This is a genomic window from Frateuria sp. GZRR33 (assembly GCF_051900425.1).
Classification (GTDB): domain Bacteria; phylum Pseudomonadota; class Gammaproteobacteria; order Xanthomonadales; family Rhodanobacteraceae; genus Frateuria_A.
This window is the reverse complement of the sequence record NZ_JBHZGK010000007.1, coordinates 168,888-225,839: the sequence shown is the minus strand read 5'-3', so window position 1 is coordinate 225,839 and position 56,952 is coordinate 168,888. Positions and strand designations below refer to the sequence as shown.

Below are 56,952 nucleotides of genomic sequence, written 5' to 3'. Positions count from 1 at the left end.
TGCCGGCGCTCGGAACGCTGGTGGTGGTGCAGGAGGTGGGTCTCAATCTCACCGCCTGGCTATGGCTGGGGCTGAACCTCGCCCTCGCCGTGCCGGTGCTGGCGGCGTGGTGGCAGGCCATCCGCCTGGGCCCGCAGCAGGCGTAGCGCGCCGACCAGCAGCGCGAACGCGCCGGCCTCGAAGCAGTACAGCACCAGTGCGGCCACGCCCAGCGCGGCGGCCAGCCACGCGGCCAGCGGATGGCGCCAGAACAGCGCGATGAAGGCCGCGGTAAGCGCCGCGTAACCGTAGGTGTAGCTGAGGAAGCCCAGCACCGCCCATTCGCGCCAGGCGCACCAGGCCGGGCCACCGCCGACGGTGCACAGGTTGGCCACCGCCGGTGGCTCGATCACGCCATAGCGCAGCGCGGAGGCGGCGAGCGCGACCAGCGCGAGGGTGAACCAGGGCAGGGCCAGGCGCAGCGTGCGGCTCATCGGCGCAACCGGTGGGCGCGTGGCGCCAGTGGGGCGGCCAGGCGGATTTCCGCCGCCAGCGGCAGGTGGTCGGAAAACGCCTGCGGCAGGGCCCAGACGCGTTCGAGCGTGAGCGACTCGGACAACAGGATGTGATCCAGCGCCCGCCGCGGCTTCCAGCTGGGGAAGGTCGGCGTGGGCTGTTCGGGCGGCTGCAGGCTGCAGCGCGCGAACAGGTGGCGCATCTCGGCGCTGTGCGCCTCGGTATTGAGGTCGCCCATCAGCACCACGTTGGGGTAGCCGTGGAGGACCTCGGCGATGAAGGCGAGCTGGCGCGCGCGCGCCTGCGCCGACAGCGAAAGGTGGGCGATCATCACGGTGAGCGCCTCGGCCTCGGCGCCGTAGCGCACCAGCAGCGCGCCGCGGCCGGGAATGCGGCTGGGCAGCGGGTAGTCGTAGACGCTATGCGGCTCCATCCGGCTGATCAGGCCGTTGGCCGAATGCGCCAGGCGCGCCATCGGCCGGTTCGGCTGGTGGCTCCAGAACGGCAGGCCGGACGCCTCGGCCAGGTAGCGGGTCTGGTTGAGAAAACCCGAACGCAGGCTGCCGGCATCGGCCTCCTGCAGGCCGATTACATCGAATTGCGGCAGCACCTCGGCCAGGCGGTCGAGGTTCTCCAGCTTGCTGCGGCCGGGCAGCACCGCGTTGATGCTGCGGGTGACGTATTCGCTGTAACGCTGCACGCTGGCGCCGGCCAGGATGTTGCAGCTGAGCAGGCGCAGGCGGCGTTCGGCGGGAGCCTTGTCGGGGAGGGCTTGGGCGGCGCTGGTCATCGAGGCGGATGGGGAAGGGGCTTGGTGGGCGGTCATTGCTTGCAACGTTCACCCTGGGCGTGGCGCAGCGAAGCCGAAGGGCCGTTCGATTCCGCCGCTGGCCCGCGGCCAGGGACAACGGTCACGGCAGCAGCATCGCCCCCCCTGTGTGAACGCGAGGCGCGCCCGGTTACTTGCCGGCCAGTTCCCGATCGACCAGCCAGCGGGTGAGCTTGACCAGTTCGTCCAGCGTCTTCACCTGGGCGCTGCGGTACTTGCCGTCCACCACGATGGTCGGGGTGCCGTCGATCTGCCACTTCTGCAGCAGGTCGAAATCCTTCTTCATCTGCGCGGTCGCTGCGTCGGAGTTGGCGATCTGGAGGAACTTCGCGCGGTCCACGCCCTGGCGTGCGTAGAAGTCGGCCAGCTCGTCGAGCGTGTTGATCGGGTAGTGGTCCTCGAACTTGGCCTTGAACAGGGCCAGGTGGGTGCGGTCGACCACGCCCAGTTGCCTGGCCGCGTAGTAGGCGCGGGCGAACGGCATCCAGGCGTCGTTGAAGGGCGCCGGCAGCAGCTTGAACTCCACGCCCTTGGGCAGCGACTTGCGCAGCTCCTCGGCGGTCGGCGCGAAATGCGCGCAGTGCACGCAGCCGTAGGAGAACACCTCCACCACTTCGACCTTGCCCGCGGGGCTCAGGCGCTCGTGCGGTGCGGGCAGCGTCACGTACTGGTCGCCCTCGGTGAAGGGCGCGGGCGTCTCGGGCGACGCGGTGCAGGCGCTGGCCAGCAGCAGGCCGCCGAGCAGGGTCAGCAGACGCAGGCGGGCGAAGTGCTTGATCATGGAAGTCTCCGAGGAATGGAAGGCGTGCGGCGTGGCGCGTGCCGCGCGAATCCCGCGCATTGAACCACCTCTGCGCCGACCCGGCGAAGAACCCGTGCGCGGAAACGCGACCTTGGACCGCGGATCGCAGCAGCGAGTTTCACGGCCGCAGGCGCCAGGCCGCTGCGGGCGAAAGACATCGCCCGGACGTGCGCTGCGGCGATCCTGCCAAGGCGGAAATTACTTCCCGGCCGCTTCCTTCGACACCAGCCAGTTCGCCAGTTCGATGGCCTGCGGGTAGCCGCCGGCGTCGCCGACGTCGAAACGGTACTTGCCGTCGACGATCAGCGTGGGGGTACCGGTGACGCCGTAGGCCTTGATCAGGTCGTCGGCGCGCTTCATCTGCGTGTTGATGCTGAAGGAGTTGGCGACCGCCACGAATTCCTTCGGATCGGCGCCGCACTTGGCGTAGACCTTGGCGGCGTCGGCGATGGTCGGCAGCGCGTCATGCGGCTTCAGGCCGTTGCCCGCCTGGTTCATGGCCGACAACTCGCCGCTCTTCCACACCGCGTCGTACATCGCGTCGTTGCACTTGTCGGCCACGCCCAGCGCCTTGGCGGTGAAGTAGGCGCGCTGCAGCATCGGCCAGTTCTCCTGCGGGATGAACGAGGCCGGCAGGTAGGCCATCACGGCGTCGGAAGGCAGGCTCGCGGCAAGCTGGGTGACCACCGGGTGGAACTGGTTGCAGGCCGGGCAGCCGTAGGAGAACACCTCGGTCACCTCGATCTTGTCGGTGGAGGTGGCCTTGGGCTGGGCCGGTTCGATGCGGAAGTAGTTCTTGCCCTCGATCCACTTGCCGTTGTCGACAAACGGCGCGGCCGGCGGAGCGGTGGGCGTGGGCGCGCCCGAGGCAGCGGCGGTGGTGGCGGCGTTCGCCGGTGCACTGGCGGCGGGGGCCGGGGCGCTGCTCGCGGCCGGCACGGTGTTGGCCGTGGGCGCGGTGGCCGTGGTGCTGCTCGGGGTCGGGGAGGCGGGCGCGCTGCCGGTGTCGCTGTCATGGCTGCAGGCGGCAAGGGCGAGCAGGGCGGCACACAGGATCGGCAGGCGCTTGAGCATGGGAACCTCGGAGCTTGGGCGGGAGGCCGGTGGCACCCCCGGGGCTGTAAACGGACACGCCGGCGGAGGCCGGCGTGTGGGATCGATCAGGGCGTGGCCGGCTTGTTGGGGCCTGCCGCGTCGTTCACGTGCAGGCCTTCGACGTAGCTGGACAGGGCCGCGATGTCCTTGTCGTCAAGCTTCTTGGCGATCGCCGGCATGATCTTGGCCTGCGCGTCGTCGCCCCAGGTGGTGCCGTCGCGCCAGGACTTGAGGGTCTTCTCGACGTACTGCGCGTGCTGGCTGGTCAGCTGCGGATAGGCCGCGCCCGGGTTGCCGCGGCCGTCGATGCTGTGGCACGCCATGCAGGCGGGGATGCCGCGCTCGACGTCGCCCTGGCGGAACAGCGTCTCGCCCTGCTGCACCAGCGCCGCGTCGGCCACGCCCGGCAGCGACTGCTTGGTGGCGAAGTAGGCGCCCAGGTCGTGCATGTCTTGCTCGGACAGCGGCGCGGCCATGCCCATCATGATCGGGTTCTGGCGCTGGCCCGCCTTGAAGTGGGTCAGCTGGCGGACGATGTACGACTCGTGCTGGCCGGCGAGCTTCGGGTACTGCGCGTCGGTGGAGTTGCCGTCCATGCCATGGCAGGCGCCGCAGGCGGCAGCCTTGCCCTGACCGGCAGCCGCATCACCGGGCTTGGCCACGGCGGCGACTTCGGCCGGGGCGGCCGGCTGGGCGGCGGAGGCGGCGGCCGACGGCGCGGCGCTCGCCTGCTTGCCGCTGTCGGCGGGTGCCGAGGGCGGTGCGTCGACGCCGGGCGCACCGGCCGAGCTCTTCTGCGCGGCGGTGGTGGCATTGGCCGGCGCAGCTTCCGCGGGCTTGGCGTCCTGCGCCATGACCACGCTGGCAGAGAGCGCAAACACCAGGGCGATCATGCCGCCGAGGGCAGCGGGCCGGAAACCGGCGGACCGAAAACTCATACACTTGTCTCCCGAAAGACGGCTCAATCCGCCGTGGACCGCTGCCAACATGGCCTGCGGCAGGCAGAAACCGCCGAATTATCCCCGCGCCACCGCATTCCGGTCAAACCGTTCCCATGTCCAATCCGCTCAACGGCGCGCAGTTCGTGCTGGCCGCCCACCGTATCAGCCAGTTGCCCGCCGACCAGGGCGCCGAAGTGGCCTTTGCCGGGCGCTCCAACGCCGGCAAGTCCAGCGCGCTCAATACGCTGACCGGGCACAAGGGCCTGGCGCGCACCTCCAAGACGCCCGGGCGCACGCAGCAGATGGTCGCCTTCTCGCTGCCGCCGCTCGCGCAGGGCGAAGGCGCGCCGCCGTTGGAGGCGCGCCTGATCGACCTGCCCGGCTACGGCTACGCCAAGGTGCCGGAGGAGCTGCGCGCGCACTGGAAGCAGGAGATCGATGCCTACCTGCACCGCCGGCGCAGCCTGCGCGGCGTGGTGCTGATCGCCGACATCCGCCATCCGCTGAAGGAGTTCGACCGGATGATGCTTCAGTTCTGCTTCGAGACGAACCTGCCCTGCCATCTGCTGCTGACCAAGGCGGACAAGCTCTCGCGCAACCAGGCCATGCAGGCGCTGGCGGCCGTGCGCAAGGGCTTCGGCGACGGCGTGCAGGCCAGCGCGCAGGTGTTCTCGTCGGCCGATGGCACCGGCGTGGAACCGGCGCGCGAGGCGGTGCTTACCCTGCTCCGCAGCCCGCGCGCGTGACCCGTAGGGTGGGCTTCAGCCCACCGGCATGCTCGCGGAAGGGCGGTGGGCTGAAGCCCACCCTACGAAAGCAGTCAGCCGCCCAGCGATTCCATGAACACCGCGCACAGCGCCGCCATGCCCTCGCGGTCGTCCTCGTCGAAACGACCCACGAGCGGGCTGTCGACATCCCACACGCCCAGCAGCGAGCCGTCCGGCTTGACCAGCGGCACCACGATTTCCGACTGCGAAGCCGCATCGCAGGCGATGTGGCCTTCGAACGCGTTGACGTCGTGCACCAGCTGGATTTCGCGCGTGCGTGCGGCGGCGCCGCACACGCCGCGGTCCAGCGCGATGCGCACGCAGGCCGGCTTGCCCTGGAACGGGCCGACCACCAGCTCTGTGCCGTCGAACAGGTAGAAACCGGCCCAGTTGAGGTCGGGCAGGCTGTTGAACACCAGCGCGCTGAAGTTGGCCGCGTTGGCGATCAGGTCGCGCTCGTCGGCGAGCAGGCCGCGCGCCTGGCTGGCCAGGTCCGCGTAGTGTTCGGGCTTGCTGGCGTAGGTGGTTTCGGCGAGGTGGAACATCGGCGCGTTTCCGGCGGCAAAGCCCGTATTATGCGCCCGACATCCGGTGGGGAAACCGTGCGATGAGCCTGACCGAGCAGCGCGAGGGCATCGAGGCAGGGCGGCTGGACATGTTCGTCGACGGCGCATTCGCCTTCACGCTCACCCTGCTGGTGATCGGTGGCGACGTGGTGCCCGACAGCGCAGGCGCCCTGCTGGAGATGCTCGGCGGCATCCCCGCCTTCGCCGTGTGTTTCTGGATGATCGCCTTTTTCTGGCACGGCCACGTGCGCTGGCGTCGGCGCTGCCCGCACGCAGACGGCGCCGGGTTGTGGCTGTCGCTGCTGCTGGTGTTCTTCGCGCTGATCTTCGTCTACCCGCTGCACATGATGTTCGCCAGCCTGTTCAACATGTTCAGCGGCGGCCGGCTGCCCAGCCGCTTCCGGCTGGCGGGGGCCAGCGAGATCCGCACGCTGCTGGTGGTCTACGGCATCGCTTTCACCTGCATGGCCGGCACGCTCACGCTGCTGTTCGGCCACGCTGCCAGACGCGCGCGGCGCGAGGGTTTCTCGCCGCTGGAGGCGCAGCGCGAGCAGCTGGTGTGGATCGTTCCCGCCGTGCTGGGCCTGGCTTCGGCGCTGGCGGCGCTGCTGCTGCCGCTGTCCGCGCCGCCGGCGCTGTGGTCGCTGCCCGGTTTCCTGTACGTGCTGATGTTCCTGATCGGGCCGCTCACCACGCGCTTCCGTCGGCGCCACGGCCTTGCCTGAAACCCGTCTTGCTTGCCCGTGAGCGTCGCGGCGCGGAACATGTCCGGTCCGCATGACGTTCCGGGACCGCAATGCAGAACACATCGAACGAAGGCAGCGCCATGTTTGTCGCCGGCACCGACACCGGCATCGGCAAGACCCACGCCGCCTGCACCCTGATCCATGCGCTGCGCGCGCGCGGGCTTGCAACGTGCGGCATGAAGCCGGTCGCCAGCGGCTGCCTGGAGACGCCCGACGGACGGCGCAACGAGGACGCACTGGCACTGCAGGCGGCAGGTAGCTGTCGGCTCGACTACGACTCGATCAACCCCATCGCGCTGCGGGAGCCGCTCTCGCCGCACCTGGCGGCGCGCCTCGAGCACACGACGGTGGCGATGGCGCCGCTACGGGCGGCCTTCGACCAGCTGCGCGCCGCGCACGAGATGGTGGTGGTCGAGGGCGTGGGCGGCTGGATGGTGCCGCTCGCGCCCGGCCTGCTCGCTTCGGCCATTCCGCGACAGTGGGGCCTGCCGGTGGTGCTGGTGGTCGGCCTTCGGCTCGGTTGCCTCAACCATGCGCTGCTTAGCGCACGTGCGATCCTCGCCGACGGCTGCCGCCTGGCCGGCTGGATCGGCAACCGCATCGACCCGGCCATGGCGGCGGTGGAGGACAACCTGGAGACCCTGCGCGAGATGCTTCCCGCACCCTGCCTGGGTGTGCTGCCCTACGGCCTGGATCCCGCCCAGGCCGCAGGGCGGCTGGAACTGGCGCCGTTGTTCCAACAGCGAACCGCGGCCCTGTAGGAGCGCACCTGTGCGCGACCGCCATGTCTGGCTGTGCGCGCAGGTACGCTCCTGTGAGAGACCTTGCCGCGTGGCGACCGCTTCACGCCTCGCATGCTTCGATGCTTCCACGCCCACCGCAGGAGTGCGCATGAGCAACCGCAATCACTATTACCTCTCGGTCGGCGACATCCGCCACGCACGCGGCGCCGATCCGGCGCTGGCCTGGCAGGGTTCCAGTCCGGACGATCTGGCCGCCGCGCTGCAGGAATCGCTGCGCGGCACCGGCCTGTTCGAGCGCTGGCGCGCCATGCAGCCGGACCCGGAGGAGGTCGACATGAGCCTGGCCGCCACCGACCCACAGGCGACTGCCAGCGCCAGGGTCGCCGATCTGCACGTGGACCTGGACGTGGTCACCGACCTGCCGATGCGCGTGGTGCGACCGCGCCTCAACTGGCTGATCGGTTCGAGCTGGCAGCTGCGCGACATGCGCGCCGCCTGACCAGCCGGCGAAGGGCGTCGGACTTCCGGCCCTTGGAAGTCCCGCCCCACTGTGGGTAGAGTCGAACGCTTGACTCGCCCGTTCCGCGCCGCGGACGCCACTTCTGGGGAAAACCGATGCCTCGTCTTCGCCTGCTCGTGATCGCCACCTCGATCGCCATGGCCGCCTGCTCGCAATCGTCCAACGACAATCCGTCCACGCCTGCGCCCACCGCGAGCGCGCCGGCAGCCAGCGCCACCACGTCGCAGGCCAACCCGTTCTTCGCCGCCAGCACCCTGCCGTTCCAGGCGCCGCCGTTCGACAAGATCCAGGAAAGCGACTACCAGCCGGCAATCGAAGAGGGCATGCGCCAGCATCTGGCCGAGGTCGAGAAGATCGCCAACAACCCCGAACCGCCGACGTTCGAGAACACGTTCATCCCGCTGGAGAAGTCCGGCGCGCTGCTGCGCCGGGCCATGCTGGCCTTCGACACCGTCACCGGCGCCAATACCTCCGATGCCCTGCAGAAGGTGCAGGAAACCGAGGCGCCCAAGCTCGCTGCACACCAGGACGCGATCTACCTCAACGACAAGCTGTTCCAGCGCGTGGAGGCGATCTACAACCAGCGCGACAAGCTCAACCTCGATCCGGAGTCGCTGCGCCTGGTGGAAGTGACCTACAAGGACTTCGTGCACAACGGCGCCAAGCTCTCCGATGCCGACCAAGCCAAGCTGAAGGATCTCAACAAGGAAGAATCCACCCTCAGCACGCAGTTCACCAACAAGCTGCTGGCCGCGACCAAGGCCGGCGCGCTCACCGTCGATGATGCGGCCAAGCTCAAGGGCCTGTCCGAGGGTGACCTGGCGGCCGCCGCGCAGGCGGCCAAGAGCCGGGACCTCGATGGCAAGTGGACGATCCCGCTGCAGAACACCACCCAGCAGCCGGCGCTGCAGGATCTGGATGACCGCGCTACCCGCGAAGCCCTGTTCAAGGCGTCCTGGAACCGCGCCGAGCACGGCGGCGACAACGACACCCGCGCCACCATCGAGCGGCTGGCGCAGATCCGCGCCGAGCAGGCCAGGCTGCTGGGCTACCCGACCTTCGCCGCCTGGAAGCTCGAAGACCAGATGGCCAAGACGCCCGAGCGGGCGCTGGACTTCATGCACAACCTGGTGCCGGCCGCGACCGGCCGCGCCGAACGCGAAGCGGCCGACATCCAGAAGGTGATCGATGCGCAGCACGGCGGCTTCAAGCTCGCCGCGTGGGACTGGCAGCACTACGCCGAGCAGGTGCGCAAGGCGAAGTACGACCTGGACGAGAACCAGATCAAGCCGTACTTCGAGCTCGACAACGTGTTGCAGAACGGCGTGTTCTACGCCGCCAACCAGCTTTACGGGCTGACCTTCAAGGAGCGCCACGACATCCCGGTGTGGCAGCCGGACGTGCGCGTGTTCGAGGTGTTCGACAAGGACGGCACCTCGATGGCGCTGTTCTACTGCGATTACTTCAAGCGCGACAACAAGGGCGGCGGCGCCTGGATGAGCAACCTGGTCGAGCAGTCGACGCTGCTGGGCACCAAGCCGGTGGTCTTCAACGTCGCCAACTTCACCAAGCCGGCGCCCGGCCAGCCGGCGCTGCTGTCGTTCGATGACGTGATCACCATGTTCCACGAGTTCGGCCATGCGCTGCACGGCATGTTCGCCGACACCAGGTATCCGTCGCTGTCGGGCGCCAACACCGCGCGCGACTTCGTCGAGTTCCCCTCGCAGTTCAACGAGCACTGGGCGACCAACCCGAAGGTGTTCGCGCACTACGCAATCAACTACAAGACCCATGAACCGATGCCGCAGGCGCTGGTCGACAAGATCAAGAAGGCGCGCCATTTCAATAGCGGCTACGACATGACCGAGCTGGTCGCGGCGGCGCTGCTCGACATGGGCTGGCACACGCTGCCGGCGGACGCGCCGAAGAAGGACGCGGACAAGTTCGAGATGGACGTGCTCACCAAGGACAAGATCAACCTGCCCTACGTACCGCCGCGCTACCGCTCCAGCTACTTCCAGCACATCTGGGGCAACGGCTACGCCGCTGGCTACTACGCCTACCTGTGGACGCAGATGCTGGCCGACGACGGCTTCGAGTGGTTCAAGGAGAACGGCGGCATGACCCGCGCCAACGGCGACCGCTTCCGCAAGATGGTGCTCTCGCGCGGCAACACCGAAGACCTGGCGCAGATGTACAAGGCGTGGCGCGGCAAGGAGCCGAGCGTGGAACCGATGCTGATCGACCGCGGGCTGAAGGACGCGCCCGAGGGCAACGAGAAGTAGGAAAAAGGCCGGCGCAAGCCGGCCTTTTTTTTGGGGCTCCCTCTCCCCTGTGGGGAGAGGGCTGGGGTGAGGGGACGCTCTTGCGTTGGAGCAACACCAGGGCGTGGCTCCGGTGGCATCTACGCGAGCCCCGGCCCCTCATCCCGACCCTCTCCCCGGAGGGGAGAGGGACTAGAGCGCAACGTCAGTAGGCGAATTCGCGGAACACCGGGTCCACACTGCCGCCCCACGGCCCGTGGAAGAGTTCCAGCTTGCGCTCGGCCGGCGTCTGATTCGCCTCGACGATCTCGATCATCGGCTCCAGGAAGATGCTCTCGTCGGCGCCGTTGCGGTTGAGCCGCGCGCGGCGCTTGAGCCCGTGCGTGGCGATCTTCAGCGTCTCGGCCGCGAGGTCGCGCACGCTGCCACCGCGGAAGGGCAGCTTCAGCGCCTGCCTGGGCACGCCTTCGCGCAGGGCGTGGCGCTCTTCCATGGTGAAGTCCTTGACCAGGTCCCAGGCCGCATCCAGCGCCTGGTCGTCGTACAGCAGGCCGACCCACAGCGCCGGCAACGCGCACAGGCGGTTCCACGGGCCGCCGTCGGCGCCGCGCATCTCCAGGTACTGCTTCAGGCGCACCTCGGGGAAGGCGGTGGTGAGGTGGTCGGCCCAGTCCTTCATCGTCGCGCGCGTGCCGGGCACGGCGTCGAGTTTGCCGTCCAGGAAGCGGCGGAAATCCTGCCCGGCCAGGTCGATGTAGCGGCCGTCCTGGTAACTGAAGTACATCGGCACGCCGAGGATGTAGTCGACGTAGCGCTCGTAGCCGAAGCCGTCCTCGAACACGAAGTCGAGCATGCCGGTGCGATGGGAATCGGTGTCGGTCCACACGTGCGAACGATAGGAGAGGAAGCCGTTGGGCTTGCCCTCGGTGAACGGCGAGTCGGCGAACAGCGCGGTGGCGACCGGCTGCAGGGCGAGGCTCGCGCGGAACTTCTTGATCATGTCCGCTTCGCTGGAGAAATCCAGGTTGACCTGCACGGTGCACGTGCGGGTCATCATGTCCAGGCCGAGGTTGCCGACCTTGGGCATGTACTCGCGCATGATCTTGTAGCGGCCCTTGGGCATCCATGGCATCTCGTCGCGGCGCCACTTGGGCTGGAAGCCCATGCCGAGAAAGCCCAGTCCCAGCCCGTCGGCGACCGAGCGGACCTCCTCCAGGTGCGCGTTCACCTCGCAACAGGTCTGGTGGATGGTCTCCACCGGCGCGCCGGAGAGCTCGAGCTGGCCGGCCGGCTCCAGCGTGATGTTCGCCTTGCCGCGCGTGAGTGCCACCGGCGTCTCCCCCTCCCGGGCGATGTCCCAGCCGTAGCGCGAGGCGAGTCCTTCCAGCAGCGCGCGGATGCCGCGCTCGCCCTCGAACGTCGGCGGACGCAGGTCGTCCGTGCGGAACCCGAACTTCTCGTGCTCGGTGCCGATCCTCCAGGCCTCGCGCGGCTTCTCGCCGGCGGCAAGGTAGTCGGTGAGTTGCTGGCGGCTTTCGATCGGGGTGCTCTTTACGGCACTGGGAATGGACACGGGCAAGCCTTGCTTGGGGGAGCGGCCACTATGGGGGCGTACAGGGCCACGAAAAGGGGGCCATGCCAAAATAGTGTACGCCGGGGTTCTGGTGGCCGCCGTGAAAGGTCCTGTTTGCTTGCCGGACAGGTGGATAAACGGGAGCGAACTGGACTGTTATGTTTTCGTGAGGACATTCCCTTGATGTGCCTGCCCGCAGGATGTCGCGGACAGGGGGACATCAGAGGAGGAACGAACACGATGTCCATCGAGTCAGCGCGTCAACGACTGACGCAAGCGACGCTTCCGGTCGCGGTATTGGCCGCCCTGCTTGCCCCCTGTATCGCGACGGCTTCGCCGCAGGTGGCGATCGAACGCGCAGGCCCCCCCGTTCCCACGCCGCACACCCAGCCGTGCGAGGTGCAACTGTTCAGCAATGCGCCGTTCGATACCCCGGCCACCGGTTTCGTCTTCACCCCGCCCGCCAACTGCCCGGGTCCGTGGGCCAAGGTGGTGCTGAGTGTGGACCTGAGTGGTTCGCGCGACGCCCGGACCCGCGGAATCGCCCTGGCGCTGGACGACGTGACCCTGTTCGTCGGTCCCACGCCCGACACCGCGCAGCCCGCGCAGTGGCACGTGGAGCGCGACCTGACCGATTACAGCGTCCTCTTCAAGCAGCCGGGCAACGGCGCGCTCACCGCTTTGCGCGCGTTCCGCGACATCGGCGGGAGCAGCACCCATGTGACCGGCAGTGCGACCCTGCGCTTCTATCCGCCGAGGGCCGGCAACCCGGCGCCGCGGGTACCCGACGCCGTGTTCCCGACCTACGCCAACCAGCTCGGCGGGCCGCCCGGGGTGAAGGATCTCGCCTCGCTGCCGCACAACATCGAGCGCGCCTACCTGGACGTGACCGCCAACGACGAGTCGTTCTGGTACAACTGCATCACGCCCGCCATGGCGCAGGCGCACCCGACCCTGATCAGCTCCGTCGCGCTCGGCCTGAGCCAGCGCGGGATCTATCCCGCCGAGCAAGGTTGCCTGCCGCACAGCTATTCGGACGTACTGGTGACCGTTGATGGCACACCGGCGGGCGTCGCGCCGGTGTTCCCGTGGCTGCCGACCCATTTCAGCATCAATTCCGGGCCGCGGCGGTCGCCGTTCTGGAACGTGGTCGATACGCCCACCGACAGCGCCCAGTCGCTGGACTTCGTGCCCTACCGTGTGGACGTCACCCCGTTCGCTGCCATCCTGAACGAAGCGGGTACCCATCAGGTCGCGCTGAACATGACGGCGCATTCGGACATCAACGACCAGTGGTTCCTTGCCCCGAGCACGGCCAACCTGCTGGTGTATCTCGACCCCGGCAAGAGCCGCCTGCCTGGTGCGGTGACGTTCAACTCGCTGCCGGCCGGATTGCCCGCGCCAGCGGTCAGCGACGGATTGGTGCAGGACGGCAACCTGCTGGATGGGCGGGTCGGTACGCGGCTGGATCGGAACTTCGAGATCCGCGGTTACGTGGACACCTCGCGCGGCCGTATCGAATCGTCGGTGACCCAGCAGTCCAGCTTCCAGAACGTACGGCAGTTCCACGTCAAGGATGATCCGGCCGACCACAACGACCAGCCCTACTACCGCGAGGACCTGTGGCTGCAGAGCACCACGCAGAGCACCAGCCGCCGCACGCGCAACGGCACGCTGCTCAGCGAGGACCAGGTTCAGGCCAGCTACCCCCTGGAGCTGCACTACATCGGCGCCGGCCGGCTGACCGACTGGTACAGCGAAGAGGGCACGCTCGACGTCGACCTGTTCGGCGGTTCGGTCAACGTGCACCAGCAGCGCCAGCTGGACGTGACCCACTCGCGGCATGGCCTGCAGCCGTACACCACCCAGCTGCGCGAGGAGTTCGAAGGCAACCATCGCGTCGACCCCGATACCGATGCGGACAGCAACTGGCACGCGGCGCATACGTTCATGTTCAGCGACAACCGCGGCAGCTGTTACCAGAAGGCGGTACTGACCCGGAACGGTTCGCTGGATGAGACCGCGACCGGCATGGGTTGTCCCAACGGAACCAACCACGTGCGCTGGTACGCGCATCCGGATGGTTCGGCCGACGGGCTGAGCTGGCAGCGACCGTAACCCGAAAAAAAACAGGCCGGCTGAGGCCGGCCTGTTTCGTCGGGAGGTCTGGCGACCTTACCGCTTCATCGAATTGAAGAACTCGTCGTTCGTCTTGGTGTTCTTCATCTTGTCGAGCATGAATTCCATCGCCGCCAGCTCGTCCATCGGGTGCAGCAGCTTGCGCAGGATCCAGATCTTGGCGAGCAGGTCCGGGTCGATCAGCAGATCCTCGCGGCGGGTACCGGAGCGGTTGATGTCGATGGCCGGGTAGACGCGCTTCTCGGCGATACGGCGGGACAGGTGCACTTCCATGTTGCCGGTGCCCTTGAACTCCTCGTAGATCACCTCGTCCATCTTCGAGCCGGTGTCGATCAGCGCGGTGGCGATGATGGTCAGCGAACCGCCTTCCTCGACGTTGCGCGCGGCGCCGAAGAAGCGCTTCGGGCGCTGCAGCGCGTTGGCGTCGACGCCGCCGGTGAGCACCTTGCCGGAGCTCGGCACCACGGTGTTGTAGGCGCGGGCCAGGCGGGTGATCGAGTCGAGCAGGATGATCACGTCCTTCTTGTGCTCGACCAGGCGCTTGGCGCGCTCGATCACCATCTCGGCGACCTGCACGTGTCGGGCCGCGGGTTCATCGAACGTCGAGCTGATCACCTCGGCGCGCACGGTGCGGGCGATTTCGGTCACTTCCTCCGGGCGCTCGTCGACCAGCAGGATGATCAGGTGTGATTCGGGATGGTTGTACTGGATCGCCTGGGCGATGTTCTGCAGCATCATCGTCTTGCCCGACTTCGGCTGCGAGACGATCAGGCCGCGCTGGCCCTTGCCGATCGGCGCGATGAGATCGAGGATGCGCCCGGTGATGTCCTCGCTGGATCCATTGCCGCGCTCCAGGTGGAACGCCTTGCGCGGGAACAGCGGCGTCAGATTCTCGAACAGCATCTTGTTCTTCGACGCCTCCGGCGGATCGCCGTTGATGTCGTCGACCTTGAGCATCGCGAAATAACGCTCGCCTTCCTTCGGATGGCGCACGCGCCCGGTGATGTAGTCGCCGGTGCGCAGGTTGAAGCGGCGGATCTGGCTCGGGCTGACGTAGATGTCGTCCGGGCCGGCGAGGTAGGACTCGTCCGCCGAGCGCAGGAAGCCGAAGCCGTCCTGCAGGATTTCCAGCACGCCCTCGGCCCAGATGCCGCCGCCGGAGCGGGCGTGGGCCTTCAGGATGGAGAAGATCACGTCCTGCTTGCGAGCGCGGGCGACGCCTTCCTGGATGCCGAGCGACTCGGCGAAGGCCAGTAGCTCCGGCGCCCTCATCCGCTTGAGCTCGGTGAGGTTGATCAGCCGGTCATTACTGCCGATGTCGGCGTTTTCGTCGTCCTCGGGCAGGCCGCGCGGGTTGTTGCGGTTGGGCTGGCCCTGGTTGCCGCCCTGGCTGCTGCCTTGCCCACCCTGCGGGCGCTGGCCGCGCTCGTGGCGGCGGCGGCGGCCACGGCCGTCACGCTCGTTGCGGTCGTTGCGGCGCTCGTTGCTGCCGTTGCCGTTGGCCTGCGGCTGGCCGTTCCCGTTCTGGCCGCCTTCGCGGGCCTCCTGCGGCGCACGCGGCGCGTTGTCCCCGGCGTCCATCGGCAGGCTGGCCTGCGCGGGGGCCGGGGCAGGTGCCGGAGGGGACGCTGGTGCCGGCGCAGGCGCAGGCGCCGGAGCCGGAGCCGCGGCCGCCTGGGCCGGCGCTGGTGCGGCGGCCTTCTCGGCAGCGGACTTGCGCGGGGCGCGGGTGCGCGGCGCGTCCGCGCTCTTGGGTTCGGCGCGCTTGGCGTCGGACGGGTCTTGGGTTTCGATATCGGACACGGGCAAACCTCGTGGGGGCGCCGTTGGAAGAACAGGAGGGAGGTACGAGCGTCGCGCGGTGCGCGCGGGAGGGGCGAAGCGGACCGCCCCTTTCGGTCGTGAAAGGCAATCTAGCATCCGCCGCGCGGCGCCGTAAAGCGCGCGCGGCGGGAAGTGCGCGTCAGAGCGCCTTGTCGATCATCTGGGAGAGCTGGCCCTTGCTCACGGCGCCGATCTGGGTCGCCTCGACCTTGCCGTGCTTGAATACCATCAGGGTCGGGATGCCGCGCACGCCGTACGTGCGGGGGGTCTTCTGGTTCTCGTCGATGTTGAGCTTGACCACGCGCAGCTTGCCTTCGTACTGCTTCGCCAGCTCGTCCAGCATCGGCGCGATCGCCTTGCACGGGCCGCACCACTCGGCCCAGAAATCGAGCAGCACGGGGGTGTCGGACTCCAGTACGTCCTTCTGGAAGGCATCGTCGTTGACGTGGGTAATCAGGTCGCTCACCAGGATCTCCGTGGTTGCGTGGGAAGAAGGTTTCAGGACCGCGCGGCCGGCATCGGCTACACTGGAGCGCCCATGTTGCGCGGGTTCCAACGGGAAGACTGCGGGGTTGCCGTTGCGGCAGGCCTCCATTCCAGCGTAACTCGGGTCGCGATTCAAGCGATTCAAGGGCGGCGACGGAGGGTTCCGTTGTCATAGGCGAGCCGGTCCGCGATGGCCCGCTCGCCTATGCCAGCGGAACCGTCGGTCGCAAGCCCTCCACCGGCGGGGACGAGCGACGGTGCGCGCACCAGACGGACGCGCGGTCGACCTGCCCGCAACCTCAACCGCCCCGCGCCTGCACGGCAGCGGAGCCGGGCCCGCCGTGCGGCCGCCCGCATCCATTCCAGTGAGCCATGTCCCAAACCGTACTGACCGACACCTTCTTCACCAACTTCGACCTTCACCCGCTGCTGCAGCAGGGCCTCGCCGAGGCCGGTTTCACCCGCTGCACACCGATCCAGGCCCTGACCCTGCCGCTCGCGCTGACCGGCCGCGACGTCGCCGGCCAGGCGCAGACCGGCACCGGCAAGACCTGCGCCTTCCTGGTCGCGCTGATGAACCGCCTGCTGACCCAGCCCGCGGTGGCCGAGCGCAAGGATTCCGATCCGCGCGCGCTGATCATCGCGCCGACCCGCGAACTGGCGATCCAGATCGACAAGGACGCGCGCAGCATCGGCCGCTACACCGGCCTGAAGACCGCGCTGATCTACGGCGGCGTCGACTACGACAAGCAGCGCCAGCAGCTCAAGGACGGCTGCGACATCATCATCGCCACGCCCGGCCGCCTGCTCGACTACTACAAGCAGCAGGTGTTCGGTTTCAACGGCGTCGAAGTGATGGTGATCGATGAGGCCGATCGCATGTTCGACCTCGGCTTCATCAAGGACGTGCGCTTCATCTTCCGCCGCCTGCCGGCGCGCGAGCAGCGCCAGGTGCTGCTGTACTCGGCCACGCTCAGCCACCGTGTGCTGGAGCTCGCCTACGAGCACATGCACGAGGCGGAAAAGCTGGTGGTGGAGACCGACAACGTCACCGCCGACAAGGTGCGCCAGGTCGTCTACTTCCCGGCCAAGGAAGAGAAGATGCCGCTGCTGCTCAACCTGCTCGAGCGGGAGAAGCCCAGCCGCAGCATCATCTTCGTCAACACCAAGGCCGCCGCCGAGCGCATCACCGAGCGGGTCAAGCGTCAGGGCTACCGCGTCGGCGCGCTTTCCGGCGACGTGCCGCAGCTGAAGCGCCAGAAGCTGCTGCAACGTTTCCAGGACGGCCAGCTCGACATGCTGGTGTGCACCGACGTGGCCGCGCGCGGCCTGCACATCCCGGCGGTGAGCCACGTCTTCAACTACGACCTGCCGCAGGACGCCGAGGACTACGTGCACCGCATCGGCCGCACGGCACGTCTGGGCGCCGAAGGCGACGCCGTCAGCTTCGCCTGCGACCTGTACGCGATGAGCCTGCCGGAGATCGAGACCTACATCGGGCAAAAGATCCCGGTGGCGACCGTCGAGGCGGACATGCTGGTGATGCCCAAGCCGCGCGAGATCGATCCGCAATTCGCCGCGCAGGCGGCGGCCGACAGCGCACAGTTCGGCGACAAGGTCGAGGCGCGCGGGGACGAGCGCAAGGGAGCCCGCGACGGCACGCGCCGTGGTCGCCGCGGCGGCGAGCGTGGCTCCCGCGAGGATCGCCCGCCACGCGCACCGCGTCCGCCGCGGGCAGAGGGCGAGGCCGCCGTGGCGACCGAGCCGCAGCCGGGCGTCGTGGCCACGGGTCCGGCCGCACCGGACGCCACCCCGGCCGCGGATGGCGAGGGCGCACGCAAGCGCCGGCGCCGCCGCGGCGGACGTGGCCGTCGCCGCGAGGGTGGCGAGAATGCCGCGCCGCAGGCCCAGGCAACGACCGAGAATCGCCCGCCGCACGGCGAGCGCAAGCCGCCGCGTGAGCGTGGCGCCGGCCCGTCCCGTCCGTCGCGCCAGGTGACCGTGCAGTCGGGCGTGGAGTCGGCTGGCAAGAAGCCGGGCTTCTTCCGTCGCCTCACGCGTCTGTTCACCGGTCGCTGAGCCTTGATCCTTCTCCCCCTCCAGGGAGAAGGTGCCAGGAGCGGATGAGGGGCCGGGGCTTGCGATGGGCTCCACCAAAGCCACGCTCAACGTAACGTGCCGCAAGGGTGGCCCCTCACCCCAACCCTTTCCCCGGCGGGGAGAGGGGGCTTGGTCCGTGGCAACCTGGTGATCCTCAAGGAAGCGGGGCTTCTTCCGCGCGCGACGGGCACCAACCGCATCAGGCATTCCCGTATCCTTTGCCCCTGGTGCGGGACAAGGAACCACACGCGGTGATCCGCTTCGACCAGGTGAGCAAGCGCTACGAGGGCGGCCATGAGGCGCTCTCGCAACTGTCCTTCGAGGTGGCGGCCGGCGAGATGGCCTTCGTCACCGGCCATTCGGGCGCCGGCAAGAGCACGTTGCTCAAGCTGATCGCGCTGATCGAGCGGCCCTCGCACGGGCAGATCGTGGTTGACGGCCAGGCGCTGGCCAAGGTCGGCCGCGGCGGCATCCCGAAACTGCGGCGCCGGCTGGGCATGGTGTTCCAGGACCATCGCCTGTTGATGGACCGCACCGTGTTCGCCAACGTGGAACTGCCGCTGCTGATCGGCGGCATCGCGCCGGCCGAGCGCAGCCGCCGTGTGCGCGCCGCGCTGGAAAAGGTCGGCCTGCTTTCGTACGAGCGGCAGTTGCCCGATTCGCTGTCCACCGGCGAGCAGCAGCGCGTCGGCATCGCCCGCGCCATCGTCGCGCGCCCGGCGGTGCTGATCGCCGACGAGCCGACCGGCAACCTCGATCCGCAACTGGCGGTGGAGATCATGGGCCTGTTCGCCGAGTTCCAGGACATCGGCACCACCGTACTGGTGGCCAGCCACGACCTCCCGCTGATCAAGCGCATGCACAAGCGCGTGGTGGTGCTCGACCACGGCCGTCTGGTGGCCGACATTCCGGGCGAGGAGGTGCTGTGAACGCGCCTGCCGTCACCGAAAAGGCCGCGCCGCGCAGCGAGCGCAGCCAGTCCCGCCGCCTCGCCGGCTGGCGCGAGCACCACGGCTGGAGCGCGGCGGCGAGCCTGCGCCGGCTCGGCGGACGCCCGCTCGGCACGCTGATGACCGTGTCCGTGCTTGGCCTGGCGCTGGCGTTGCCGTTGGCGTTCTACCTGCTGCTGGCCAACGTGCAGTCGATGGGCGGGGCGCTGGGGCAGAACCCGGCGGTCAGCGTTTTCCTTAAGGCTGACCAGGCCGGCCCGCAGGCCAATCTGCTGGCCGGCGAGCTGCGCACCCGGCCCGACGTCGCCGGCGTGACCATCAGGACGCCGCAGCAGGGCCTCGATGAATTGGCGACCTTGCAGGGTTTCTCCGGCGCCGTGCATGCGCTGGACGATGCCAATCCGCTGCCGTGGGTGCTCGTCGTGCAGCCCAGGGCCGGCCTGGATGCGACGGCCGTGAACGCACTGATCGAAAGCCTGCGCGGCGAACGCGCGGTGGACCTGGTGCAGGACAGTGGCCAGTGGCGCAAGCGGCTGGATGCCCTGCTCGACGTCGGCCATCGCTTGGTCCTGGTACTGGCCGCACTGCTCGCGCTGGCGGCGCTGCTGGTGGTCGGCAACACCGTGCGTACCGATATCGCCAGCCGCAGCGAGGAAATCGGCGTGCTGATGCTGCTGGGCGCGAGCCGCGCCTTCGTGCGCCGGCCTTATCTGTACGCGGGTGTCTGGTATGGGCTGTTCGGCGGCGTGCTGGCCTCGCTGCTGGCGCTGGCCATCGAGCTGGCGCTGGCCGGCCCGGCGGCCGAACTCGATCGCGCCTATGGCGGCAGCCTCAGCCTGGGCGCGTTGCCCTGGTGGCTGCTGCTGGCCGTGCCGCTGGCGTCGGCGGTGCTGGGCTGGATCGGCGCACGGCTGGTCAGCGCCCGGCAGCTGCGCAAGGCCGCATAGGAGCCACGGGCGCCAGCCGCTTCCGGGAAGCGGCAGCGGGTGGACGATTCCGGCCTTTTCTCGGTCCCGGGTCGCTCGATGGGCAAGAAGGGCGGGATGTGCACCGCGCCACCGCTTTTGCTGCCCGGAACGCTTCTGCCGCCCGCGCGCCCGGGCGCCTTAGTGACCGCCTTCGCAACCGGCGCAAGGCGTGATGGTGCAAGATAGCCCCGGGTGCGCGCGGGGCGTACACGGGGTTCGATGTGGATGGGTGGGGCATGAATGCAGACGTTGGCAGCCGCGCCGGCACCGCTCCGCGGGTGCTGGTGGTGGATGGCTCCAAGGTGGTGCGCCAGCTGATCACGCGCGTGCTCAAGGCCGAGTTGCCGGAAGCCGAGCTGGTCGATTGCGGCAGCGGCGCGGAGGCGCGCGGGCTGATCGAGCAGGGCCCGTTCGACTTCATCACCATCGCCCTGCGCCTGCCTGACATGGACGGGCTGGAACTGGCCCGCCACGTACGCGAATCGGCCCAGGCCTACGTGCCGATCGTGGTCGTTTCCGGCGACGTCGACGCGCGCCTGCACAAGCGCGAGCTGGGCGACGTAACCGACTATTTCGACAAGTCGCTGGGCTTCCAGGCGCTGGCCGATTTCATCCGCGGCTACGTCCGTCCGGAGGCGACTGCCGAGGGCACCGTGCTGTATGTGGAAGACAGCCGCGTGGTGGCGCTGGCCACCCGGCGCATGCTGGAGAAGATCGGCCTGACCGTGCGCCACGTGGTGAGCGTGGAGGACGCCCTCGCCATGCTCGAAACCGACCGCGCGCAGGGCCAGATCGGTGCCGACGTGGTGCTCACCGACGTCAGCCTGAAAGGCGAGCTCACCGGCGGCGACCTGCTCGAGCGCATCCGCAGCCACTTCGGCTACGGCAAGGGCCAGCTTCCCGTGCTTGTGATGACCGGCGACGAAAACCCGGCCAACCAGGCCGCGCTGCTCAGGGCCGGCGCCAACGACCTGGTCGAGAAGCCGGTCGAGGAAAAACTGCTGGTCACCAAGCTGCTGTTCCAGCTGCGCGTGGCCAGGCACCTGCGCGAGCGGGCGCAAGGCGCGTGAGCGAAACCGCCGAAGCCGAACGCATCCGCCTCGAACCTTCCTGGAAGGCGCGCCTGGGCGACTACCTGGAGCGCCCGGACATGCGTGCGCTGGCCGAATTCCTGCGCGCCGAGAAGCGTGCCGGCAAGCTGCTCTACCCGCCGGGCCCGGAGATCTTCAACGCCTTCGCGCATACGCCGTTCGACAAGGTGCGCGTGGTGATCCTGGGCCAGGACCCCTATCACGGGCCCGGCCAGGCGCACGGGTTGTGCTTTTCGGTGCGGCCAGGCGTGCCGGTGCCCCCTTCGCTGAACAACATCTTCGCCGAGATCGAGCGCGACCTGGGCATAGCGCGCCCCGACCATGGGTGCCTGACGCCCTGGGCCGACCAGGGCGTGCTGCTGCTCAACAGCGTGCTGACCGTCGAGCAGGCCCGCGCCGGTGCGCACCAGAACAAGGGCTGGGAAGGCTTTACCGATGCCGCCATCGAGGCGCTGAACCGCGAGCGCGAGGGCCTGGTGTTCCTCCTCTGGGGCGCCTACGCGCAGCGCAAGGGGCGGCTGGTCGACCCCCATCGTCACCTGGTGCTGAGCTCGGTCCACCCCTCCCCGCTATCGGCGCACCGCGGCTTCATCGGCAACGGCCACTTCTCGGCCGCCAACCGCTATCTGGAAAGCCGCGGCCAGGCGCCGATCGACTGGTCGCTGCCGCCGCGTTCACGGCTGGCCGATTGACAGGCACACTGGCCGGTGGGATGGTCGGAAAGGACCCGACAAGGAGAGTGTCAATGCGCTATCGCATCTGTGGTTTTCTGGTGATCGCCTTCGCGGCGACGTTGCCCCTGGCCAGCGCAGCCGATGAGGTCGGCTCGGCCCGGCAGGCCCCTGCCTTCGACCAGATCGACGCCAACCACGACGGCACGCTCAGCCGTTCCGAGTTGCCCGACGGCCTGCAGGATCTGCGGATGCATTTCACGCAGTACGCGTACGCCGACCACCGCATCACGCGGGCGACGTACGAATGGTACACGGCTCCCGCCTTGCAGTGGCCCGGAATCCGCTTCGCGAGGCCCGCCGGCCGATACGCGTTTTCGCAGCCCTACATCCGGAGACAGGCGCCCGGCACGGCTCCGACGCCACCAGTTCACAGGCGATAGATTGCGCATGTGAACAATAGCGGCATACCGCGTGGCAAGGGGCTGGCGAGGCCGCCCGCATTGCTGTACGATTCGGTACAATAAATCCCGCAGCTGAAACTTTTCGCTCCTTTAGCACTCCCAACAGTGGAGTGCTAAGCTGCGATTTACTTGCCGGAGGTTCCACATGTCCCAAGCCTTGGTGACCGCCAACCTGCCGATCCCCAGCGTCGTTGGCAGCCTGGATGCCTACATTTCCGCCGTGCACCGCATCCCGGTGCTCAGCCACGACGAGGAGCAGGCGCTGGCGCGCCGCTTCAGCGACGAAAATGATCTGGATTCGGCCAAGAAGCTGGTGATGTCGCACCTGCGTTTCGTGGTCCACGTGGCCCGTGGCTATTCGGGCTACGGCCTGCAACTGGGCGACCTCATCCAGGAAGGCAACATCGGCCTGATGAAGGCGGTCAAGCGCTTCGACCCGGACCAGGGCGTGCGCCTGGTCAGCTTCGCCGTGCACTGGATTCGGGCCGAGATGCACGAGTTCATCCTGCGCAACTGGCGCATCGTCAAGGTCGCCACCACCAAGGCCCAGCGCAAGCTCTTCTTCAACCTGCGCAAGAGCAAGAAGCGCCTGGGCTGGATGAATGCCGAGGAGGTGCGCGTGGTCGCCCACGACCTGGGCGTGCCCGAGGAGACCGTGCGCGAGATGGAATCGCGCCTGTCCGGCCGCGATATCGGATTCGAGGCGCCCGCCGACGCGGACGACGACGCCAAGCCGGCCCCGGAAGCGTTCCTCGTGGACGATGGCGCGGACCCGTACGACAACGTGTCCGATGCCGACCAGGCCGACAACCAGCTGGAGACGCTTTCCAGTGCGCTTGCCAGGTTGGACGATCGTTCGCGCGACATCATCCAGCGCCGCTGGCTCAATGAGAACAAGGCCACGCTGCAGGATCTGGCCGACGAGTACGGCGTGTCGGCCGAGCGCATCCGCCAGGTCGAGGCGAACGCGATGAAGAAGATGCGCGCGCTGTTCTGATTCGCGCCACCGCGGCAGATGACGAAAGCGGCCCTCGTGGCCGCTTTTGTTTTGCGCTTCTGCGCTTCTGTGCTCCAGCAGGGTGAGGGCCGGGGCTCAGGGGGGACGCACGAGGCGGCCTTCTCTGCCGCTCTTGCCTGGCCGCCGCAGGCGGGCCAGGTCGCGGGGAGGCCAGGCAGGACGGCGAGCAAAGCAACGTTCCTGCGGGCATCCCCGCTAGCCCCCGCCCCTCACCCGAACCCTCCCCCCGGAGGTGAGAGGGAGCCAGGTGCGGCGCTCGCGGGCAACACCCGCAAGTCCTCTTGCCTCGGCTTCCGGACGTCCGCGGTGGCAGCTCCTCGAGGCAAGCGGCTCCGAGCAAGGCGAGATGGCACCTGGTTCTTATCCCTCACCGCGCTTGGCAGCCATTTCGGTTACTTTTCTTTGGGCAGCGATGAAAAGTGGCCCAGGCGCCGGCAGGCGATCGGAACCCCGCCGCAAGCGAGCGCAGTCGCGGCAGGTCGCGCAAGAACGACAAGCAAGGCAACGCACCCGCAGACATCCCCCCGCAAGCCACGGCGCCTCACCCGGGCCCCCTCCCGCAGGAAAGAGGGCGCAAGGCGCATGCAACAGGGCGTGTCAGAGCTGCTCGGCGAGCAGCTTCTCCAGCTGGCGCTGATCCGCCGCGAACTTGCGGATGCCCTCGGCCAGCTTGTCGCTGGCCATCGCATCCTCGTTCATGCCCCAGCGGAAACGCGCCTCGTCGATCGTCGGCGGCCGCTCGGTGCGGGTGCCGTCGTCGGCCAGGCGGCGCGGCAGCGGGTCGTCCGAAGCGTCCAGTTGTTCCATCAGGTCGGGGCTGATGGTCAGGCGGTCGCAGCCCGCGAGTGCCTGGATCTGCCCCACGTTGCGGAAGCTCGCGCCCATCACCACGGTGTCGTAGCCGTGCGTCTTGTAATAGTGGTAGATGCGCCGCACCGACTCCACGCCCGGATCCTCGTCCGGCGCGTACTGCTTCACGCCGGTGTTGGCCACGTACCAGTCCATGATGCGCCCGACGAACGGGGAGATCAGGAACACGCCCACCTCGGCGCTGGCCACCGCCTGCTCGAAGGCGAACAGCAGGGTCATGTTGCACTGGATGCCGCGGCGCTCGAGCTCGCGCGCGGCGCGCACGCCCTCCCACGTCGAGGCGAGCTTGATCAGCACCCGGTCACGGCCGATGCCGGCGTCCTCGTACATTCCGATCAGCCGCTCCGCCTTGGCGATGCTGGCGTCGGTGTCGAACGACAGCCGCGCGTCCACCTCGGTCGAGACACGCCCGGGAATCAATTCGAGGATCTTGCGCCCGACCGCCACTGCCAGGTGATCGCTGGCGTCGATCAATTGCTGTTCGCGCGAGTGGCTCCTGGCGCGCGCCCAGGCGAGCGATTCCTCCAGCAGCGGCGCGAAGCTGCTCTGGGTAACCACCTTGAGCAGCAGCGAGGGATTGGTGGTGGCGTCGACCGGCCGCCAGCGGGCGATCGCTTCGATGTCGCCGGTGTCGGCGACGACGGTGGTGTACTGGCGCAGTTGTTCGAGTTGGGAAGGCACGGTGGGTTCCGAAAGCTTAGGGTGGGTCGGCAGGGCGTTCGGCCACGGTGGGCACGTCGTCCGCGTCGGCACCGGTGACGATGCGGGCGGAACGCTCATAGGTCCAGTAGGCCCAGGCCCAGTCCAGCAGCACCACCAGCCGGTTGCGGAAGCCGATCAGGAAGTAGATGTGGGCGACGAGCCAGACCCACCACGCCGGCGGGCCGGACAGACGCAGCCGTCCGAATTGTGCCACCGCGGCCATGCGCCCGATGGTGGCGAGCGCACCCTGGTCGCGATAGTGGAACGGAGCCGGCGTCGAATCGGCGTCGACGCGCGCGCGGATGCGGCCGGCGACGTGCCTGCCCATCTGCTTGGCCGCCGGCGCCACGCCCGGCACCAGCGAACCGTCGGCGCGCTCGACGCAGGCCAGGTCGCCGATCACGAACACCTCCGGGTGGGCGGGCAGGCTGAGGTCCGCCGTCACGCGCACGCGGCCCGCGCGATCCAGCGGGGTGTCGAGCTGCCGGCCGAGTGGCGAGGCGGCCACGCCAGCGGCCCACAGCACGGTATAGGCGGGCATGGGCGCGTCGCCGAGGCACACGCCGGCGCCGTCGATTGCCGTGACGGCAGTGCCCGTGCGTACTTCCACCCCCAGCCGTTCCAGCTGCCGCTGCGCCTTGGTCGAGAGCGACGGGTCGAACGCCGCCAGCAAGCGTGGCCCGGCCTCGACCAGTACTACCCGCGCGCTGTGCGGATTGCTGCGGCGGAACTCGCGCGGCAGCGTGTGGCGGGCGATCTCGGCCAGCGTGCCGGCCAGTTCCACGCCGGTCGGGCCGCCACCCACCACCACGAAGTTGAGCCAGGCCCGTCTTTCGGTCGGGTCGACCTCGCGCTCGGCCCGCTCGAAGGCGAGCAGCACGCGGCGGCGGATGGCGAAGGCGTCGTCCAGGGTCTTCAGTCCGGGTGCCCAGCGTGCCCACGCGTCGTGGCCGAAGTAGGCGTGGGTGGCGCCGGTGGCGACGACCAGGAAGTCGTAGTCGAGCGTCTCGTGGGCGAAGCGCACGCGGCGGGCCTGGAGGTCGACGTCCAGGGCTTCGTCGAGCAGCACGGTGACGTTGTCCTGCTTGCGCAGGATCTGCCGCAGCGGCGCGGCTATCGAGGGGGCGGAGAGGCCGGCGGTGGCGACCTGGTAGAGCAGCGGCTGGAACAGGTGATGGTTGCGCCGGTCGACCAGGGTGATGCGTACCGGGACATCGGCGAGGCCGCGCGCAGCGGCGAGTCCGCCAAAACCGCCGCCGAGGATGACGACGTGGGGAAGCGTCGGGGCATCGTCCATGGGACTGCCTTGTACGAGGATGCGTCCGCCCATTGTCCCACCTCGGGGCGCGGAAACCGAATGCGTCCCCTGTAGGAGCGCACCTGTGCGCGACCGTCATGCACGACCTGCCCCACGGTTGCGCACAGGTGCGCTCCTGCACCAGGCCGGGGAGGGTCAGTAAAGGTCGATCGGGTCGACGTCGAGCGACCAGCGCACCTTGCGCGCCGACGGCAGCGCCGCCAGCGCGTGCTGCCAGGGCCGCAGCGCAGCGTGCAACGGCCCGCGCGTGTCGGCCTCCACCAGCAGCTGCCCGCGATGGCGGCCGGCACGCAACGGCATCGGTGCGGGCATGGGGCCGGCCACGCGCAGTGCAGGATCGTCCGGCAGCGCGGCATGCGCCTCGGCGAGAAAGGCGTCCACGTCCGCGCGCTGATGCGCTTCCACGCGCAGCAGGGCCTGGTGGCTGTAGGGCGGCAGCACGGCCTCCCGCCGTTCGGCCAGCAGCTCGCGCGCGGCAACGGCGTAACCCTGGGCCAGCAGGCCGCGCAGCAGCGGGTGGTCCGGGTGGTGGGTCTGCAGCAGCACGCGGCCGGGCTTGCGTGCGCGCCCGGCACGCCCGGCCACCTGCACGACCAGTTGGGCCAGCCGCTCACCGGCGCGGAAGTCCACGCTGTGCAGGCCCTCGTCCACGCCCACGATGGCAACCAGCGTGAGGTTGGGCAGGTCATGGCCCTTGGCCAGCATCTGCGTCCCGACCAGGATGGCCGGCGCATCGTCTTGCAGACCATCCAGCAATTGCTCGAAGGCGTCCCGGCGGCGTGTGGTCTCGCGGTCGATGCGCAGCACCGGTACGTCGGGGAAGCGCGCGGCGAGGGCTTCCTCCAGACGCTCGGTGCCCTGGCCCTGGGGCTTGAGTTCGGCGCTGCCGCAGGCCGGGCAGGCCGATGGCACGGCCGCGTGCCGGTCGCAGTGATGGCATGCCAGCGTGCGGCGCTGTGCATGCAGGGTCATCGGGTGTTCGCAGCGCGGGCATTCGGCGTGCCAGCCACAGGCGTGGCACAACAGCACCGGCGCGTAACCGCGGCGGTTGCGGAACACCAGCACCTGTTCGCCGCGTCCGACCGCCTCGGCCGTCGCCGCCAGCAGCGCGGGCGACAGGCCGTGGTCCAGCCGCTGCGCGCGCATGTCCACGATCTGCACCTGTGGAGGGCGCGCCGCGCCAGGTCGTGCGCGCAGGTGCAGCGCGCGGTAACGGACCGCCTCCACGTTGGCCAGCGTTTCCAGCGACGGCGTGGCCGAACCCAGCAGGACCGGCACGCCCAGCGCACGCCCGCGCACCAGTGCCAAATCGCGCGCGTGGTAGCGAAACCCTTCCTGCTGCTTGTAGGCGCCGTCATGTTCCTCGTCGACCACGATCAGGCCGGCCTGCGGCAGCGGCGTGAACACCGCCGAGCGGGTGCCCAGCACCACCCGTGCCTCGCCGTTGCGCGCGCGCAGCCAGGCGCGCGCGCGCTCGCCCTCGGCAAGGTTCGAATGGATCACCTCCACCGGCACGCCCAGCCGCTCGCGCAGCCGGCGCAAGGTCTGCGGCGCCAGGCCGATCTCAGGCACCAGCATCAACGCCTGTTTTCCTGCCGCCAGCGCCTGCGCGATCAGTGCCAGGTAGACCTCGGTCTTGCCGCTGCCGGTGACGCCATCGAGCAGGAACGGCTGAAAATGGCCGAAATCCCCGGCGACCGCCGCCACGGCCGCTTCCTGCTCGGCATTCAGCGCCGGGGCGGCCGAGGGTCTTGGTGGCGATGCTTCGGGCACGCGCTGTTCGATCAGTCCCGCGTCCAGCAGGCGCTTCGCCGCCGGACGCCAGCCGGGCAGCGCAAGGTCCAGTTCGGGGGCCCCGAGCGGCGCGGCGACGAGCAGGTCGAGCAGCGCCCGGCTGGACCCGCGCCGGCTGCCCGCATCGCGCGCGCTCTGCCCGGCAACGGTGAGCGCATAGCAGGGCTCGGTGGTTTCCGGCAGCGGCCGCGGCTCGCGCAGCGCCAGCGGCAGCGCGTTGGCATAGGCCTCGCCCGGCGGCGCCAGCCAGTAGTCGGCGGCCCAGGCCAGGGTCTGCATCAGCTCGGCATCGAGCAGGGGCCCGTCGTCCAGTACGGAAAGCACCGCCTTGAGCCGGGCCCCGGCCACTGCCGCCTCGACCCCGCTGGCCACCACCACGCCGACCCGCTTCGTGCGCCCGAACGGCACCAGCACGCGGCTGCCGACCGCCACCCCGCCGGCGGGCGGCAGGTAGTCGAACAGGCGGGCGAGCGGAACCGGCAGGGCGACGCGGACGACGGCGGGCATGGACACCTCGTGGGCGGGCCAGTGTAACGGCTCGCGCAAGGCGTCCTGCGGGCGCACGGCCGCGTGCTGCCCAGTCATCTAGGAATTTGTCCTAAGTCCCTCTCGCGGGTTGGAAAATCCGCTTATCCACAACAGCTGTGGATAAGTCTGTGGACGGACCGGGGAGAGGCCTGTCAAAGCCCTGTCACGAAGGCTTCGGGCACGCGCTGGGCAAAAAATAAGCAGCGTTTTTAGGCTTGCAAAATCAACAAGTTGGGCGAAGGCATGTGACGGCGTTCACGCCCCGCTCATGGTTGGCCGGACGGCCTTGACAGGTCCATGACGCTGTGCACAACCGCCGTGACAGGCATCTCGGACCCCGGTCGCTCAGTGGCCGGCGCCCATCACCGCCGCCACGAGCACCACCACTGTCAGCAGCCAGAAGTAGCACCAGCCGACGCACCAGTACTTGAGCAGGGTCATCGCCCAGCCCTGGCGGTAGACGCGCTTCTGCATCACCAGCAGGTAGGCGGGCATCCACAGGAAGACGGCCGTCTGCAGGTAGTTCACGCCACCGCTGGCCCAGGCCACGTGCGGGCGCAGCCACCCCGAGAGCATGCCCAGCAGGATGGCCAGCAGCAGCGCCAGGAACAGGAAGGCGTGGCTGTGCAGGGCCACGATCAGGTGCTCCATGTAGAGCCGTCGCTTGAAGAAATAGAACAGTTTCAGCAGCAGCGCGAAGAGCGGGATCATCACGACCATCGCCTGCGGCAGCACCGAGAAGACGCCCGTGGTCAGGCGGTCGCGTGCCGTTTGCCGTACCGCGGGGTCGCGGTTGCTCAGTTCCTTCAGGTTCGCCACCGTGCGCTGGATGTAGGTGTTCATGCGCTCGTTCATGAACGCGGGCAACCAGCCGAACTCGATCTTCTCGCCGTCCAGCTTGCTGTTGACCTGGATCGGGCCATCCGCCCCCCCGGATGGCTTCGCAGGCGCCGCGACGCTGGCGCCCGCGGCCGGAACGGCACCTGGGGCAAGCGGAGCGGCGCCCAGCGCGACCAGCCGCTTGTCCGCCAACGCCCGAAGCTGGCGCTCGCTCGCGTCCAGCGCGGGGTGCGCCACCGCCGGCGTCGCCTGGCGGGAAATGGCCAGGCCGTGCAGCTGTTCGGCCAGTTGCTCGCGCACTTCTTGCGGGGTGTCGGCGCTGGCGAAGGCATCCTCCTTCACGTGCGGCGCATCGACCAGGTCCACGCCCTGGCTTTCCATCACCCGGTCCACGGCCAGGTGCATCGCGAAGAACGCCAGCAGGCAGAGGACGAACATCAGCCGGAAGGGCGCCACGTAGCGCTGCCGGCGGCCCGAGAAGTACTCCATGGTGAGGAAGCCGGGCCGGGTCAGCAGCGGCGGCACCGTATGGAAAATGCGACCGTCGACGTGCAGGAACATGTCCATGCCGTCTTCGAGCATGTGGTGCACGGGCTTGAGCACGCTGTGCACGGACTGGCCGCAGTGATGGCAGAACTCGCCTTCCATCGGCGTGCCGCAGTTGGCGCACTGCAGTTTGCCGGCTTCGATCAACTCGTTCATCGGAAGGCCGCCCCTGGGAAAGCGTGCGATCTTGGCACAGCGCGCCGCGCCGGGCAGCCCCGTCGGCTGGGCTAGAATGGCCCGCCCTTACCGGACCCCTCGAGCCCATGAAGACCATCGATCGCGCGCGTGTCGTGCACGAGGTCGGCGCCACCGTGCGCCTGGCCCTGCCGCTGGTGCTCGCGCAGCTGGCGGCGGTCGGCACCAACGTGGTCGACGCGTTGCTGTCGGGGCACTTCAGCGCGCACGTGCTCGGCGCGGTGGCGGTCGGCACCAGCGTATGGTCGCTGGCGATCGTCAGCGGCATCGGCGTGATGATGGCGGTGCCGCCGTCGGTGGCGCAGCTCGACGGCGCGAACCGGCGCCACGAGGTGGGCGCGGTCTTTCGCCAGGCGCTGTGGCTGGCAGTGATCCTCGGCGCGCTGCTGTGGTTCGGCGTGCGCCACGCCGAACCGCTGGTCAACCTGATCGGCGTGACGCCCAGCCTGCGCCACGACGTCAACGCATTCCTGCATGCGATCAGCTGGGGTGCGCCGGCGCTGGCCTGCTACTTCACCCTGCGCGGGCTGTCCGAAGGCCTGTCGCTGACGCGACCCTCGATGATGTTCAGCCTCGGCGGCCTGGCCGTCCTGGCGCCGCTGGGCTACGTATTCATGTTCGGCAAGCTGGGCCTGCCGCCGCAGGGTGCGCGCGGCTGCGGCATCGCCACCGCGCTGGTGCTGTGGCTGGAAATGCTGGGTTTCCTCATCTACGTGCTGTACCACCGCAACTACCGCGGGCTCGACCTGTTCGCGCACTTCGAGTGGCCGAACTGGCAGCGCATCGGCGCGCTGCTGCACATCGGCCTGCCGATGGCGGTGACGCTGCTGGCCGAGGCCGGCCTCTTCGTCGCCACCGCGCTGCTGATCGGCACGATGGGTGAGGACGTGGTGGCCAGCCACCAGGTGGCGATCAACGTGGCGTCGGTGTTCTTCATGATCCCGCTGGGCGTGGCCATGGCGATCACCGTGCGGGTCGGCAATGCGGTGGGCCGCGACGATGCGCGCGGCGTGCGCTACGCCGGCTTCTGCGGCATCGGCCTGGCGCTGGTGACCCAGCTGGTGTCGGCCGGGGTGATGCTGGGCCTGCCACACGCGATCGCCTCGCTCTACACCGGCAACGCCACGGTCATCGCGCTGGCCGCACAGCTCCTGGTGCTCGCCGGCCTGTTCCAGTTCTCCGACGGCATCCAGGTGGCCTCCAACGGCGCGCTCAGGGGCCTGAAGGACACCCGCGTGCCGATGGCGATCACCCTGTTCGCCTACTGGGGCGTGGGCATGCCGGTGGGCTGGTGGCTTGCGTTCCGCCAGAGTTACGGCGCGCGCGGCATGTGGATGGGGCTGATCGCCGGCCTGAGCGTGGCGGCGGTGCTGCTGTTCGCGCGCTTCTGGCGCAGCGCCTGGCGGCACCGCTGGCAGGCGACTCCCCCGGAAGACACCATGACGGTGCGCTCCCAAGCGGTTACGCTCAACGATCATCTCTAGCATCAGCGACAACCGCCATGAGCACCCCGCCGCCCCTGCGCCGCCCGAACGGATTCTGGGCCTTCCTCTGCGTGATCGGCCGCGGCTTCAACGTGGTGCGGCTGGTGATCCTCAACCTGGTGTTCTTCGTGCTGCTGTTCTTCGTGCTGTTGCTGCTGGTCGGCGTGACGGCGGGCAGCCGCCTGGCGCACACCATCAAGGACGACAGCGTGCTGGTGTTGCAGCCGAAGGGCGAACTGGTCGAGCAGTACAGCATCGAGCCGCTGCAGCGCGCGCTGGAAAGTCTCTCGGGCGAGCCGCCCAAGCAGGTGCAGATGCGCGACCTGGTCGGCGCCATCGACGCTGCGGCCACGGACAAGCGGATCAGCCGCATCCTGCTCTTGCCGGACGAGCTCAAGGGCGGCGGCTTCGCCAGCCTGCGCGAGGTCGGTGCGGCGCTGGACCGCTTCCGCGCCACCGGCAAGCCAGTGATCGTGTGGGGCGTGAACTTCGACCAGGGCCAGTACTACCTGGCCGCGCACGCCGACCGCATCCTGCTCGATCCGCAGGGCGGGGTAATGATTACCGGCCTGGCCAGCTACCGGCTGTTCTACAAGGACCTGCTCGACAAGCTCGGCGTGGACGTGCACCTGTTCCGCGTCGGCCGCTACAAGAGCGCCGCCGAGCCCTACATCCTGGACCACGCCTCGGACGACTCCAAGGCGGCCGACCGCTTCTGGATGGGCGGACTGTGGGACGAATACATCGGCGAGGTGGCGAAGTTGCGGGGCCTGGAACCGGCCACCTTCCGCGCCGACATCGACAACCTGCCGCAGGCCATCGAGCGCACCCAGGGCGATCTTGCCCAATTGGCCAGGGACGAGCACCTGGTCGATGGCACCGCCACCCGCGCCGAACTCGACGCGATGATGCGCAAGGCCGGCGTGCCGGCCGGCGACAAGCCGCAGGAAGGTTTCCGCCAGGTCGACCTGTCGCGCTACGTCGCCAACCTCGGGCACGACAGCCCGTTCGCGTCCGGCGTGGCGGTGGTCGTGGCCGAGGGCGAGATCGTCGGCGGCCGGCAGCCGCAGGGCAGCATTGGCGGTGACTCGACTGCGGCACTGATCCGCGCCGCGCGACAGGACCGCCGGACCAAGGCGCTGGTGCTCCGGATCAACTCGCCCGGCGGCGAGGTCTACGCCGCCGAGCAGATCCGCCGCGAGGTGGAGCTGACCCGCAAGGCCGGCATCCCGGTCGTGGTCTCGATGGGCAACGTGGCCGCGAGCGGCGGCTACTGGATCGCGATGAACGCCGATCGCATCTATGCCGATCCGAACACCATCACCGGCTCGATCGGTATCTTCGGCATGTACTACGCGGTGCCCGGCACGCTGGAGAAGATCGGCATCCACAGCGACGGCGTGGGCACCGGTCCGATGGCCGGCGCGTTCGACATCACCCGGCCGCTCGATCCGCAGGCGGGGCAGGTGATCCAGGCGATCATCAACAAGGGCTACCGGGACTTCGTGGGCAAGGTCGCCAATGCACGCGGCAAGAGCTTCGAGGCGATCGACGCGATCGCCCAGGGCCGCGTGTGGACGGGGCGCCAGGCGCTCGAGCGTGGGCTGATCGACCGGCTCGGCGGCCTCGATGCCGCACTCGACGAGGCCGCCGCGCTGGCGAAGCTGGGCAAGGGCTACCGCGTGCATTACGTCGAGGCCCCGCTGGGCGGCTTCGAGCAGTTCCTGGTGGGCATGAACCAGAGCGCGATGGTGCAGGTGGCCCGGGGCTACGGCCTGCGCCTGCCCTCATGGCTGGCGGAACTGCCGCAGCTGGCCCCCGAGCTCAAGCTGCTGGGCCACGCGCAGGCCGGCCGGCCCAACGTCTACGCCTACTGCTTCTGCGCGCCGCGCTGAAGCTGTTCCTTCCTCCGTTTACGGGGGAAGGTGCCCGCAGGGCGGATGGGGGGAGCCCTTGCGAAAGGCTAGACCGTGCATCCCGCCAAGAGCGCCCCCATCCGCCTGTCGGCACCTTCCCCCGCGTTCGCGGGGGAAGGATTCGATAGCGGGGGCGCTGCGACTTCGATAGCGCACTCAGGCGGGTGATTACTGCTCGGCTTCGTCCAGCGCCTTCTGCTGCGCCTTGGCCTGGTCGTCGAGCACCTTCTGCACGTCGCTGGCCTTCTGTTCGTCCTTCTTCATGTCGTCCCACGGCGTGGCCACGCGCCCGGCCGCGGCGGTGGCCTGCGGTTCGGGCGCCTTGTTCGAGCAGCCGGCCAGCGCAAGCAGGCAGGCGAGTGGCAGCAGCAGCTTCATGGCGGTTCCCCTGGTCGACCCGGTGGGCAGTGTCCCGCCGCCGCGCGATCGCGGCAAGCGCATCGGCTAAGCTCTGCGCCCATGAACCCGCGCACCGACGCCTGGCAGCTCACCGGCCACACCGCCCTGATCACCGGCGCCAGCAAGGGCATCGGCCTGGCCGTGGCGCGCGAGCTCGGTGGACTGGGTGCAGACCTGCTGCTGGTGGCCCGCGACGAGGTACACCTGGAACAGATCCGCGCCGAGCTTGCCGAGGACCTGCCCGGTCGCGAGGTGCTCGCCTTCGCCGCCGACCTGGCCGAGGACGAGGAGCGGCTGGCGGTCTTCGACTGGATCGCGGACATCGACGCGCCGGTCTCGCTGCTGGTCAACAACGCCGGCGGCAACGCACCGGACGCCACGCTGGCCTACGACAGCGCCGACTACCGCGCGATCTTCGAACAGAACCTGTTCAGCGCCTTCGAGATGTGCCGGCTGGCGCACCCGCACCTGGCCGAGCACGGCAACGCGGCGATCGTGAACGTGGGCTCCGTCTCCGGCGTGGTGCACGTGCGCACCGGCTCGCCCTACGGCATGAGCAAGGCCGCGCTGCACCAGCTCACCCGCAACCTGGCGGTGGAGTGGGCGGTGGACGGCATCCGCGTCAACGCGGTGGCACCCTGGTACATCCGCACGCAGCGCTCGGAACCGGCACTGGCCGACGCCGACTATCTGGAAGAAGTACTCGAGCGCACGCCGCTCAAGCGCATCGGCGAGCCGGAGGAAGTGGCCGCCGCGGTGGCCTTCCTGTGCCTGCCGGCCGCCGGTTACATCACCGGGCAGGTGTTGGCGGTGGACGGCGGGTTCCTCAGCTTCGGCTTCTGAGCCAACCGCCACGGCAGGTGCCCGTTTGCGGGCGGTGCTGCTGCCCTCGTGCGCCAGACGGCGCATCACCCGTAAGCGGGCTCCTGCAGGTAACCGGTTCCGGGGACTAGTCGCCGCAGTTCGTCAGTTGCGCCTGCAGCTGCCCCTCGCGCTTCTCCAGCGGCGGGCGCTGGCTCCTGAAGGCGTTGTCGAGCTTGTGCTCGTTCTGCTCGTAGGCGTCCCGCAGGGCCTGGCAGGTTTCCTCCACGTCAAGCTCGCGGCACTGGTCCTGCACCCATACGTAGTTGTTCGCCACGAGACCGGAGCTGACGCGCCCGCGGTTGGCCTCCGGCGCGGATATGCCGGCCGCGCCGCGATCGGGGCCGTAGACCTCCGACAGCGGGAGCTGTTCGGCACCCAGCACGCCGTAGGGCGCCTGGTAGGGCGGCGGGTTGCCGTTGTCGCTGAGGTAGGTCTTGCCGTCGGTGGCGCGCACGCAGGCGTACATCACCGGGAGCGGCGCGGACGGACCGCGAGCCGGCGGCAAGGCGGCCGGCCGGGGCGGCGCCGCCGGGGCGGGCGCGGCCGGCGGGCGTGGCGCCGTGGGGGCATCGGCGACCTGCATCGTGCGCTGTTGCTGGCCGGCACCACAGGGCGTGTCCTGGTAGATCACCCGGCCGTCGGCGGTGGTGCATTCGTAGATGGTGGTGGCCGCCGCGCGGCTGCACCACGCCAGCCCGGTGGCAAGCAGGCCAAGACCCAGCAGGACGGGGAGGGGCGGGCGGCGCATGGGCCGATTGTAGGGCCGTGCCGATGACCCGGTGTGGAAACCGCGTTGCCGGGTATCGGACAGAGAGTGCCGCCCTGTATGCGGTTTCCCGCAAGCCCCGGCCCCTCACCCCAGCCCTCTCCCCGCAGGGGAGAGGGCGCCGAACGCCATGGCCTCACCCTTATTCCAACCCTCCCTGGCAGGGGAGGGAGCGGAGCGGAGCGGCCCCTCGCGCCAGTCCTTTTACCGGCGGGAACGGGCAGGGCGTGCGAGATCAGCCGCGCGACTGCCTAGAAATCCGGCTCGTGTTCCTCGGCGGCGAAGCCGAGCGTCACCGCGCCCTCGCCCACGTTGACCATGCCGGTGATGCTCATCGGCGCTTCCAGCAGGGTCACGCCGGTTTCCTCGCAGACCTGGCGCAGGGTGTCGTAGCCGGGCAGCTTGGCCAGCTCGGCCAGGTTGCCGCCATAGCTGACGCACATCACCGGCACCATCAGGCCGGCGCGCACGCGGCGGGCGGCATAGGCGAAGAGCATCTCGGCGCCGTGCTCGAAGCCGCGCACCTTGCCGACCGGGCCGGTCTCGCCGCGGTGGCAGCGCAGCAGCGGCTTGATGTCCAGCGCCGTGCCGACCACCGCGCTGAACAGGCTGACGCTGCGGTCGCCGCGCTTGCGGGTACGGCTGCGCAGGTGGTGCAGGTCGCGCGGCAGCATGTAGGCGTAGGTGTGGTTGGCGATGAAACCCAGCCGCTCGCGGATCGCGGGCGGCGCCTCGCCGGCGGCGATCAGCCGGGTGGCCTCGAATACCGCCGGCCCTTCGCCGGCAAACACATTGCGCGTGTCGACCACGCGCATCAGGAACGGTCCCGGCACGCCGGCGCGCTCGCGCACCTCGCGGTAGTTCTTCAGGATCGCGAAGCTGGCCTTGAGCACATGCTCGTGGATCGGGCTGCGCGTGGCGGTGATGGTCAGGCAGAACACGCAGTCCTGCTCCAGCACCAGCTTGTCCAGGAACATCCGCTGCACGTCCTCGACCGAGCAGGGCTCGGTCTCGGCCGCGTGGGTGCCGGCCAGCTTCATGTAGAGGAAGCGGTCGATCTCTTCCTGGTTGCGGTCGTCCTTGAAGACGCTGCCGTCGAGCTTCACGATCACCGGCATCACCGCGATGTTGTGTTGCTCGAGGAACGCCTGCGGCAGGTCGCAGGACGCGTCGATAGCCAGCCCCATCCGCATGTGTCATCCCCCTGGTCAATGACGGGCCGAACATAACACGCGCGTCAATACTGCGACCTGGGTCATGCGGCACGGTTTCCAGCGAGGTTATCGGCCGCCTTCGCGGTCGCTTGAGTGACGGCAAGGGGGGCTCGCCCGTAGAATGCCGGCACTCGAATGGCTCCTGCCGGCGTGGCGTCGCCGGCGCGCGCATCGCGACCGCGGTGCGTTTCCCTTCGGATACCCGATGAAAGACAAGCAAGCGATCGTCTCCAACTGGCTGCCGCGCTATACCGGCACGCCGCTGGAACAGTTCGGCCAGCACATCCTGCTGACCAATTTCGGCCTGTATGTGGATCTCTTTGCCCAGTGGCACGGCGTGGAAGTGCAGGGCCGCGACCGGCCGATGCCCAACGCCACTGCCGACGGCATCACCCTGATCAACTTCGGCATGGGCAGCCCCAACGCCGCCACGGTGATGGACCTGCTCAGCGCGGTGCAGCCCCACGCGGCGCTGTTCCTGGGCAAGTGCGGCGGGCTCAAGAAGAAGAACCAGCTCGGCGACCTGGTGCTGCCGATCGCCGCGATCCGCGGCGAGGGCACCTCCGGCGACTACCTGCTGCCGGAAGTGCCGGCGTTGCCGGCGTTCCAGCTGCAGCGCGCGGTCTCGACGATGATCCGCGACCTCGGCCACGACTACTGGACCGGCACCGTCTACACCACCAACCGGCGCGTGTGGGAACACGACGAGGCGTTCAAGGATTACCTGCGCCGCACCCGCTGCATGGCGGTGGACATGGAGACGGCGACCATCTTCGCGGCCGGCTTCGCCAACAAGATTCCCTGCGGCGCGTTGCTGCTGGTGTCCGACCAGCCGATGATCCCCGAGGGCGTCAAGACCGAGGCCAGCGACCGGAGCGTGACCGAGAAGTACGTCGAGGCGCACATCCGCATCGGCATCGAGGCGCTCAAGCTGGTCCGGCGCAACGGGCGCAGCGTCAAGCACCTGCGGTTCGAGGACGAGATGGACGGCGACTGAGGCCGGGTGTCCTGGTGGGGGTGGTTCCAGGCAAGGCTTCCCCCATCCGCCCTTCGGGCACCTTCCCCCGTGAACCGGGGAAGGGATCGTGCCGACCGCTACGCGTCCGAACCTCCCAATCGAATGCGGGAAGGGATCGTGCCGACTGCCACGTATCTGAGCCTCCCCCCGCGAACGCGGGGGAGGGTGCCGACAGGCGGATGGGGGCGAGCTTGCCGAGGACTACGGAGTGACTCCCTCTCGCAGCCCCGCGCCACATTATTGACGCGTGCTTGGCGGGAGTCCATCACGCACCGCAAGAACCTGCGCCAAACGTAGCGTTCGCATCGCGCCTTTTTCACCCGCGGATGACCGCGTGCGCGGCAAGGTAACGGGGTCCAATCCCTTGCGCGTGTCGGTGTTGACGTTCCCCGTTCCGCCGATCCTTGCCAGACCCCCACAGCTCTGACAGGCACGCGCTTTTTGCGCGAGGCGAACCCTTGCGCCCGATCCGCGGCGCCGCGCGCCCGCAAGGAGCTTGTCACCCATGAGCGAAACCGTCGGCGATTTCATCCTGCATCGCCTCACCGACTGGGGCATCCGGCGCATCTTCGGGTTCCCGGGCGATGGCATCAACGGCATCATGGGCGCGATGGGCCGCGCGGCGGAGCGCTTCGACTACGTGCGCGTGCGCCACGAGGAAATGGCCGCCTTCATGGCCGGCGCGCATGCCAAGTTCACCGGCGAGATCGGCGTGTGCATGGCCACCTCCGGACCGGGTGCGATCCACCTGCTCAACGGCCTGTACGACGCGCAGATGGACCACATGCCGGTGCTGGCGATCGTCGGCCAGTCCGCGCGCAGCGCGATCGGCAGCGACTACCAGCAGGAGGTGGACCTGCAGGTGCTGTTCCAGGACGTCTGCGGCTACGTAGAGACGGTGTTCTCGCCCGTGCAGGTGCGCCAGGTAATGGACCGCGCGATCCGCATCGCCGCCGCGCGGCGCACCGTCGCCTGCGTGATCGTGCCCAACGACATCCAGGAACTGCCGGCGGTGAAGCACCCGCCGCGCAAGCACAACGACATCTACACCGGCATCGGCTACGCCAACCCCTGCCCGGTGCCGAGCGACGCCGACATCAAGCGCGCCGCGGACATCCTCAATGACGGTCGCAAGGTGGCGATCCTGATCGGCGCCGGCGCCATGCATGCGGGCGACGAGGTGGTCGCGGTCGCCAACAGGCTCGATGCCGGCATCGCCAAGGCGCTGCTCGGCAAGGCGGCGCTGCCGGACGACCTGCCCTTCGTCACCGGCTCGATCGGCCTGCTCGGCACCAAGCCGAGCTGGGACATGATGAACGACTGCGACACCCTGCTGATGGTCGGCACCACGTTCCCGTATTCGGAATTCCTGCCCGAGGAAGGCCAGGCGCGCGCGGTGCAGATCGACATCGATCCGCGCAACGTGTCGATGCGCTACCCGACCGAGGTGAACCTCATCGGCGACAGCGCGCAGGTGCTCGAGCGCCTGCTGCCGCTCCTGCGGCCGAAGGAGAACCCGGACTGGCGCGAACGCATCGAGCTCAACGTGCGCAAATGGTGGCGCGACCTCGAAGCGAAGGCGATGGAGCCGGCCAACCCGATCAATCCGCAGCGCATCTTCTGGGAGCTGTCCCCGCGGCTGCCCGACAACACCATCATCTGCGGCGACTGCGGTTCGCATACCAACTGGTACGCGCGTGACGTGAAGATCCGCAAGGGCATGATGGCCTCGCTCTCGGGCAAGCTCGCCACGATGGGCAGCGGCATGCCCTACGCGATCGCGGCCAAGTTCGCCTATCCCGAGCGGCCGGTGCTGGCGATCGTCGGCGATGGCGCCATGCAGATGAACGGCAACGCCGAGCTGATCACCGTCAAGCAGTACTGGAAGAAGTGGTCCAACCCCTGCTTCGTGGTGATGGTGCTGCACAACGACGACCTCAACCAGGTCACCTGGGAGCAGCGTGCGCTGGGCGGCGATCCGAAATTCTCCGAGTCGCAGGACGTCGAGGAATTCTCCTACGCGAAGTACGCCGAGCTGCTCGGCTTCAAGGCGATCCGCGTCGACCGCCCTGAAGACCTGGGCACCGCCTGGGAACAGGCTTTCGCCGCCGACCGCCCGGTGCTGCTGGACATCATCAGCGACCCGGACGTGCCGCCGCTGCCGCCGCACATCACCTGGAAACAGGCCAGGGACTACATGACCGCGCTGGCCAAGGGCGACCCGGACGAGGCCGGCATCATCAAGCAGAGCCTGCGCCAGGTGCTCGCCGGCATCCTGCCGCACAGCCCGCGATGAACGCCGCGCGGCCCTCACCCGCCGCGACCGTTCCCGCAACGCGCCGCATCGCACGCATCGAGGTCGATGCGTATCGCGTACCGACCGACGCGCCGGAAGCCGACGGCACCATTGCCTGGGACGCGACCACGATGGTGCTGGCGCAGGTCTCCGCCGGCGGCCATACCGGACTGGGCTGGACCTATGCGCATGCCGCGGCGGGTGCGGTGATTGCCGATCCGCTGCGCGACGTGCTGCTCAACCAGGATGCCGACGACATCCCCGGCGCCTGGGCTTCGATGAACCGGGCCCTGCGCAACATCGGTCGCCCCGGCGTCGGCTTGATGGCGATCGCCGCCGTCGACGTCGCGCTGTGGGATCTCAAGGCACGCCTGCACGGCACTTCGGTGGTGCGCCTGCTGGGCCGTGCACGCGAGGCAGTGCCGGTGTACGGCAGCGGTGGCTTCACCTCCTACACGATCGAGCGCCTGCAGGAACAACTCGCCGGCTGGGTCGGCCAGGGCATGGCGCGGGTCAAGATGAAAGTCGGCACGCACCCGGACGACGACCCGGCGCGCGTGCACGCCGCCCGCGAAGCGATCGGTGCGGCGCCGGAGCTGATGGTCGATGGCAACGGCGCCTATGAGCGCAAACAGGCGCTGGCGCTGGCCGAGTGCTACGCCCACGAAGGCGTGGGCTGGTTCGAGGAGCCGGTGTCCTCCGATGACCTGGAAGGGCTGCGCCTGCTGCGCGATCGCGCGCCGGCGGGCATGGCCATCGCCGCCGGCGAGTACGGCTGGGACGCCTGGTACTTCCGCCGCATGCTCGCCGCCGGCGCGGTCGACGTGCTGCAGATCGACGCCACCCGCTGCGGCGGCTTCAGCGGCTTCCTGCATGCGGCCGCGCTGGCGCACGGCTTCGGCATCCCGGTCTCGGCCCACTGTGCGCCGCACCTGCACGCGCACGTATGCAGCGCGGTCGGACACCTCGAGCACGTGGAGTATTTCCACGACCACGCGCGGATCGAATCGATGTTCTTCGACGGCCTGCCGGAACTGCGCGACGGCGCGCTGGTGGTCGATGCGGACACGTCCGGATTGGGCCTGAGGTTCAAGCATCGCGACGCGGAGCGTTACCGCGTCGCGGCGGAGGGACTCCTGGCATGACGACCAGAACACTTCATGGCCAAACAGGCTGCTCGCTCCAGGAGAGGCACCGGGTTACTTGCGGAGAGGGGCAACATCATGACCAAGCAGCGAGAGCACGGCTCCGTCCCCTCGTTCCCGCGCAAGCCCGACGCCGCCGGCGCCGAGGCGGCTGCATCGTCCACCGACGGCCGCGATCGCCAGGACAGCCACCGCGATGCCGCGGTGCTGCCGTTGGCGCCGCCGCGCGTGCGCCATTCGCACAGCAACCGCTTCGCCTTCTCCAGCGCCGCCGCCGCCGTACTGGCCCAGGACCTGGCCGCGGCACTGGAGGGCGAGGTCTGCTTCGACGACGGCAGCCGCGCGCTGTACGCCACCGACGGCTCGATCTACCGCCAGGTGCCGATCGGCGTGGTCAAGCCGCGCCACGCCCGCGACGTGATCGAAACCCTTCGCATCTGCCGCGAGCACGACGCGCCGGTGCTCTCGCGCGGCGGCGGCACCAGCCTCGCCGGGCAATGCTGCAACACCGCGGTCGTGATGGATTTTTCCTATCACCTGAACCAGATCGTCGCGATCGATCCCGATCGGCGCCGTGCGCGCATCGAGCCCGGCTGCGTGCTGGACGACCTGCGCGACGAGGCCGAGAAGCACCACCTCACCTTCGGTCCCGACCCCTCCACCCATGCGCACAACACGCTGGGCGGCATGATCGGGAACAACTCCTGTGGCGTGCATTCGGTGATGGCCGGGCGCACCGCCGACAACGTGCACGCGCTGGAGATCGTCACCTACGACGGCCTGCGCATGCGTGTGGGACCGACCAGCGAAGAGGAGCTGGAACAGATCATCCGCGAGGGCGGGCGTCGCGGCGAGATCTACGCGGGCCTCAAATCCATCCGCGACCGCTACGCCGACCTGATCCGCGCGCGCTACCCGAAGATCCCGCGCCGCGTGTCCGGCTACAACCTGGACGAGCTGCTGCCCGAGAACGGCTTCAACGTGGCGCGCGCGCTGGTCGGCACCGAGGGCACCTGCGTGACGATCCTGGAGGCGGAGGTGCGGCTGGTGCCCAGTCCGCCGGTGCGTTCGCTGCTGGTACTGGGCTACCCCGACGTGTTCGAGGCGGGCGACCACGTGCCGCAGATCCTCGCTTTCGACCCGACCGGCCTGGAGGGCATCGACGATGCGCTGATCGCCGACATGAAGCGCAAGGACATGCATCCGAAAGACCGCGCCCTGCTGCCGCCGGGCGGCGGCTGGCTGATGGTCGAGTTCGGCGGCGACTCCAAGGAAGAGGCCGACGCCAAGGCACGCAAGCTGATGGCGGCGCTGAAGCAGGACGACCACCCGCCGAGCATGAAGCTGTTCGACGACAAGGACGAGGAAGGCATGCTGTGGACCATCCGCGAATCGGGCCTGGGCGCGACCGCGCGCGTGCCCGGCCAGCCGGACGGCCACCCGGGCTGGGAGGACGCGGCGGTGCCGCCGGACAAGGTCGGACCGTACCTGCGTGATTTCCGCAAGCTGCTGGCCAAGTACCAGTACACCTGCGCGCTGTACGGCCACTTCGGCGACGGCTGCATCCATTGCCGCATCGCCTTCGATATCGCGACGCCCGAGGCGGTCGCGCAGTGGCGCGCCTTCATGGACGAGGCCTCCGACCTGGTGCTGTCCTACGGCGGCTCGCTCTCGGGCGAACACGGCGACGGCCAGGTGCGTGCCTCGTTCCTGCCCAAGATGTTCGGTGACGAACTGGTGCAGGCGTTCGGACAGTTCAAGGCGCTGTGGGATCCGCGCGGGCGCATGAACCCGGGCAAGGTGGTCGATCCCAACCCGATGGACGCCGACCTGCGCGACGGTCCCGGCTACCAGCCGCCGAAGCTCAAGACCGCCTTCGCCTATCCGGCCGACGGCATGAGCTTCGCCCAGGCCGCGCGCCGCTGCGTGGGCGTGGGCAACTGCCGCAACAAGCACAAGAACGTGATGTGCCCGAGCTACCGCGCCACCCACGAGGAGAAGTGGTGCACGCGCGGGCGCTCGCACCTTTTGTTCGAGATGCTCGAGGGCGACCCGTTGAAGGACGGCTGGCGCAGCGAGCCGGTGCGCGATGCGCTGGACATGTGCCTGGCCTGCAAGGGCTGCAAGAGCGACTGCCCGGTCAACGTGGACATGGCCACTTACAAGGCCGAGTTCATGCACCACCACTACAAGGGACGCCTGCGTCCACGCGCGGCCTACGCGATGGGGCGCATCTTCGACGTGGCGCGCGTGGCCTCGCGCGTGCCGTGGCTGGCCAACGCGGTGCTGCAGACGCCCGGGCTTTCGCACTTGGCCAAGGCGATCGGTGGCATCGCCCAGCGACGCACGATGCCGCGCTTCGTCGGCGAGACCTTCCGCGACTGGTTCGCTGCACGCGAAGCTCCGCGCATGCGCGGGCCCGAGGTGCTGCTGTGGCCCGACACCTTCAACAACTACCTGCATCCCGATCCGCTCAAGGATGCCGTCGGCGTGCTGGAGGCGGCCGGCTACCGCGTGGTGGTGCCGCAGGCGACGCTGTGCTGCGGCCGGCCGCTGTACGCCGAGGGCATGCTGGACAAGGCGCGCGCGCAACTGTCCGACATCCTCGACGCGCTCTCGCCGCACATCGACCGCAGCGTGCCGGTGGTGGGGCTGGAGCCCTCCTGCGTGGCGGCCTTCCGCGACGAACTGCCCAATCTCTTTCCGGGTGACGAGCGCGCGCACTGGCTCGCGCGCAACACCTTCCTCTTCAGCGAGTACCTCGACCGCGTCGGCTACGCGCCACCCCAGTTCAGGCGCAAGGCGCTGGTGCACGCGCACTGCCACCACCACGCCGTGATCGGTACCGATGCGGAGAAGCGGCTGCTGGCCAAGGCCGGGCTCGACTTCGAGTTCCTCGATGCCGGTTGCTGCGGCATGGCAGGTTCGTTCGGGTTCGACGCGAAGAAGGTCAACGTCTCGCTCGCGATCGGCGAACTGGAGCTGCTGCCGGCGATCCGCGCGGCCGACCCGGACACGCTGATCATCACCAACGGCTTCTCCTGCCGGCAACAGATCCAGCAATGCACCGGGCGCACCGCGCTGGACGTGGCGCAGGTGCTGGCGATGGCGCTGGCGCAGGGCACGTCCAACCTCGACGCCATTCCGGCCGGCGAACGCGAGGCCTCGCTGCCCTCGGCGCGACCGGAGCCCGGGCGCGGGGGCGAGGCCTGGGGAGGGCAGTGAGCATGACGGGACTGCCCGCTCCGGTTGCCCCCCCTCCGCCCTGCGGGCACTTTCCCCCGCGCGGCGGGAGAAGGCCCCACCCTGCAGAAGCGCGCGTCCATGAGCCTTCCCCCGTTCCACGGGGGAAGGTGCCGACAGGCGGATGGGGGCAACCGGAGCGAAATCCCCACCCCGACCGGCCCCGCTCTCCGCAGGGACCCGCACCGCAGGAGCGCCCACCCATGCACTACCAACTGATCCACCAGGACGACACGCGCACCTGGGCCGTCGTGCTCGAGACTGGCGACGAGGCCAACGCCTGCCTGCTCGACTTCGCCAGGGAGCAACACCTGTCCGCCGCGCACTTCACCGCGATCGGCGCCTTCCAGCGCGCCGTGCTCGGGTACTTCGACTGGAGCGCCAGGGATTACACGCGCAACCCCGTCGACGAGCAGGTCGAGGTGGTTTCGCTGATCGGCGACGTGGCGCTCAAGGACGACGAGCCCAGGCTGCACATGCATGCCGTGCTCGGCCAGTCCGACGGCCGCGCGCTCGGCGGCCACCTGCTCGAAGGCCACGTGCGGCCGACGCTGGAAGTGATCGTCACCGAGGCGCCCGCGCACCTGCGCCGCCGCCACGACCCGCAATCGGGACTCGCCCTGATCCACCTCGACAAGGAGCTGCCATGACCACGCCAGAACCGATCGGCGAACGCCGCTGGGCCATCGCCGAGGGTTATATCCCGCCCGGCGGCACGCACGCGGACGACCCGCGTTTCCTCAGCCACGAAACCGCCTGCCTGCTCAACACCAACGCGCAGGACGCGCAGGTGACCATCACCATCTACTTCAAGGACCGCGACCCGGCCGGCCCCTACCGGGTGACCGTACCGGCGCGGCGCACGCTGCACCTGCGCTTCAACGACCTGAAGGATCCGGAGCCGATCCCGCGCGACACCGACTATTCCAGCGTGATCGAGTCGGATGTGCCGATCGTGGTGCAGCACACGCGCCTGGACTCGCGCCAGGCCGCGCTCGCGCTGCTTTCCACCATCGCCTACAGCTGATCGCCTTTGTAGGAGCGCCCTTGGGCGCGACCGGGATGGCGGTCGCGCCCAAGGGCGCTCCTACAGACACCGAAGGAGCCACACCATGAAGAAACCCGAAGTCGTCGTCATCACCGGCGCCTCTGCCGGCGTCGGCCGAGCCACCGCGCACCGCTTCGCACGCGACGGCGCGCGCATCGCCCTGATCGCACGCAGCAGCGAGGGCCTGGAGCGGGCCGCGGAGGAAGTGCGCACGTTGGGCGGCGAAGCCCTGCCGATCCCGCTGGACGTCTCCGATGCCGACGCCGTGGAGGCGGCTGCAGAGCGTGTGGAGCAGGAGCTAGGTCCGATCGACATCTGGGTCAACGATGCGATGGCGACCATCTTCTCGCCGGTGCACGAAATCAGCCCGGCCGAGTTCAAGCGCGCCACCGAGGTCACTTACCTGGGCACCGTGTACGGCACGATGGCGGCACTCAAGCGGATGCGCGAGCGCAACCGCGGCACCATCGTGCAGGTGGGTTCGGCGCTGGCCTACCGGGCGATTCCGTTGCAATCGGCCTACTGCGGCGCGAAGTTCGCCATCCGCGGCTTCACCGACGCGCTGCGCGTGGAGCTGATGCACGACAAAAGCGACATCCACATCACCATGGTGCAGCTGTCAGCGTTCAACACGCCGCAGTTCCAGTGGGGCCGCACCAAGCTGCCCCGCCGGCCGCAGCCGGTGCCGCCGATCTTCCAGCCTGAGGTCGCCGCCAAGGGCATCCACTGGGCCGCGCACCATCGCCGGCGCGAGCTCAACGTGGGCTTTCCGGCGGTCAAGGCGATCCTCGGCAACAAGCTGTTCCCGAAACTGGCGGACCGCCGTCTGGTCAAGCTCGGCTACGCGGGCCAGATGGGCAAGCTGCCGTTGCCGGACGACCGGCCGGACAACCTGTACGAGGCGGTGCGGGAGGATTACGGCACGCACGGGCGCTTCGATACGCGTTCGAAGGGCTACAGCCTGCAGTTGTGGGCGACGACGCACCGCGGCATGGTCGCGGCGGGGGCGCTGGCGGCAGGGGCGTTGTTGTGGGCCGGTCGCCGCGGCATGCGGGCGGGCTTGCGGCGCTAGGGTGGCCGCGCGAAAGCGGCAGCATGGAGGTGCGCGCTCCGGTCGCCCCCATCCGCCTGTCGGCACCTTCCCCCGCGGGGCGGGGGAAGGCTCGTGGACGCGCGTTCCCGCCACCTGATCCTTCCCCCGCAACGCGGGGGAAGGTGCCCGAAGGGCGGATGGGGGCGCTCCTGGCGGGAAGCCTCAGTAACGCGGCACCGAAGGATCGATCTCGCGCGCCCACGCATCCATGCCGCCCTCGACGTTGAACACGTTCCTGAACCCGTGCGCCGCGAAGCGCTCCGCCACGCCGCGGCTGGAGTTGCCGTGGTGGCAGATGAAGGCGAGCGCGGTGTCCTTCGGCAGCGCGGCGAGCGCGTCGTAGCCTTCGTCCTCCAGCACGCGCGCCAGCGCCAGCGGCGCGGCCTGGGCGCGGCCGGCGGCCGGACGCACGTCGACCAGTAGCACGCTGCCCTCGGCCAGGCGCTCCTTGAGCTGCTGCACGCTGAGCGAACCGATCTCCTGCGCACCCGGGAACTTCAGGCTCAGGCCCTCGCCCTGCACGGTGGAGACCCAGTCGATCACGATGCCCTTGGCGCGTTGCGCGCTGCCAGGATCGAAGTGCACCTCGATGCCGTTGGCGGTCACCACGATGTCGTGGTCGCCCGCCGGCGCGAGCTGGAAGCCGGCACTGTGGTCGGGGCCGATCTCCAGGTGCAGCGCCAGGCCCTGCGCGTTGGCGATGCCGTTGCGGATGGCCTCGGCGGCCTTGTCGGTGATGGTGATTTCCGGCGGCGTGCGGTCGGGCGGCGTGGCGCCGAACAGCGTGTGCAGTTCGCCGCTGGCGTACATCTGGCGGATGATGTCGGCGCCGCCGACCAGCTCGCCCTCGACGTACAACTGCGGGATCGTCGGCCAGTCGCCGAACACCTTGATGCCCTCGCGGATCTCCGGATCCTCCAGCACGTTGACCGTGTGGTACTCGGGCAGGAGCTCATTGAGCGTGTTGGTTGCCGCGGCGGAGAAGCCGCACATCGGCTGGCGGCGGTCGCCCTTCATGAACAGCACCACGCGGTGGTCCTTGAGCAGGGTTTCGATGCGTTCGCGGGTGGCAGGATCGAGGGACATGGGAAAGCTCCGGCAAAGAGGGCCAATGATACGCCCCGCAGGTTGGGGCGGCGCGGGCGATCCCAACCGCCGCGCTATTTCACCGCGGCGGCGGCGACCGGCGTGATGGCGTCGGTCCACAGCGCGTACTGCGCTGCGTCCGGGTGCAGGCCGTCGTCGGCCACCAGGCCCGGATGGCGCCGCGAGAGCGGCGTGATATCCACCCAGCGTGCGCCCGCGCGGCCGGCCTCATCGCGGGCGATCGCGTTGTAGACGTCCAGCGCGTGGGCGATCGGCGCGGGGTCGCGGCCCTGTTCGCGGGCAAAACGGGTAACGCCCCAGTCGGGGATCGACACCACGACCACGCGCGAGGGCCGGCCGCCGGCCAGGCCGATCGCGCGGCCCAGGAGGCCGCTGAACTGCGTGCGGTACTCGCCGGCGGCGCGCCCGCGGTACTGGTTGTTGACCCCGATCAGCAGCGTGACCAGGTCGTAGGGCGGCCTGAGCGTGGCCGCGTCCATGCCGGCGGAGAGCTCGTCGGTGGTCCAGCCGGTCACGGCGATGATCCGCGGTTCGTCGATGGCCACGCCACGCGCGCGCAGTTGCCGCACCAGTTGCGCGGGCCAGCGGCCGGCAGCGGGGACCGCTTCGCCGATGGTGTAGGAGTCGCCCAGGGCGAGGTAGTGCAGGGGCATGGCGGTCATCCGTTTCGTGGTGGGCCCTTCGGGTCGGGACGCTGCGCGGCCTCGGACCAGGGCGAACGGTGGCCCGGAAACCGTTCGCGTCGAGCGTAGCCCGATGGGCGAAGGCGCAGCGCCAGCCTCAGGCATACGCCCCAGTCCCCTCCCTCCGGGGGAGGGCCCCGAATCAGGCCAGGGCCGACTCGCGCGCCTGCTCCTGCGCCATCCGCGCAAGCACCCGCTCGATCCGCACGAACACGTCCGCCAGTTCCGTCGGCGGCGGCAGCAGGGTCAGGCGGAAATGACGGCTCGCCGGCGCGTTGAAACTGGAGCCGGGTACGACCAGTACGGCTTCCTCTTCCAGCAGACGCAGCGCAAACGTGTCGTCGTCGAAACGCGGCAGCCGCTCTGCGCGCACCTGCGGGAACGCATACAGCGCGCCCGCGGGGTCGACGAGGTCGAGAAAGCCGCTCGCCGCCACGCCGTCCAGCACGGCGCGGCGGGCCTCGTACAGGCGACCGCCCGGGGCAGTGAGCGCGGCGATGGTGGCGCGCCCGTTCAGCGCCGGCTCGACCGCCCACTGCGCCGGCATGTTGGCGCACAGCCGCAACGCCGCCAGCAACTGCAGCGCATCGCGGTAGGTGCCGGTGCGCGCCGGATCGCCGGAAAGGCTCAGCCAGCCCACGCGGTAACCGCAGGCGCGGTAGACCTTCGACAGGCCGCCGAAACTCAGGCACGGGTGCGCGCCGGCGACTTCGGCCAGCGGCTGGAACGGTGCCCCGTCATAAAGGATCTCGTCGTAGATCTCGTCGGCGAACAGCAGCAGGTCATGCCGCTGCGCGATCGCCACCAGCCGTTCCAGCAGCGCGCGCGGGTACACCGCGCCGGTGGGATTGTTCGGGTTGATCAGCACCAGCGCGCGGGTGCGCGGGGTGATCAGCGCCTCCACTTCGTCCGGGTCGGGCAGATGCGCGTTCTGCGCCAGGCAGCGGTAGTAGCGCGGGCGCCCGCCGTTGAGGATGGTGGCAGCGCTCCACAGCGGATAGTCCGGGCTGGGCAGCAGCACCTCGTCGCCCGGCTGCAGCAGGGCGCGCAGCGACAGGTCGATCAGCTCGCTGACACCGTTGCCGACGAAGATGCGTTCCAGCGTCACGCCCTGCGCGCCGCGCGCGCGTTGCTGCGCGGCGATCGTCTCGCGCGCTTCGTCGAGGCCCTGCTCGTGGCCGTAGCCTTCGCTGTCGGCCAGGTGCGCGGCGACCGCCTGGCGCAGGTGCGCCGGCGTCTCGAAGCCGTAGCGGGCCGGGTTGCCGATGTTGAGCTTGACGATGGCGCGGCCGGCCGACTCCAGTTCGCGGGCGCGGCGGGTGAGCGCACCGCGGATCTCGTAACGCACGTCGGCAAGATGAGGGCTGGGGGTGATCGGCGCGGAAGGGGGAGAAGCCTGCACGGGGTCCTCTGCGGGGCCTTGTAAAGCCGCCGATGCTAGCAGCGCAGGGGGCCCGCGGGGCAGACGGCGGACGCCGCCGCAGCAAGGCATAATCGGGAACCTATGAGCGACGCCGCGACCCTCGAACGCCTGCGCCACATCGGTTGGCGCGGTGACCTGCCGCCCGGCGGACGCCGCATCGCGCGCGTGGTGGCGCAGCATCGCGCCGGCTACGAATTGCATGATGGCGTGGCGCTGTCCGGCGCGCAGCCGGCCGGGCATTTCCTCAAGCGCACGCTCGATCCGGCCGAGCGGCCGGCGGTCGGTGACTTCGTCGAAGTGGAGGAGGGGCGCCCACCGCACATCCTCACCGTGTTGCCGCGCCGCAGCGTGCTCTCGCGCGCCGCCGCGGGCGAGCGCTACGAGCGGCAGATCATCGCCACCAATATCGATTACGTGCTGGTGCTGACCGGGCTGGACAACGACTTCAATCCGGCGCGTATCGAGCGCTACCTGTCGTTGATCGAGGACTCCAACGCGCAGCCGGTGGTGCTGCTGAGCAAGCTCGACCTCCACGCCGATGGCGACGCACGCCTGCGCGCGCTGCGCGAACGCCTGCCGGACACCACGCCGATCCACGCCATCAACGGCAAGGATCCGGCCAGCGCCGAGCTGCTCGCGCGCTACCTCGGCCCCGGCGACAGCGCGGTGCTGGTCGGCTCGTCGGGGGCCGGCAAGTCCACCCTCACCAACACGCTGCTGGGCACCGAGCGCATGGCCACCGGCGAGGTGCGCGCGCACGACAGCCGCGGCCGCCACACCACCACCCATCGCGCGCTGCTGATGCTGCCCTCGGGCGGCTGCCTGATCGACACGCCGGGCATGCGCGAGCTCAAGCTGACCGGCGAGGAAAATCTCGACCTGTTCGCGGACATCGAGGCGCTGGCCGAAACCTGCCGCTTCGCCGACTGCGGGCACGGCAGCGAGCCTGGCTGCGCGGTACAGGCGGCGCTGGATTCGGGCGAGCTGACCGCCGAGCGCTGGCGCAACTACCTCAAGCTGCGCGACGAGCGCGAAGAGCAGGCCGCCACGCTGGAAGCACGCCTGCGCCGCCAGCGCGGCGGCCGTCCGCCGGACCGCCCGCACGGGCACCGCGGCCGGCGCGAGCGGGAGTAGGCGCGGCATGCGCGGCACCTGCGCGAGTCCGGGCCGTCCCTGCGCCGCGTACCCGCCGGTGCCGCGATGAACGTCGACGCGTCCGCCCGCCGGCTTTACGCCGCGCTCGACCAGCGCCTGCTTGCCGCCACCCGCGCCATCAACATCCTGCCCACGGTGAGCTGGCCGGCCTCGCTGGAGCAGCGCATGATCGCCGACTACGACAAGGGCGACTTCGCACTGCCGGAGGTGCACTACGTGCGGCCGGACCTGGCCGGCGCGCGCGCCGAGCTGGCGGCGATCGAGCGCGAGGCCGAGGTGCTGCTGGTCGGCGACCCGATCGGCGACTTCCTGTGCCGCACCGCCACCTCCTGGCGGGTCGCCGCCGAGATGCTCGAAGCGGTCGGCAGCGCCGGCGTCACCGCGCCGTCGATCGCCCTGTACGGGCGGCCCGGCGATGCGATCCCCGGCAGCGACAAGAGCAACCTGGATGCGGCGCGCTACTTCGTCGAGCTCTCCGACGAACTGGGCGCCGACCTGCTCTCCGATACGGTGAGCATGGATCTCTCCGCCGAGGAACTGCGCGCGGACCTGAGCCGCGTGCTGGACGACTTCTTCGGGCCCGGCCGCATCGCCATCGAGGTGGATCCCGAGCTCACCGCCAAGGCCGCCGCCGGCGCCACCCGCATCCGCCTGCGCGGCGGTGCGCACTTCAGCGAGTACGACCGCCACCAGTTGCTGGCGCATGAGGCGTTCGTGCATTCGCTCACCGCGCTCAACGGGCGCGAGCAGCCGCTGCTGGGTTCGCTGGCGCGGACCTCGCCACGCGTCACCGCCACCCAGGAAGGGCTGGCGGTGTTCGCCGAGCTGATTTCCGGCGCCATCGACATCGCGCGCCTGAAGCGCATCAGCCTGCGCATCCTGGCGATCGACATGGCACTCAATGGCGCGGACTTCGTCGAGGTCTACAAGTATTTCCGCCACTGCGGGCAGGGCGCGGCCGACAGCTTCCACTCGGCGCAGCGGGTGTTCCGGGGCGTGCCGCTGACCGGCGGTGCGGCGTTCGCCAAGGACAACGTCTACCTGTCCGGCCTGCTCACCGTGCACACCTTCTTCCGCTGGGCGTTCAAGCAGCAACGCATGGACCTGTTGCGCTACCTGTTTGCCGGCAAGCTGGCGCTGCACGACGTGATCACCCTGCAGCCGCATTTCCAGGCCGGCACCCTGCTGCCGCCGCGCTGGCTCCCGCCGTGGATGCAGCGCGTGCATGGCCTGGCCGGCAAGCTCGCGTTCTCGTTGTTCGTCAACGGCATCCACATGGGCCAGGTGCAGGCCGACGAGCTGAACCTGCGGCTGTAGGGACGCGGCCGCGGCATCTGTAGGAGCACACCTGTGCGCGACCGCCATGCACCACGGTCGCGCACGGGTGCGCTCCTGCAGGGATTGCGGGCAACCGGCCATGCCATCTCGACGGGGCCCGACCGGCAACCCGCCTGCTACCATGTGAGACCGCTTCCCCTCGCAGAAAAAGCCGCCGCCCATGGCCCATCCCGACGACCTGCGCCACGCCGCGCTCGAGTACCACCGCCATCCCCGCCCCGGCAAGATCAAGGTCACCACGACCAAGGCGATGGTGACCCAGCGGGACCTGGCGCTGGCCTACTCGCCCGGCGTGGCCTACGCCTGCGAGGCCATCGTCGAGAACCCGCATGCCGCCAGCCAGATGACCGCACGCGGCAACCTGGTGGCGGTGATCACCAACGGCACCGCGGTGCTGGGCCTGGGCGACATCGGCCCGCTCGCGGGCAAACCCGTGATGGAAGGCAAGGGCGTGCTGTTCCAGAAGTTCGCCGGCATCGACGTGTTCGACATCGAGTTGAACGAGCGCGATCCGGACAAGCTGGTCGACATCATCGCCGCGATGGAGCCGACCTTCGGCGGCATCAACCTGGAAGACATCAAGGCGCCGGAGTGCTTCATCGTCGAGCGCAAGCTGCGCGAGCGGATGAACATCCCCGTGTTCCACGACGACCAGCACGGCACCGCGATCATCGTCGGCGCGGCGGTGCTCAACGCGCTGGCGGTGGTGGGCAAGGACATTGGCGACATCAAGCTGGCCACCACTGGCGCGGGCGCGGCCGGCATCGCCTGCCTGGACATGCTGGTGGCGCTGGGCGTGAAACCGGAGAACATCCTGGCGTTCGACCGCGAGGGCGTGATCCACACCGGCCGCCAGGGCCTGGACCCGGACAAGGCGCGCTACGCACGCGACACCGACAAGCGCGAGCTGGCGCAGATCGTGGCCGGTGCCGACGTGTTCCTGGGCCTCTCCGCCGGCGGCATCCTCAAGCCGGACATGGTCGCCAGCATGGCCGACAAGCCGATCATCCTGGCGTTGGCCAACCCCAACCCCGAGATCCTTCCCGAAGACGCCAGGCGCGTGCGTCCGGACTGCATCGTCGCCACCGGCCGCTCGGACTACCCGAACCAGGTCAACAACGCGCTGTGCTTCCCGTATATCTTCCGCGGTGCGCTGGACGTGGGCGCGACCGGCATCAACGAGGCGATGAAGCTCGCCTGCGTCCGGGCGATCGCGCAGCTCGCGCGGATGGAAGCCTCGGACCTGGCCGGCGCCTACGGTGGCGAGGTGCCCTCGTTCGGCGCCGAGTACCTGATCCCGCGGCCGTTCGATCCGCGCCTGCTGGTGATGCTGGCGCCGGCGGTGGCGCAGGCGGCGATGGACTCGGGCGTGGCCGCGCGGCCGATCGAGGACATGGATGCCTACCGCGAGAAGCTCGGCCAGTTCATCTACCGCACCAGTCTGCTGATGAAGCCGGTCTACGAGCGCGCCCGCACGGATCTCAAGCGCGTGGTCTACGCCGAGGGCGAGGAAGAGACCGTCCTGCGCGCGGTGCAGACGGTGATCGACGAGAAGCTCGCCTTCCCGATCCTGATCGGCCGCCCGGACGTGATCGCCCAGCGCATCGAACGCCTCGGGCTGCGCATCCGCGAGGGCGTGGATTTCGAGCTCACCAACATCAACGACGACCCGCGCTTCAACGACTACTGGCAGCAGTACCACGCGCTGACCGAACGCCGCGGCGTGACCCCGGCGGCGGCCAAGAACCTGCTGCGCTCGCGCCCCACGCTGATCGCCGCGCTGATGGTCGAGCGTGGCGAGGCCGACGCGATGATCTGCGGCCTGGTCGGGCGCTACCACAAGAAACTCGGCTACCTGCGCAGCGTGTTCGGGCTCGACCCGGGCGTGCAGTGCACCTCGGCCATGTCCGGCGTGATCAACGATCTGGGCGCCTGGTTCTTCGTCGACACCCACGTGCAGGTCGACCCCACCGCCGAGCAGATCGCCGAGGCGACGCTGCAGGCGAGCTACCGCCTGAAGCTGTTCGGCATCGAGCCGAAGGTCGCGCTGCTTTCGCACTCGAACTTCGGCAGCCACGACAACCCGAGCGCGGCCAAGATGCGCCGCGCCTACCAGCTCATCCGCGAGCGCGCGCCGCGGCTGGAAATCGACGGCGAGATGCAGGCCGACACCGCCTGGGACGAGGCGTTGCGCCAGCGCATCTTCCCCAACAGCACGCTCGCCGGGCGCGCCAACCTGTTCGTGCTGCCCAACCTGGACGCAGCCAACATCGTCTACAACATGGTCAAGGTGATGACCGGCGGCGTGGCGATCGGCCCGATCCTGATGGGCGTGGACAAGAGCGCGCACATCCTCACGCCGGCCTCGACCGTGCGCCGCGTGGTCAACATGACCGCGCTGGCGGCGGTGGACGCGCAGTTGCGCGGCTCCGGCCGCACGACTGGCGCCGAAGCGTGGCGGAGCATGCGCTAACGCAACACGCGCCCGTAGGGCGTATGCTTCGCACGCGCGCCGGTTCCCGGGGCGGATGCGGGGGCGTCCGGTATCCAGAGAGCAGGACGAGCGCGCACGGGGGTCCGGAGGCATGACTGCAGGGTGGCGCATCTGCGCCCAGCGCTGGCTGGGTGCAGGCATTGGCGCAGGCAGTCCGGCAACTGAACAGCGGATACCCGGCCATGGAGCGGCATCGGAATCGCAAGGCATCCTTGGGGTCGGGTGAGCCATGTCTGATATCGCACTTTCCGCCAGCATCCTGCTGCTCTGCTACCGGGACGCACCGTATATCCGCGCTGCGCTGGAATCGGCGCTGGCGCAGACGGTGCCGTGCGAGATCATCGTTTCCAACGACTGCTCCGACGACGGCACGTTCGAGCTGGCGCAGGAAATGGTCGCCAATTACCGCGGCCCGCACCGCGTCAGCGTGCGCCGCAACCAGCACAACCTCGGTGTGGCCGCGCACGTCAACGCCACCGTGCCGCTGACCCACGGCGACATCGTGGTGATGATGGCCGGCGACGACATCTCCTATCCGCATCGCGTGGCAACCATCCTGGAGGCGTTCCGGCGCCGGCCGCAGGCGACCGTGCTGGGCAGCGACTTCGACGGCATCGACGAGCACGGCCGTCCGCGCGAGGTGTCTTTCCGCCAGCGCCCGGAAGTGTTCGGCCTGGATTACTACGTCAGCATCGGCCGGCTGATTGGCCTGCTGGGGGCGGCGATGGCGTTCCGCCGCGAGGTGTTCGAGCGCTTCGGCCCGCTGCTGGGGCCGATCGAGGACAACGCGCTGAGCCTGCGCGGTGCCCTGCTGGGCGAGTGCCTCAACTTGCGCCAGCCACTGCTGCAATACCGCCAGCACGCCAACAGCGTCAGCGCCGGCGTGTTCGCCCGGCACGAGCCGCCGATGCTGCGCATGCAGCGCCGCTACGAGCGCACCATCCGCTTCTACCGCGGCACCGCCGACGATCTGGAGCACTGCCTGGCGCAGTTGCCCGAGCTCGCGCCACGCCGGCGCGCGCTGGCACGCGACGTCGTGTCGATGTACCGCATCGAGGCCGACGCGCGCGAGGCCCTGCTGCACAAGGCCCGCCGGCACTGGCTCAAGCCGATCGGCCGCGGCCTGTTGCACCTTGGCCTGCGCCGCAAGAGTGCCGAACGCGCGCTCAAGCTGTTCGTGCCGCGGCGCTGGTTCGGCCTGTACGGGCGCTAGCCGCAGCGGTCCGCCGCCGCGGTGCGCCGTACGCGCCGCGGATCCCGCTGGCTCCATCCGCCCGCGTATGCCGCTGCGGCGCCCATACGGCTGCGCTCGCGCGCTGGCCAGCGTGCCCGGCACCTCATATGGCACCCCCGCACCCCGAAAGCTAGAATCGGGGGCTCCCCACACGTCGAATACATCAGGCGCCCAGCGCGCCGCGGAGAAGCTTCATGGATCAGTTCGATGACATCCTGAACCAGGATATCGACCCCACCGAAACCCGCGAGTGGGTCGAATCGCTCAACGCGGTCATCCAGCACGACGGCACCGAGCGCGCGCATTACCTGCTCGAGCGCATGGTCGACTCCACGCGGCGTTCCGGCGGCTACCTGCCCTTCGACCCCACCACCGAGTACGTCAACACCGTCGCCCCCAGCCAGGAAGCCAAGAGCCCGGGCGACGCGGCGATGGAATGGCGCATCCGCTCGCTGATCCGCTGGAACGCGATGGCGATGGTGGTTCGCGCCAACCGCAAGCCGGGCGAGCTCGGCGGCCACATCGCGAGCTTCGCCTCGTCCGCCACGCTGTACGACGTCGGCTTCAACCACTTCTGGCGCGCGCCGTCGGCCGAGCACCCCGGCGACCTGGTGTTCCACCAGGGCCATTCCAGCCCCGGCGTGTATGCGCGCTCCTACCTGGAAGGGCGCATCGACGAGTCGCAGCTGGACCTGTTCCGCATGGAAGTGGTCGGCAAGGGCCGCGGCCTGTCGTCCTACCCGCATCCGTGGCTGATGCCCGACTACTGGCAGGTGCCGACCGTGTCGATGGGCCTGGGTCCCATCCAGGCGATCTACCAGGCGCAGTTCTGGAAGTACCTCGAACACCGCGGCCTGATGCCCAAGACCGACCGCAAGATCTGGTGCTTCATGGGCGACGGTGAATGCGACGAGCCCGAGTCGCTCGGCGCGATCTCGCTGGCCGGCCGCGAGGGCCTGGACAACCTGGTGTTCGTGATCAACTGCAACCTGCAGCGCCTGGACGGCCCGGTGCGCGGCAACGGCAAGATCATCCAGGAACTGGAAGGCGTCTTCCGTGGCGCCGGCTGGAACGCGATCAAGGTGATCTGGGGTTCCTACTGGGATCCGCTCCTGGCGCGCGACAACGACGGCGTGCTGCGCAAGCTGATGATGGAAACGCTCGACGGCGAGTACCAGGCCTGCAAG

48 protein-coding genes (2 of these 48 running past the window's edge) are annotated in these 56,952 nt (G+C 69.3%); 29 read left to right on the top strand and 19 right to left on the bottom strand.

All coding sequences use genetic code 11. From position 1 onward, the window contains the following. A protein-coding gene (locus tag ACFWZU_RS11355; protein WP_439701621.1) for a glycoside hydrolase family 17 crosses the window boundary here: on the top strand, positions 1-146 show its 3' end. 1,441 nt of this gene lie to the left of the window's left edge; the window shows 146 of its 1,587 coding nt (coding positions 1,442-1,587); the start codon falls outside the window, past its left edge; its stop codon occupies positions 144-146. On the opposite strand, the gene ACFWZU_RS11350 is transcribed toward ACFWZU_RS11355, so the two are convergent. The 5 genes from ACFWZU_RS11350 to ACFWZU_RS11330 all read right to left on the bottom strand — a co-directional run bounded on the left by ACFWZU_RS11350 (position 60) and on the right by ACFWZU_RS11330 (position 4,159). Continuing rightward, positions 60-473, bottom strand: a complete 414-nt coding sequence (locus ACFWZU_RS11350) for a hypothetical protein (RefSeq protein WP_439701620.1) — start codon at positions 471-473, stop codon at positions 60-62. The two genes, ACFWZU_RS11355 and ACFWZU_RS11350, sit on opposite strands and share 87 nt — an antisense overlap. Then, positions 470-1,285, bottom strand: coding sequence for an endonuclease/exonuclease/phosphatase family protein (locus tag ACFWZU_RS11345; RefSeq protein ID WP_439701636.1), 816 nt, complete (start codon positions 1,283-1,285; stop codon positions 470-472). The genes ACFWZU_RS11350 and ACFWZU_RS11345 overlap by 4 nt, the downstream gene beginning before the upstream one ends. 169 nt (positions 1,286-1,454) lie before the next feature. Beyond that, positions 1,455-2,105 (bottom strand): thiol:disulfide interchange protein DsbA/DsbL, encoded by a 651-nt coding sequence (locus ACFWZU_RS11340; protein WP_439701619.1) that lies wholly within the window; start codon positions 2,103-2,105, stop codon positions 1,455-1,457. 219 nt (positions 2,106-2,324) lie between these two features. Further along, the gene (locus ACFWZU_RS11335; protein ID WP_439701618.1) at positions 2,325-3,200 is read right to left on the bottom strand and encodes a thiol:disulfide interchange protein DsbA/DsbL; all 876 of its coding nucleotides are present in this window, start codon (positions 3,198-3,200) and stop codon (positions 2,325-2,327) included. Positions 3,201-3,286: 86 nt separating this feature from the next. Further along, positions 3,287-4,159, bottom strand: a complete 873-nt coding sequence (locus ACFWZU_RS11330; protein WP_439701617.1) for a c-type cytochrome — start codon at positions 4,157-4,159, stop codon at positions 3,287-3,289. 116 nt (positions 4,160-4,275) lie between these two features. Here ACFWZU_RS11330 and yihA point away from each other — a divergent pair, with 116 nt between their 5' ends. Further along, the gene (gene yihA, locus ACFWZU_RS11325) at positions 4,276-4,908 is read left to right on the top strand and encodes a ribosome biogenesis GTP-binding protein YihA/YsxC (RefSeq protein WP_439701616.1); all 633 of its coding nucleotides are present in this window, start codon (positions 4,276-4,278) and stop codon (positions 4,906-4,908) included. Between the two features lie 74 nt (positions 4,909-4,982). On the opposite strand, the gene ACFWZU_RS11320 is transcribed toward yihA, so the two are convergent. Then, positions 4,983-5,474 (bottom strand): GAF domain-containing protein, encoded by a 492-nt coding sequence (locus tag ACFWZU_RS11320; RefSeq protein ID WP_439701615.1) that lies wholly within the window; start codon positions 5,472-5,474, stop codon positions 4,983-4,985. Positions 5,475-5,536: 62 nt separating this feature from the next. Here ACFWZU_RS11320 and ACFWZU_RS11315 point away from each other — a divergent pair, with 62 nt between their 5' ends. From ACFWZU_RS11315 to dcp, 4 genes are all read left to right on the top strand, one after another. Further along, positions 5,537-6,220: a TMEM175 family protein gene (locus ACFWZU_RS11315; RefSeq protein ID WP_439701614.1), complete on the top strand. Its 684-nt coding sequence runs from the start codon at positions 5,537-5,539 to the stop codon at positions 6,218-6,220. Between the two features lie 71 nt (positions 6,221-6,291). Next, positions 6,292-7,002, top strand: coding sequence for a dethiobiotin synthase (gene bioD / locus ACFWZU_RS11310; protein ID WP_439701613.1), 711 nt, complete (start codon positions 6,292-6,294; stop codon positions 7,000-7,002). A 130-nt stretch (positions 7,003-7,132) separates the two neighbouring features. Next, positions 7,133-7,483: a hypothetical protein gene (locus ACFWZU_RS11305; protein WP_439701612.1), complete on the top strand. Its 351-nt coding sequence runs from the start codon at positions 7,133-7,135 to the stop codon at positions 7,481-7,483. A gap of 116 nt (positions 7,484-7,599) precedes the next feature. Beyond that, the gene (gene dcp / locus ACFWZU_RS11300) at positions 7,600-9,789 is read left to right on the top strand and encodes a peptidyl-dipeptidase Dcp (protein WP_439701611.1); all 2,190 of its coding nucleotides are present in this window, start codon (positions 7,600-7,602) and stop codon (positions 9,787-9,789) included. 184 nt (positions 9,790-9,973) lie between these two features. Here dcp and ACFWZU_RS11295 read toward each other — a convergent pair whose 3' ends face one another. Then, positions 9,974-11,341 (bottom strand): glutamate--cysteine ligase, encoded by a 1,368-nt coding sequence (locus ACFWZU_RS11295; protein WP_439701610.1) that lies wholly within the window; start codon positions 11,339-11,341, stop codon positions 9,974-9,976. Positions 11,342-11,581: 240 nt separating this feature from the next. On the opposite strand from ACFWZU_RS11295, the gene ACFWZU_RS11290 reads away from it, so the two are divergent. Further along, on the top strand, positions 11,582-13,459 hold the full coding sequence (locus tag ACFWZU_RS11290) for a peptide-N4-asparagine amidase (RefSeq protein WP_439701609.1): 1,878 nt from the start codon (positions 11,582-11,584) through the stop codon (positions 13,457-13,459). A 57-nt stretch (positions 13,460-13,516) separates the two neighbouring features. Here ACFWZU_RS11290 and rho read toward each other — a convergent pair whose 3' ends face one another. After that, the gene (gene rho, locus ACFWZU_RS11285; protein ID WP_439701608.1) at positions 13,517-15,283 is read right to left on the bottom strand and encodes a transcription termination factor Rho; all 1,767 of its coding nucleotides are present in this window, start codon (positions 15,281-15,283) and stop codon (positions 13,517-13,519) included. A 160-nt stretch (positions 15,284-15,443) separates the two neighbouring features. Beyond that, on the bottom strand, positions 15,444-15,770 hold the full coding sequence (gene trxA, locus ACFWZU_RS11280; RefSeq protein ID WP_231350412.1) for a thioredoxin TrxA: 327 nt from the start codon (positions 15,768-15,770) through the stop codon (positions 15,444-15,446). 392 nt (positions 15,771-16,162) lie between these two features. Between trxA and ACFWZU_RS11275 the strand changes: the two genes are divergently transcribed. The 7 genes from ACFWZU_RS11275 to rpoH all read left to right on the top strand — a co-directional run bounded on the left by ACFWZU_RS11275 (position 16,163) and on the right by rpoH (position 23,031). Further along, on the top strand, positions 16,163-17,869 hold the full coding sequence (locus ACFWZU_RS11275; protein ID WP_439701607.1) for a DEAD/DEAH box helicase: 1,707 nt from the start codon (positions 16,163-16,165) through the stop codon (positions 17,867-17,869). Positions 17,870-18,141: 272 nt separating this feature from the next. Beyond that, positions 18,142-18,819, top strand: coding sequence for a cell division ATP-binding protein FtsE (ftsE, locus tag ACFWZU_RS11270; protein WP_209618628.1), 678 nt, complete (start codon positions 18,142-18,144; stop codon positions 18,817-18,819). After that, the gene (gene ftsX / locus ACFWZU_RS11265) at positions 18,816-19,787 is read left to right on the top strand and encodes a permease-like cell division protein FtsX (protein ID WP_439701606.1); all 972 of its coding nucleotides are present in this window, start codon (positions 18,816-18,818) and stop codon (positions 19,785-19,787) included. The genes ftsE and ftsX overlap by 4 nt, the downstream gene beginning before the upstream one ends. 257 nt (positions 19,788-20,044) lie before the next feature. Next, positions 20,045-20,878, top strand: a complete 834-nt coding sequence (locus ACFWZU_RS11260; RefSeq protein WP_439701605.1) for a response regulator — start codon at positions 20,045-20,047, stop codon at positions 20,876-20,878. Next, entirely contained in the window at positions 20,875-21,591 is a 717-nt protein-coding gene (gene ung / locus ACFWZU_RS11255) for a uracil-DNA glycosylase (protein WP_439701604.1), read from the top strand. Before ACFWZU_RS11260 ends, ung begins: the two co-directional genes overlap by 4 nt. A gap of 53 nt (positions 21,592-21,644) precedes the next feature. After that, positions 21,645-22,013, top strand: a complete 369-nt coding sequence (locus tag ACFWZU_RS11250) for an EF-hand domain-containing protein (protein WP_439701603.1) — start codon at positions 21,645-21,647, stop codon at positions 22,011-22,013. A 166-nt stretch (positions 22,014-22,179) separates the two neighbouring features. Beyond that, positions 22,180-23,031, top strand: coding sequence for an RNA polymerase sigma factor RpoH (gene rpoH, locus ACFWZU_RS11245; RefSeq protein WP_439701602.1), 852 nt, complete (start codon positions 22,180-22,182; stop codon positions 23,029-23,031). A 618-nt stretch (positions 23,032-23,649) separates the two neighbouring features. On the opposite strand, the gene tal is transcribed toward rpoH, so the two are convergent. From tal to ACFWZU_RS11225, 4 genes are all read right to left on the bottom strand, one after another. Further along, complete coding sequence (gene tal / locus ACFWZU_RS11240; protein ID WP_439701601.1) at positions 23,650-24,603, bottom strand: transaldolase; 954 nt, start codon at positions 24,601-24,603, stop codon at positions 23,650-23,652. A 16-nt stretch (positions 24,604-24,619) separates the two neighbouring features. Next, a complete protein-coding gene (locus ACFWZU_RS11235; protein ID WP_439701600.1) occupies positions 24,620-25,921 on the bottom strand; it encodes an NAD(P)/FAD-dependent oxidoreductase in 1,302 nt (433 codons plus the stop codon). Positions 25,922-26,077: 156 nt separating this feature from the next. Further along, positions 26,078-28,243 (bottom strand): primosomal protein N', encoded by a 2,166-nt coding sequence (locus ACFWZU_RS11230; RefSeq protein WP_439701599.1) that lies wholly within the window; start codon positions 28,241-28,243, stop codon positions 26,078-26,080. A 366-nt stretch (positions 28,244-28,609) separates the two neighbouring features. Next, a complete protein-coding gene (locus ACFWZU_RS11225; RefSeq protein ID WP_439701598.1) occupies positions 28,610-29,806 on the bottom strand; it encodes a DUF3667 domain-containing protein in 1,197 nt (398 codons plus the stop codon). Positions 29,807-29,913: 107 nt separating this feature from the next. Between ACFWZU_RS11225 and ACFWZU_RS11220 the strand changes: the two genes are divergently transcribed. Continuing rightward, entirely contained in the window at positions 29,914-31,329 is a 1,416-nt protein-coding gene (locus ACFWZU_RS11220) for an MATE family efflux transporter (RefSeq protein ID WP_439701597.1), read from the top strand. 17 nt (positions 31,330-31,346) lie between these two features. Further along, positions 31,347-33,224 carry a signal peptide peptidase SppA gene (gene sppA / locus ACFWZU_RS11215; protein ID WP_439701596.1) on the top strand — a complete coding sequence of 626 codons (1,878 nt, stop codon included), beginning with the start codon at positions 31,347-31,349 and terminating at the stop codon, positions 33,222-33,224. Between the two features lie 189 nt (positions 33,225-33,413). Here the strand turns inward: sppA and ACFWZU_RS11210 are convergent, their stop codons facing one another. Further along, a complete protein-coding gene (locus ACFWZU_RS11210; RefSeq protein ID WP_439701595.1) occupies positions 33,414-33,623 on the bottom strand; it encodes a hypothetical protein in 210 nt (69 codons plus the stop codon). 81 nt (positions 33,624-33,704) lie between these two features. Here ACFWZU_RS11210 and ACFWZU_RS11205 point away from each other — a divergent pair, with 81 nt between their 5' ends. Next, positions 33,705-34,487, top strand: a complete 783-nt coding sequence (locus tag ACFWZU_RS11205) for an SDR family oxidoreductase (protein ID WP_439701594.1) — start codon at positions 33,705-33,707, stop codon at positions 34,485-34,487. A 106-nt stretch (positions 34,488-34,593) separates the two neighbouring features. Here the strand turns inward: ACFWZU_RS11205 and ACFWZU_RS11200 are convergent, their stop codons facing one another. Continuing rightward, positions 34,594-35,256: a DUF4124 domain-containing protein gene (locus ACFWZU_RS11200; protein ID WP_439701593.1), complete on the bottom strand. Its 663-nt coding sequence runs from the start codon at positions 35,254-35,256 to the stop codon at positions 34,594-34,596. A gap of 269 nt (positions 35,257-35,525) precedes the next feature. Further along, positions 35,526-36,467: a DegV family protein gene (locus tag ACFWZU_RS11195; RefSeq protein ID WP_439701592.1), complete on the bottom strand. Its 942-nt coding sequence runs from the start codon at positions 36,465-36,467 to the stop codon at positions 35,526-35,528. A gap of 226 nt (positions 36,468-36,693) precedes the next feature. Between ACFWZU_RS11195 and ACFWZU_RS11190 the strand changes: the two genes are divergently transcribed. The 7 genes from ACFWZU_RS11190 (at position 36,694) to ACFWZU_RS11160 (ending at position 46,310) form a co-directional block, all read left to right on the top strand. Continuing rightward, positions 36,694-37,485 (top strand): AMP nucleosidase, encoded by a 792-nt coding sequence (locus tag ACFWZU_RS11190; protein WP_439701591.1) that lies wholly within the window; start codon positions 36,694-36,696, stop codon positions 37,483-37,485. 526 nt (positions 37,486-38,011) lie between these two features. Beyond that, positions 38,012-39,802: a thiamine pyrophosphate-requiring protein gene (locus ACFWZU_RS11185; protein WP_439701590.1), complete on the top strand. Its 1,791-nt coding sequence runs from the start codon at positions 38,012-38,014 to the stop codon at positions 39,800-39,802. Then, positions 39,799-40,947 (top strand): enolase C-terminal domain-like protein, encoded by a 1,149-nt coding sequence (locus tag ACFWZU_RS11180; protein ID WP_439701589.1) that lies wholly within the window; start codon positions 39,799-39,801, stop codon positions 40,945-40,947. The genes ACFWZU_RS11185 and ACFWZU_RS11180 overlap by 4 nt, the downstream gene beginning before the upstream one ends. Before the next feature lie 78 nt (positions 40,948-41,025). Continuing rightward, positions 41,026-44,172: an FAD-binding and (Fe-S)-binding domain-containing protein gene (locus ACFWZU_RS11175; protein ID WP_439701588.1), complete on the top strand. Its 3,147-nt coding sequence runs from the start codon at positions 41,026-41,028 to the stop codon at positions 44,170-44,172. A gap of 221 nt (positions 44,173-44,393) precedes the next feature. Next, complete coding sequence (locus tag ACFWZU_RS11170) at positions 44,394-44,840, top strand: PPC domain-containing DNA-binding protein (protein ID WP_439701587.1); 447 nt, start codon at positions 44,394-44,396, stop codon at positions 44,838-44,840. Further along, positions 44,837-45,217, top strand: a complete 381-nt coding sequence (locus tag ACFWZU_RS11165; RefSeq protein WP_439701586.1) for a sensory rhodopsin transducer — start codon at positions 44,837-44,839, stop codon at positions 45,215-45,217. Before ACFWZU_RS11170 ends, ACFWZU_RS11165 begins: the two co-directional genes overlap by 4 nt. A gap of 85 nt (positions 45,218-45,302) precedes the next feature. Next, positions 45,303-46,310, top strand: a complete 1,008-nt coding sequence (locus tag ACFWZU_RS11160; RefSeq protein WP_439701585.1) for an SDR family oxidoreductase — start codon at positions 45,303-45,305, stop codon at positions 46,308-46,310. A 183-nt stretch (positions 46,311-46,493) separates the two neighbouring features. On the opposite strand, the gene grxD is transcribed toward ACFWZU_RS11160, so the two are convergent. The 3 genes from grxD to ACFWZU_RS11145 form a co-directional block, all read right to left on the bottom strand. Beyond that, the gene (grxD, locus tag ACFWZU_RS11155) at positions 46,494-47,417 is read right to left on the bottom strand and encodes a Grx4 family monothiol glutaredoxin (RefSeq protein WP_439701584.1); all 924 of its coding nucleotides are present in this window, start codon (positions 47,415-47,417) and stop codon (positions 46,494-46,496) included. A 74-nt stretch (positions 47,418-47,491) separates the two neighbouring features. After that, complete coding sequence (locus ACFWZU_RS11150) at positions 47,492-48,091, bottom strand: SGNH/GDSL hydrolase family protein (protein WP_439701583.1); 600 nt, start codon at positions 48,089-48,091, stop codon at positions 47,492-47,494. A gap of 172 nt (positions 48,092-48,263) precedes the next feature. Further along, positions 48,264-49,469, bottom strand: a complete 1,206-nt coding sequence (locus tag ACFWZU_RS11145) for an aminotransferase class I/II-fold pyridoxal phosphate-dependent enzyme (RefSeq protein ID WP_439701582.1) — start codon at positions 49,467-49,469, stop codon at positions 48,264-48,266. Between the two features lie 156 nt (positions 49,470-49,625). On the opposite strand from ACFWZU_RS11145, the gene rsgA reads away from it, so the two are divergent. From rsgA to aceE, 5 genes are all read left to right on the top strand, one after another. Further along, positions 49,626-50,678, top strand: coding sequence for a ribosome small subunit-dependent GTPase A (gene rsgA, locus ACFWZU_RS11140; protein ID WP_439701581.1), 1,053 nt, complete (start codon positions 49,626-49,628; stop codon positions 50,676-50,678). Between the two features lie 66 nt (positions 50,679-50,744). After that, the gene (locus ACFWZU_RS11135) at positions 50,745-52,016 is read left to right on the top strand and encodes a flavohemoglobin expression-modulating QEGLA motif protein (protein WP_439701580.1); all 1,272 of its coding nucleotides are present in this window, start codon (positions 50,745-50,747) and stop codon (positions 52,014-52,016) included. Between the two features lie 181 nt (positions 52,017-52,197). Next, on the top strand, positions 52,198-54,510 hold the full coding sequence (locus tag ACFWZU_RS11130; RefSeq protein ID WP_439701579.1) for an NADP-dependent malic enzyme: 2,313 nt from the start codon (positions 52,198-52,200) through the stop codon (positions 54,508-54,510). Between the two features lie 250 nt (positions 54,511-54,760). Then, positions 54,761-55,744 carry a glycosyltransferase gene (locus tag ACFWZU_RS11125; RefSeq protein ID WP_439701578.1) on the top strand — a complete coding sequence of 328 codons (984 nt, stop codon included), beginning with the start codon at positions 54,761-54,763 and terminating at the stop codon, positions 55,742-55,744. A gap of 215 nt (positions 55,745-55,959) precedes the next feature. Further along, positions 55,960-56,952, top strand: the 5' end (the start) of a protein-coding gene (gene aceE / locus ACFWZU_RS11120) for a pyruvate dehydrogenase (acetyl-transferring), homodimeric type (RefSeq protein WP_439701577.1). It continues 1,725 nt past the right edge of the window; 993 of the gene's 2,718 nt are visible here — the first part of the coding sequence; it begins with the start codon at positions 55,960-55,962; its stop codon lies beyond the right edge, outside the window.

What these genes read in the sequence shown, in the direction of transcription:
- ACFWZU_RS11150 (WP_439701583.1), bottom strand. Translation starts at nt 48,091, where the DNA reads ATGCCCCTGCACTACCTCGCCCTGGGCGACTCCTACACCATCGGCGAA.
- ACFWZU_RS11125 (WP_439701578.1), top strand. Translation starts at nt 54,761, where the DNA reads ATGTCTGATATCGCACTTTCCGCCAGCATCCTGCTGCTCTGCTACCGG.
- ACFWZU_RS11260 (WP_439701605.1), top strand. Translation starts at nt 20,045, where the DNA reads ATGAATGCAGACGTTGGCAGCCGCGCCGGCACCGCTCCGCGGGTGCTG.
- ACFWZU_RS11235 (WP_439701600.1), bottom strand. Translation starts at nt 25,921, where the DNA reads ATGGACGATGCCCCGACGCTTCCCCACGTCGTCATCCTCGGCGGCGGT.
- ACFWZU_RS11290 (WP_439701609.1), top strand. Translation starts at nt 11,582, where the DNA reads ATGTCCATCGAGTCAGCGCGTCAACGACTGACGCAAGCGACGCTTCCG.
- ACFWZU_RS11180 (WP_439701589.1), top strand. Translation starts at nt 39,799, where the DNA reads ATGAACGCCGCGCGGCCCTCACCCGCCGCGACCGTTCCCGCAACGCGC.
- ACFWZU_RS11165 (WP_439701586.1), top strand. Translation starts at nt 44,837, where the DNA reads ATGACCACGCCAGAACCGATCGGCGAACGCCGCTGGGCCATCGCCGAG.
- ACFWZU_RS11170 (WP_439701587.1), top strand. Translation starts at nt 44,394, where the DNA reads ATGCACTACCAACTGATCCACCAGGACGACACGCGCACCTGGGCCGTC.
- sppA (WP_439701596.1), top strand. Translation starts at nt 31,347, where the DNA reads ATGAGCACCCCGCCGCCCCTGCGCCGCCCGAACGGATTCTGGGCCTTC.
- ACFWZU_RS11330 (WP_439701617.1), bottom strand. Translation starts at nt 4,159, where the DNA reads ATGAGTTTTCGGTCCGCCGGTTTCCGGCCCGCTGCCCTCGGCGGCATG.
- ACFWZU_RS11315 (WP_439701614.1), top strand. Translation starts at nt 5,537, where the DNA reads ATGAGCCTGACCGAGCAGCGCGAGGGCATCGAGGCAGGGCGGCTGGAC.
- yihA (WP_439701616.1), top strand. Translation starts at nt 4,276, where the DNA reads ATGTCCAATCCGCTCAACGGCGCGCAGTTCGTGCTGGCCGCCCACCGT.
- rsgA (WP_439701581.1), top strand. Translation starts at nt 49,626, where the DNA reads ATGAGCGACGCCGCGACCCTCGAACGCCTGCGCCACATCGGTTGGCGC.
- grxD (WP_439701584.1), bottom strand. Translation starts at nt 47,417, where the DNA reads ATGTCCCTCGATCCTGCCACCCGCGAACGCATCGAAACCCTGCTCAAG.
- ACFWZU_RS11190 (WP_439701591.1), top strand. Translation starts at nt 36,694, where the DNA reads ATGAAAGACAAGCAAGCGATCGTCTCCAACTGGCTGCCGCGCTATACC.
- ACFWZU_RS11205 (WP_439701594.1), top strand. Translation starts at nt 33,705, where the DNA reads ATGAACCCGCGCACCGACGCCTGGCAGCTCACCGGCCACACCGCCCTG.
- ACFWZU_RS11220 (WP_439701597.1), top strand. Translation starts at nt 29,914, where the DNA reads ATGAAGACCATCGATCGCGCGCGTGTCGTGCACGAGGTCGGCGCCACC.
- ACFWZU_RS11340 (WP_439701619.1), bottom strand. Translation starts at nt 2,105, where the DNA reads ATGATCAAGCACTTCGCCCGCCTGCGTCTGCTGACCCTGCTCGGCGGC.
- ACFWZU_RS11200 (WP_439701593.1), bottom strand. Translation starts at nt 35,256, where the DNA reads ATGCGCCGCCCGCCCCTCCCCGTCCTGCTGGGTCTTGGCCTGCTTGCC.
- ACFWZU_RS11175 (WP_439701588.1), top strand. Translation starts at nt 41,026, where the DNA reads ATGACCAAGCAGCGAGAGCACGGCTCCGTCCCCTCGTTCCCGCGCAAG.
- ACFWZU_RS11345 (WP_439701636.1), bottom strand. Translation starts at nt 1,285, where the DNA reads ATGACCAGCGCCGCCCAAGCCCTCCCCGACAAGGCTCCCGCCGAACGC.
- ACFWZU_RS11225 (WP_439701598.1), bottom strand. Translation starts at nt 29,806, where the DNA reads ATGAACGAGTTGATCGAAGCCGGCAAACTGCAGTGCGCCAACTGCGGC.
- ACFWZU_RS11305 (WP_439701612.1), top strand. Translation starts at nt 7,133, where the DNA reads ATGAGCAACCGCAATCACTATTACCTCTCGGTCGGCGACATCCGCCAC.
- ACFWZU_RS11275 (WP_439701607.1), top strand. Translation starts at nt 16,163, where the DNA reads ATGTCCCAAACCGTACTGACCGACACCTTCTTCACCAACTTCGACCTT.
- ACFWZU_RS11135 (WP_439701580.1), top strand. Translation starts at nt 50,745, where the DNA reads ATGAACGTCGACGCGTCCGCCCGCCGGCTTTACGCCGCGCTCGACCAG.
- ACFWZU_RS11130 (WP_439701579.1), top strand. Translation starts at nt 52,198, where the DNA reads ATGGCCCATCCCGACGACCTGCGCCACGCCGCGCTCGAGTACCACCGC.
- ACFWZU_RS11320 (WP_439701615.1), bottom strand. Translation starts at nt 5,474, where the DNA reads ATGTTCCACCTCGCCGAAACCACCTACGCCAGCAAGCCCGAACACTAC.
- ACFWZU_RS11250 (WP_439701603.1), top strand. Translation starts at nt 21,645, where the DNA reads ATGCGCTATCGCATCTGTGGTTTTCTGGTGATCGCCTTCGCGGCGACG.
- ACFWZU_RS11335 (WP_439701618.1), bottom strand. Translation starts at nt 3,200, where the DNA reads ATGCTCAAGCGCCTGCCGATCCTGTGTGCCGCCCTGCTCGCCCTTGCC.
- dcp (WP_439701611.1), top strand. Translation starts at nt 7,600, where the DNA reads ATGCCTCGTCTTCGCCTGCTCGTGATCGCCACCTCGATCGCCATGGCC.
- bioD (WP_439701613.1), top strand. Translation starts at nt 6,292, where the DNA reads ATGCAGAACACATCGAACGAAGGCAGCGCCATGTTTGTCGCCGGCACC.
- ACFWZU_RS11185 (WP_439701590.1), top strand. Translation starts at nt 38,012, where the DNA reads ATGAGCGAAACCGTCGGCGATTTCATCCTGCATCGCCTCACCGACTGG.
- ACFWZU_RS11160 (WP_439701585.1), top strand. Translation starts at nt 45,303, where the DNA reads ATGAAGAAACCCGAAGTCGTCGTCATCACCGGCGCCTCTGCCGGCGTC.
- ACFWZU_RS11230 (WP_439701599.1), bottom strand. Translation starts at nt 28,243, where the DNA reads ATGCCCGCCGTCGTCCGCGTCGCCCTGCCGGTTCCGCTCGCCCGCCTG.
- ACFWZU_RS11350 (WP_439701620.1), bottom strand. Translation starts at nt 473, where the DNA reads ATGAGCCGCACGCTGCGCCTGGCCCTGCCCTGGTTCACCCTCGCGCTG.
- ACFWZU_RS11195 (WP_439701592.1), bottom strand. Translation starts at nt 36,467, where the DNA reads ATGCGGATGGGGCTGGCTATCGACGCGTCCTGCGACCTGCCGCAGGCG.
- rpoH (WP_439701602.1), top strand. Translation starts at nt 22,180, where the DNA reads ATGTCCCAAGCCTTGGTGACCGCCAACCTGCCGATCCCCAGCGTCGTT.
- ACFWZU_RS11210 (WP_439701595.1), bottom strand. Translation starts at nt 33,623, where the DNA reads ATGAAGCTGCTGCTGCCACTCGCCTGCCTGCTTGCGCTGGCCGGCTGC.